This is a genomic window from Priestia sp. SB1, assembly GCF_038898415.1.
Genome location: NZ_JBBJSS010000008.1, coordinates 172,342 through 230,012 on the forward strand (window position 1 = coordinate 172,342; position 57,671 = coordinate 230,012).

Consider the following 57,671-nt stretch of genomic DNA (forward strand, 5'->3'; position numbering starts at 1 on the left):
GCAAAAAGGCGGTCGATCAAGCTGTGGGTACGGATAGTTCATGTAAAACACCGCCTTCAACCACAACTTTCCCATCTTTTAATACCGTGTCTACAAGATTTACGGCATAGTTATACTGCAGCGTTTGGTAATTGGGCGCATCAAATAGCACTACATCGGCTTTTTTACCTACTTCAATACTTCCGATTTGATTCTCTTTGCCAATGGCATGAGCCGCGTTGATCGTACAGGCTGTTAAAACTTCTGCTGGCGTCATTTTCATCGTTAAACAAGCTAAATTCATAATAAACGGCAGCGATTCCGTAGGAGAAGACCCTGGGTTTCGATCTGTAGACAAAGCAACCGGTACCCCTGCTTCGATCATTTTTCTAGCACGCGCCGGCTCTTCCATTAAAAAGAATGCAGTACCCGGCAATAGAACGGCTATAACTCCGCTTTCAGCCATTTGCTTAATTCCTTGATCGGATGCTTTTAATAAATGATCCGCAGACACAGCTCCCACTTTAGCCGCTAATTCTGCCCCGCCAAAAGACACAATTTCATCGGCGTGGATTTTAGGTTTTAGTCCGTATGCTTTTCCAGCTTGTAAAATACGCTCTGACTGTTCAACTGTAAACACGCCTTCTTCACAAAATACATCACAAAACTCCGCTAGCTCTTCTTTTGCAACAATTGGTATCATTTCTTCCATAACGTGTTGAACAAACGCATCTTCATTTCCTTTGTACTCAACTGGCACCGCATGAGCTCCCATAAAGGTTGAAACAACATCTACTGGATGCTGTTCATTCAGTTTCTTCGCTACTTTTAATTGTTTGATTTCATCTTTAAGATTTAAACCGTACCCGCTTTTGGCTTCGACAGTTGTAACTCCGTACTGCAGAAATTTATTTAAACGTTTTGTAGATTGCTTGATTAGCTCCTCTTCTGTTGCTTGTCGTGTACTAACGGTTGTTTGTAAAATTCCTCCTCCCGCTTTTAAAATATCAATATACTTTGCCCCGTTTAAGCGCATTTCTAATTCTTTTTCACGACTGCCTCCAAACACAAGGTGAGTGTGGGGATCAATTAACCCAGGCGTTACGATTTTTCCTTCGGCATCAATTATATTAATAGGTTCATGGATATGCTCAAGGTATTCCTGCGCTTTGACGTCAGGTCCAACAAATACAATTCTTCCATTTTTCACGAGTACGCTGCCATTTTCAATGATTCCTAGAGCTGACATTTCTTCCTCTCGTCTAGGCTGACTTCCGCCTTTAACCGTAATGACTTGTTCAGCGCATTTGATATACGTAATAGTCATACGTATCCCTCCTTTTTTATTCATGTAACGCAGGAATTTGTATCCCTTTTTCTTTTGCAGTTTGAATGGCCTTATCATAGCCGGCGTCTACATGACGAACAACACCCATGCCAGGGTCTGTTGTTAAAACACGTTTTAGACGTTTGGCTGCATCTTCTGTCCCGTCTGCTACTACAACCATTCCAGCGTGCAGAGAATACCCCATACCTACTCCTCCTCCGTGGTGAACGGATACCCAGCTTGCGCCTGCTGCCGTATTGACTAATGCATTTAAAATAGGCCAGTCTGCTACTGCATCACTGCCATCTTTCATTGCTTCAGTTTCACGATTGGGCGAAGCCACAGAACCGGCATCTAGATGATCTCTGCCAATAACGATAGGCGCTGACAGCTCTCCGTTTGCTACCATGTCATTAATAATTTTTCCAAAGCGCGCTCTTTCTCCGTAGCCTAGCCAGCAGATACGCGCCGGCAACCCTTGAAACTCAATTTTTTCTCTCGCCATTTTAATCCAGTTGCAAAGATGCGTATTATCCGAAAACTCACGTAAAATGACTTCATCTGTTTTATAAATATCTTCTGGGTTTCCTGACAAAGCGACCCACCTGAACGGTCCTTTTCCTTCACAGAACTGCGGACGGATGTACGCTGGGACAAATCCCGGGAAATCAAATGCATTCGCGACACCTTCATCGAGCGCCACTTGGCGAATATTATTGCCATAGTCAAAAGCAACCGCGCCTTTTCTTTGCATCTCTAACATGGCTTGAACGTGAATAGCCATACTTGCTTTTGATTGTTTTATATATTCATTTGGATTTGTATTCCGCAATTTTTCTCCTTCTGCTAAGCTGACTCCAATCGGCAAATATCCGTTAAGCGGATCATGTGCCGATGTTTGATCTGTCACAATATCTGGGATAAATCCTCGCTTTATCATTTCAGGAAGAATCTCGGCTGCATTTCCAACTAATCCAATGGACAGCGCTTTGCCCAATCTTTTTGCATCTTCAGCTAACTTGATTGCATCAGCTACACTTTCGACTACCGTATCGCAATACTTTGTTTCGATACGTTTTTCAATACGCGTGCGATCAACATCAATTCCAATGACAACGCCGCCTGCCATCGTAACGGCTAGTGGTTGGGCACCTCCCATTCCTCCTAATCCAGCTGTTAACGTAATGGTTCCTTTCAAAGTTCCGTTAAAATGCTGGTTGGCACACTCAGCAAATGTTTCATACGTTCCTTGAACAATGCCTTGGCTTCCGATATAAATCCAGCTTCCTGCAGTCATTTGCCCGTACATCATTAACCCTTTTTTATCGAGCTCATGGAACGTCTCCCAATTCGCAAAAGCAGGAACAAGATTTGAATTTGCTAATAAAACACGCGGAGCATCACTGTGCGTTTTAAAAACCGCAACCGGCTTGCCGGACTGTATGAGAAGCGTTTCATCTTCTTCTAATTCTTTTAACGTATCTACAATACGATCGAACGCCTCCCAGTTACGGGCTGCTTTTCCGATCCCTCCGTATACGACTAACTTTTCCGGATGCTCTGCTACTTCGGAATCTAAATTGTTTAGAAGCATGCGAAGAGCGGCTTCTTGTACCCAGCCTTTTGTCGTTAGTTCTGTTCCACGAGGTGCTTTTATTCCACTTTGTTTTGTCTCCATTTCGTTTTCCTCCTCTATAAAAATGAAAAACTGTTAAACTAACTTTTTATTACAGTGCTAGTTCATAATTCGTATCTTGCACAAAAGTTTTGAAATCAGCTGCTAACGCCTCAATATCACGTGAGAAAATTCGATCTTTCATAATGGTTGGTACGGTTTTTCTAATTCTTGAATAAATTTTTCTTGTTTCTGAAGCAAGTTTATCCACTCCTTGAATATCGGCTGCTTGAGCCGCACAAATTGCTTCGATTGATAGAACTCTTCTTGTATTTTGGATAATTTGATAAGCATGACGTGCAGCAGTCGTTCCCATGCTGACATGGTCTTCTTGATTCGCTGAAGATGGGATAGAATCAACACTTGATGGATGCGCTAATACTTTATTTTCGGAAACTAATGAAGCCGCAGCGTATTGAGTAATCATGAGCCCGGACTCCAGACCTGGATCTGCACTTAAAAATGCGGGCAGCCCGCTAAGCTGAGGGTTTACTATTCGTTCAATGCGCCGTTCAGAAATATTCCCAAGCTCCGCCATTGCAATTCCTAGAAAATCCATAGCAAACGCAATGGGCTGCCCGTGAAAATTCCCTCCAGAAATTACTTTGCCGCTGTCAGCAAAGATGAGCGGGTTATCAGTTGCTGAATTAATCTCAATTAACAGCTTTTCTTTTACATAATTTAAAACTTGATAAATAGCACCATGAACTTGAGGAATGCAGCGCAGTGAATAAGCATCTTGCACTCTTATTTGACCTTGAGAAGTAGTTAATTGACTGCCTTCTAAGTACGAAAGAATTCGGGCAGCTACCTGCTGTTGTTCCGGGTAAGGTCTTACTGCATGTGACTCAGGCATGAATGCTTCTACAATACCTTGCAGACCTTCTAATGTCAGTGCTGCAATTCCGTCAGCAAGATCAGCGAGCTTTTGAGCTTCAAGGTACGAAACTACTCCTACAGCCGTCATTGCCTGAGTGCCGTTGATCAAAGCTAGCCCTTCTTTTGCCTGTAATTGTATAGGTTCAAGCCCTGCTAGCTTTAAAGCATCTTCTCCTTGCATTCGCTGACCATTATATACAGCTTCTCCTTCGCCAACTAGCAGCAGCGCTAGATGTGATAACGGGGCTAAGTCACCGCTAGCTCCAAGCGAACCTTGACTCGGGATAACCGGTACTACGTTTTGGTTTAAGCAATCGATAAGAAGCTGCAAGGTTTCCAGTCGTATTCCGGAATACCCTTTAGCTAATGCGTTCGCTCGTAAAAGCAGCATGACTCTGCTTACTTCTAACGAAAATGGCTCTCCTAGTCCGCAGGCATGACTGCGAATCAGGTTAATCTGCAGATCGGCTAAGTCTGTTTTTGAAATAACCGTATCACTAAACTTTCCAAATCCCGTATTCACTCCGTAAATTACGTTGTTGTTCGTAATGCTCTCTTCAACTAACGTTCTGCTTTTTTGTATATGTTCAACTGCGTGATCGCTAATTTTCACAGAGTATCCTTGGTAAATAACTTTGTAAATTTGGTCGAACGTCAGTGAATTTCCATCAATTTGAATAAACATCATACCCGCTCCCTTGTTAAACTGTAGACTGCCTTTTCTTTTTGAACACAAAAAGGGGCTATATCAAAGAGGAAACAAGCTCCTTTTGATATAGCCCCCTATAAACTAACCTACTTACACTATGGGCTTTTATTAATAATCAGTATTTCACTTATACATACAATCGCTAAATGACTAAATCACTATACACTTTAAGCTGTACAACTTAAAGCAACTAGGGTACCTACACTAAGTATTACGCTGAATTAATCATTTGTCAATTATTATTTAAGAAAATTTTAAATAATCTGAAATAAAATCGTTATTTCTTATAGCAGCGATGATTCACGGCTGCACAATTTTATTTTTCAAACGTTATCGGACGTTCATGTCGCTTGGATGCGGACCTTTGCGGCGGTTGCTGTTTAATCCATTAATCTCTGCCATATCATCAGCAGTAAGTTCAAAATCAAACACGTTAAAGTTTTCTTCTATTCTAGACGGTGTAACTGACTTAGGAATGACAATTGTGTTGTTCTGTAAGTGCCAGCGCAATACAACTTGAGCCGGAGTTTTGCTATGTACTTCAGCAATTTTTTGAATAACCTCGTCTTGTAACACTTCTCCTCCTTGATCAAGAGGGCTCCATGCTTCCACGAAAATATTATGTTTGGCGCAAAACTCTTTTAATTCATTTTGAGCAAGATACGGATGGCACTCAATTTGGTTTAAAGCAGGCGTTACGTCACATTCATTTAACAAGCGCTCCAAATGCTCAATTTCAAAGTTGCAGACGCCAATTGCTTTTACTTTGCCATCGTGATAAAGCTTTTCTAATGCTTTATACGTCTCCACATACTCATCATATTGAGGAGTAGGCCAGTGAATCAAATATAAATCCACATAATCAAGTCCTAATCGTTCTAGGCTTTCATCAAACGCACGTAGTGCATTTTCATAGCCTTGGTCGCTGTTCCAAACTTTTGTTGTAATAAACAGCTCTTCCCGAGGAACAGAAGATTCTTTAATCGCTTGACCTACTCCTTCTTCATTTTTATAAATCATAGCTGTGTCGATAGAGGTATATCCAACTTCAATTGCTTTTGACACTGCAGCTGCTGCTTTGTTATCTTCTACTTGCCATACGCCAAATCCAAGCTGAGGCATTTTTAAGCCGTTGTTTAATGTGACAATATTCATTTTACATGTCTCCTTTTTTGTTAAAAAGTTCAAAGTTTTAATGATGGTGCCAGCCGATCAGCATAGCAACCTGGCCCATTATAATGCCGACTGGGATTCCTACAATCATGGCTCCAAATCGAAATTTAAAAGACCATGCCCGCGGTACAAGGGAAAACAAATAAATCATACTCATCGTTGCCATACATGTACTGCTAAAGAAACTGACGATAGTGTGTAAATTTGGCATTCCTTCTCCTCATTTCACTAGAACATTTGCGCCTTTTCAATTTCATCATTTATCTTTTGTTCTAATGCCTATGTTTTCGCAGCCGACATAGTTACATTCGTCAAAGGGTTCCGTAATCCTGCTTCAATCAGCTAAAAATACTTTACCTACGTAACTTTTTTAATTAAAACGAATATGTGCTTTTAACTGAGAAGTTGTGTATAATTTCCGTATATACAAAATAATAAGAATTTTTTATTTCAAAGAGAAACTGTACATCCTCTGTAAGGCAATCATACATATTTGCGAGATTCAATGAAAGGAATGGATATAAAAAATGGCGATTGAAAAAGTAAAAGCATATTTTAAACAATATGACATGGAGAATCGAATTATTGAAATGGATGAGTCCAGTGCTACTGTAGAACTGGCAGCGCAAGCTTTAAAATGCGAGCCGCAACGAATAGCAAAAAGTCTTTCTTTTAACACAGAAGGAACCGTTTTATTGATTGTGGCAGCGGGAGATGCAAAAATTGACAACCGAAAATATAAAGAAGAGTTCGGAACCAAAGCAAAAATGCTTGGAGCAAGTGAAGTAGAAACGCTGATTGGTCATGCCGTAGGCGGAGTATGCCCATTTGCCGTTAATGAAGGTGTTCACGTGTATCTAGATGAATCTCTGAAACGTTTTGTTACCGTTTTCCCTGCCTGTGGAAGTGGAAATAGTGCAATTGAATTAACAATACCCGAACTAGAAGAATTTTCGAAATGCTTAAAATGGGTTGATGTGTGCAAAGGATGGAATGAATAACTTAGGTAAATTAAGGTACAGATATACATAAAATAAATCAATCAGTACACCAACAAGCTGAAACAATTTTTTGTTTCAGCTTGTTGGTGTATCTAAACGAATTTATGAAACAGCTTAACCCAACCTAGGTAAGAAACCCCTAAGAGAAATACAAAAAGAAATAGTAAAGGAATGTTCCTAGGGATAAAAAGCCAGCCGTCTAACGTATTCCACAGAAATTCACTTTTATTTGCTTTTCTCATCATTTTCACCTCAAGCAGATTTACTATTTTTTCTTCAAAAATTCTTTTACACAGTTATATACAGTATCTTCAACTTATGACCTTTTTTCAAGAAAAACGTGCACGAAAAATGGACTGAATGTGAATCTTTTTAATTTATACCCGTTATGTACGCACTCATCGCCTTATTTTCATCTGTAAAAAAGAAGAAGCCTACATGTTTAGATGCAGGCTTCTTCTCGTTGATTCAGTCTTTCCTTTGTTTGCCTAGTCAGGCCCTTTCGTTACGTATATCGGTTCATAACCAAAGTGCCTTGTGTCAGATACGAATATCTGCTTTCAATTTGCGGTAATACATTTGCTGAAGTCGCTGTTAAGCCTTTCAAAACTAATCAGTCCCTTCAAACGCTAAGTATTTAACCTTCCACAACAACCATTTGCATGATAGCTGCTGTACTATATGTGTACCCCGTATTTATATAGTAAAACCTAAAAAAACAAATTTTTAGACTTTATAGCAAAGAAAATTTAGATCCTATAAGCGAAAAAAGCGCGCCAGCTATCAGTGCCTCTTCTACTCATTCTCACGCAAGTAAAGAAAAGCATCCGCAGTGAAATTGATCAAATTTATTTAATGTATCATTTGATCAATTTGTTGAAATGCATCTTCAAGTGAAGTATATCCATTTGTTTCTCCTTCGTTACCTTGAAGAGTCCATTCTTGCTTTTCTACTGCTAGTTTCCCGTCTTTATCTTTTATATAAGGTTTGTTAACCATAAACACCTGATCATTCTTTTTTACTGTATAGCCAAGATAATAATGATTTCCTTCTCCTTCTTCTTCATATACAGAAACGCCTTGAAGGTTATATTTGTTTAAAATGTCATCCATATGATGAGTCAGTTCACTTACAATCGCTTCTCTTCCTACATATTCCACATTTCATACCCCTTTTCATTTTGATTTATACTTAGCATTCCCTTGAGCATATTCAATTACACTATCTTTCAAACGTTGCATAAACAAAGCGACTCAATATGAAATTCATTCATTACACAATAATAAAAAAAGCTACCTCACTATTAATACAATGAAAAAACATTGCTAAGTGAAGTAGCTTTTTTGTTACCGAGATCTATAGAGAAACTTGATTATAGTTCAGTTAAAATAATCGGTTCACCGTTTGTTACAACAATCGTATGTTCACATTGTGCTACAAGACTATTATCAGGTGTAACAAACGTCCAGCCGTCGTCTCCGCGTTCAATGATATGATCAGCTTTCATAGAGATAAACGGTTCTACAGCAATAACAAGACCTTTTTTCAAAAGTGCTTTATCCATTGGATCATAATAGTTTAAAATGTGGTTAGGAGCGTCATGCAAGCTGCGGCCAACACCATGACCCGTTAAATTTTCAATAACCGCGTATCCGTTTTGGTGTGCAAAGTTAGAAACAGCACGACCAATTTGGTTTTGTTTTGAACCAGCTTTTACTTTTTTCATAGCCGCCCAAAATGCATCTACTGCAGCTTGACACAGCTTTTCTTTTTCTTCATCTTTCCCGATAACAAATGAAATGCCTGTATCTGAATAATAGCCATCAAGTACGGCAGATACATCCACATTTACTAAATCGCCATCTTTTAATACGCGATCTCCCGGAATACCGTGAGCCACTTCTTCGTTGACACTAATGCACGTTACACCTGGGAAATCATATTCTTTTTCAGGTGCAGAAATAGCACCGTGTTCATCCAATATTTTTTTACCGATCATATCAAGTTCTTTTGTTGTCATACCTGCTTTTGCTTGGCTTTTCATCTCTTCGCGCGCAAGTGCAACGATGCGTCCAATTTTGCGTAAACTTTCTAAATCTTGTTCGTTACCAATAATCATAAAAAAACACTTTCCTTCCTCGAAATATATATCCTATCCGATTTTATCATATTTTTATGAGGATTTTTCAAAAGACCTTTTAAGAACTAAAATGTATGATTAATTAGATTAGTAAGATATTTATCATATGTAAAAGTCCTCTTCATTAACCTATGAAATTCAAAAAAGCATGCTACTTCACCGCAGCATACTTTTTTATGTTATATAAAAGCTGCCTTGGTAAGCGGCAGCTCTCACAATCCGTTATTTTACTATTTCAAATTTCACTTCATTAAACAAACTAGTAGAATTCCACACGTTCAGCCCAGCATAACCTTCTGAAAAGGTAGGGTCCATTGTATCGATCACCAGCTTGCCATCGAGATAAACTTGAATGTGTTCTCCTTCAGCCATCACTTTTAGATGGTAATCCGTATTTGGTTTTAAATCCAGCTTTCCCCCATCGTCGTAAATAATGAGATCCTTTCCTATTCCGTCTCTAAACGCAATGAGCTTTATTTGATTATTCAGCACATCTACATTCGCAGCATAAGCATTGTTTGCCTGTTCATCCGAACGGAATACTAGCGCTCCTGCTCCTGTAGAATTTGAAACAGAATCGTCTAACACCTTTATTTTTGCCTCATATGTGAAATTTTTTGCTTCTTTTGATGATAAGGTAAAGGAATCTTCTTTGCTTCGTCCTTGTTTTCCGTTAATCGTATCGGCCCATAGTCCGCTAATATTCTTCCATTCAGATAAGTTTGTATCAACAGGACTTTTATTCCAAATAGATTTTAACGGATACATCTTAAGAGAATTTAATTTTACAGCCCCTCCTTTGCTGTAAAGCTTTATTTTATTGCTTGAAAGCGTTGGAAAGAGCTGGTCTGTTATTACTGCAGTGCCGTCATTGCCAAATACTTCTACAGACGACTGGTCTACAAACATATGAAGCTTAACCTTTCCGGCTTTTGGAAGCATGGGAGCAGAGTGTTTGCCTTTCACATTTTCACCAAAATCAAAACTTCCAGAGTTTGTTCGGTCAACAAATAATTGCTGCTTGTTTACGTTATAGCTGACTTTTGTATTTTCGCTGCCTTCTTTTTGAATTTGAAAACCAAATTCTTGTGCATCCGTATTTGAAACATCGAATTCTGCAATAATTTCATATTTGTTTTCCTGTATGCCTGACAGAAGATTTTCATTTTCAGTAACCATCAGATTCTTCAACACCTTTTTTTCTTGCTTATTGCGAATTGAATCAATTGAAACGGGTATTTGTTTTAAACGAAGCCCTTTTGCTGTGTTGGTGAGTTCTATTTTTCTTGGGATTGACATAGAGCTTCTCCAGGTAGTTGTTGGAGTATTGTTGGCATATTGCCAGTTGCTCATCCAGCCTAGCCAATACTTTTCTCCGTTATCTCCTTCAACACCGCTCCAATCTACAGCAGCATAAAAGTCGGCACCATAATCTGTCCAAAGCACTTCCTTTGGCGGGTTTTCATTTTTAAATGTTTTTCCGTCAAAATCACCAACAAAGTACTGCATACCTGAACCTCCAGCTGCCGCTCCATCATTGATACTGACTTGCAGTACCCATTTTTTCTTCGTTCTGTCTCCATCAACCGGCAGTTCGAGTAAAGTAGGACATTCCCAAATTCCTCCGTTGCTTCCGTGAGTTGAATTCACCCATTCTCCTGACACTGTGTTCCAATCTGAAAGCTCTCCGCCTTCTCTTTGTTTAGCTTCCTCTGGTTCTTTTGCTACACTGTCTACTTTCTCCGGCATTTTTTCTGTATTGAATACATTCACATCATCTAGATTAATATGCCCCCATCCTCCTACAGCTTGATCAACGGCTTTAATGTACAGTACTTCTCCTATATACTTAGAAGCATCCCACACGTAGCGCTGGTACTTTTCATCTGCAAACTTTGTATTCGCTTGACGAATCAATTCTTTATCGTCGGATGCCCGGACTAAGGCTACATAGCGGTTTGTGGGGTCGTTTCCGCCTCCCATTAACAAATTAATTTCACCTGAACCGCTCAATTTAAAATAAGACGAATGTAATTCTCCAGTGGCATTATCGCCATCTTGCTTATCAGAAAAACCCCATAAATGATACTTTCCTTTTTGTTCAAAAAGACCGCTCCAATTTGCGGTTGCATCCGTTACATGATCGTTTGTGAATGCATTTCCCTTTATCGTTTTCCAGCCGGTGAGATCTCCTGTTTCAAAACTTTTATTTTTAATTTCTTTTTCATCTGTATCAATAAACTTTGTCATGTTAACGTCTTGAAACCGGACTGAAGATTGATTAACGTGTAGTCCAAACAATCCTTTTGAAAAAGTTTCATCTTTTGCAGTAAGGGTGAAGTTATCGTCTATATGCAAATCAAGTTCATTTCCCGATGCAGTTACTTTTACTTGATGTGATTTGCTCGTATCAATTTTTTCGTTTGTTTCAGCAATGACAGTTGAAATGCCATTTTGAAGCTTGACTAGTTTGATTGTATCCTTAGAAGCATCTACGCTAGCTATATATCCGTTTTTGGCTTCAGCGTCTGCTCGGAAAAGTAGTGCACCTGAACCATGGTTTTCATCTAAAAATGTCATATTTGACTCGTAAATGAACTGATCTCCCTGTTCTTCACTCATAATATATCCGTCGCTGTTAGATTTACCGATTTTTCCAGCAGCAGTATCATTCCACGTTCCAGTAATAGATTTCCAGTTAGATAGATTGGTTATGAAATTAGATTGATTCGTAAATTTAACATGACGAAAGACAGCTGTGGAATTCCATGCTGTTAGTCCAAACTGACCGTTTTCAAAAGATGCATCACTGCCTTCTAAAACCTGTTTTCCATTTAGCAGTATCTTAAAGTGGTGACTGTTTGCTTCTACTTTCACGTGATACGCTTGTGACGTATCCAGCCTCATTGGCTTTGAAACAACGGTCGTTACGCTTCCTTTCTCTACTTTGTTAAGTGTTAAGAGGTTCTTTTCAGCATCTAAATTGACGGTATATGCGTTTGTTGCATCTTTATTAGAACGAAAAACAAGGCCTCCTGCACCTTCGCGTCCATTCTTTTCTACAAGCATAATTTCTCCCTCTAGAGTAAAAGATTGACCTTTTTGTTCAGACAAAGTATATGAATAGGCACCGCTTTGACCGTTTGCTTGAATCCCTCCGTCAGATCCAAACTCACTTGCGTATTTCCAATTTTTCAAGTCAGGTGATGTATAAAACATAATTTTATCTTTAGCAGCTAAAGACATCACCCACTGCTTGGTTTGCTCGTGCCAAAAGACTTTTGGATCGCGCCAGTCAGGAACTGGGGGATTTGGCATAACAGGATTTCCTTCATATTTGGTCCATGTTCTTCCGCTGTCCGTGCTGTATGCTAGACTTTGAACCTGCCCTTTACTGCCCGAGTGCGTAAAGATAGCTACCATCGCTTCTTTTCCAAATCCTGCGGTATTATTCCAATCGATAACGGCACTTCCTGAAAAGATCTCTCCGTTCTCATCTGGCGAAAGAGCAACCGGAAGGTGTTTCCATTTCACTAAGTCTGTACTAACTGCATGCCCCCAGTGCATAGGTCCCCAGGTGGTACCGTAAGGATAATACTGATAAAAAAGGTGGTACTCCCCGTTATAATAGACCATTCCATTTGGATCGTTCATCCAGTTCGCTTCTGGAGAAAAATGAAATTGATTCCGGTATTTTTCTTGATAATACCCTGTATTATCAGCTAATACAGGGTATACAGAAAACATGCTTATGGAACAAGCGACTCCAATCATCAATAACTTTTTGACGTTTCTTTTCATCTTCCTTTCCTCCTTTATTGGCATACTGGCTATGTAAAACATGTTCACCAGCAGATGCTAGAAGAATAGATGACTCCCTCTTATTTATCAGCCTAAAAAGCCGATCCAATAACCTCCTATACCGATTAAGAAAATACCGAAAATAATAAGCAGCGGATTTGTACCTTTTCGAAGCATCCATGCTACTAATAAAGTTAGTGCTAAAGGTAGCAGTCCCGGTAAAATACTGTCGAGTACGTCTTGCACGGTTTTCACGACAACTTTACCAGAATCATCTTTGATCCTAGAAACAACCACTGGTATATTAATAGTGGTCCATTTCGAAACCAATGCTCCCATTACGAAGAGTCCTAAAATGGATGCACCTTCCGTCAGTTTTTGAATTCGATTGCCTACTAAATCTTTTAAAATTTCTGTTCCTTTTAAATAGCCATATTTTAATCCATAATATTTTGTACTTAATCGAATGGCATTAATTAAGATAAAAAACAGCAGTGGCCCGGCAATATTCCCGCCTAACGCAAGAGATGCGCCTAGTGCCGCAAGAACTGGCCGCAGCGTTCCCCAGAAAATAGGGTCTCCTACGCCAGCAAGCGGGCCCATTAATCCAATTTTCATTCCGCTGATGGCTTTTTCATCAAAATCTTTTTTGTTTGCCATTTCTTCTTCCATTGCTGCCGTGACGCCGAATATAGGTGCAGAAATCCACGGATGTGTATTGAACCATTCTAAATGACGCTTTAGTGCTGCATTTCGCTGTGCCCCTGGTCCGTATAAACGTTTAATTGCTGGAATCATCACGTAACAGTAGCCCATTGCCTGAACACGCTCAAAGTTAAATGAACCGAGTAAAAAATTCGAGCGAATAAACATGCTAAAGATGTCTTTTTTCGTTAATCTTTTTTCATTTTCCATCTCTATCCCTCCCTTAAGTTCGCCGTTTAGGCATCTAAATCATCATCGTCATCATATACTTGTTCGCTCCCTGTAGCTGCGGGAACGCCTGCCGGCTGCATTTGATTTCGCTGCTGCATTACTTGCTGATAAAGAAGGGCTAAACAAAGACCTAACGCCCCAAATCCTACCAGGTTAAACCCTGTAAATGCCGCTAATAAGAACCCGATATAGAAAAAGGGCTTTAAATGAGGAATGTTCATCATATTGATAACCATGGCATATCCTACGACCACGATAATGCCTCCCCCAATTTGCAGACCTTTTGTAATAACTTCCGGAATATTTCCGAGGAAAGTTTGCACGGCGCTTACGCTGATTAATGTAACAATTAACGTTGGAATCATAACGCGGAGAGCCTGAAAACCCATAGCAGTAATATGCATAATTTCAATTCCTTTAAAGTTCCCTTCTTCCGCGTACTTATCAGCTCGATGAATTAAAAATACTGTGATGGTACGAACAAAAATGGTGAGTACTTGCCCTGCAGCTGCTAAAGCTATAGCTACCGCAATGCCTTCACCAATCCCCTGACCAGCTGTGATAACCAAAATAGTTGAAATAACAGAAGCAATAGCCGTATCAGGTGCCATCGCCAATCCAACATTCATCCATCCAAGAGCCATTAATTCCAGCGTTCCGCCTAAAATAATGCCCGTTTTTAAATCTCCAAGCACCAAGCCTACTAATGTGCAGGCAATGAGAGGACGATGGGATTGCCCTTCGTCCAATACGCTTGCGATGCCAGTTACCGCTGCAATGACTAATAATAAAATAATTTGTATGGAAGACATAAACTCATCTCCTTATTTGATTTTTGTTTCATTTCTCAGTAGTTGAATAAAATTTTCGCTAGAATCTGAAGGTAATTGGCGCAGCTCAAGCTTTACGCCTAGTTCCTGCAGTTTCTCAAAAGCATCGATATCTTTTTCGGTAACGCTTACAGATTTGGTGATTTGTTTTCGGTCATTAGCAAAACGCATGCCGCCTACGTTTACTGTCTCAATAGGCACTCCAGCTTGAACAAGAGCAACAATATCTGCGGGACTTTCAAACAGCAGCATGGCTGTTGTATCCTGATAACGAGGGCTGTGAAATGCTTTTGTCATTTTAGAAATTGAGACGGCACTTGCTTTTACATTCGAAGGAGCCACAGAAAGAATAAGCGTTTTTCGCATTTCATCCGCTGCCACCTCATCTGAAACAATGATAATTCGATCTGCTGCATTTGTTTTGATCCATCTTGTTAATACCTGCCCGTGAATAAAGCGGTCATCAATTCTTGCTAAAACGATTTTCATAATAATCCATCCTCTCCGATTTGGTTTGCTTGCTGGACTTTCTCCAAATGTTCACTGCACACTTGAAAACTTTCTTCATTCACTTGCTTTAATCTCCCTAGCATCTCTTTTAATGTAACGTGTTCCCTCATGGCTAACACTTCTAATAACATAGGCAAGTTAACTCCGGATACCATATCCGCTGTTTTGTTTTTAAGGATATATGGAGTAGCCGCATTGTAAGGTGTACCTCCAAAAATATCGACTAGAAAAAGCACTTCATTTTCTAAGGGCATCTCCTCTAATGCTTGCTTATATTTTGCTTCAAGCGTTTGGATACCCTCTCCTTTTAGAAAAGGTACGGCTACTACGTGATTCTCTTCACCAAATATCATTTTGGAAGACCCTTCTAATGCTGGTGCGAAATCACCATGCCCACTAATAATGACTGAAATCATGTACACTTGCTCCTCTCTTTTACGTTCTACACTTATTTATTGCAAGTATCGTGCCAACAAAGAGTATTAAGCGCTTTCATTTATTTTTCAATACCTTTTTCTATGTTGTTGATACAGGTTCCTTAAAATAAACAAACCTGTATCAAAACGTCATGCGTTTTAATACAGGTTTTTCTGTTATTTAAAAAATGGGATAAAAAAAGAAACTAGCGGCATATAAATTAAACTAGTTTCTTGGGATTATCATATGATTTTTACATTTCATCCGCAAAAATGGTGGCAATAAATAATTTTTCATCTCTTGTTAAGGTAAGTTTAAGCTTTTTTTCGACGGCTTGTAATGTTTTTTCCGTTTTTTGATAAATACTTTCTAACTGATGAGTGATTTCTTCATCCTTCGGAAAAGCAAGGGGTTCGTTTTTTATCATTCTTTCTAAAGCAAAGGCTGTATGCATCACAATTCGAATCATAACGGTGTTGCTTAATTCCATTTCTAACTCATCTTGTACGTGACTTAACCACTCTAACAGAATTTCACTTATGAGATACGGATTAATAAATAGAAGGTACTTTCGCAAGTTTTCTTCGCAAAGTTCACGCACTACAATATTCCCTTCAGTCTTCTCCTCATCATAGCGTATCGTTTCTTTTGTAATTGCCTGTTGAAGTATTCGCTCTCCCTGCCCTTCAATAAGGACTTCTAGTGATACATGAGGCGCATCAATCTTAGGGTTTTTGGTACCTGCTGTTGCGACAATTTCATATTCTTTTTGAATTTCCCGAATGTTTGCTGCTAATTTAATAGAAGAAACGGTTAGAATTTTAATAGGCTCTTGAGATACTTTCCGTGAAATAATCGTTAAGATTTTTTCTAATTGTTTTGCTGTACCGCTTCCTGTTGTACAAATAGAAACAAGGGCTTTCTTTTTCCCAAACACATGCTGCTGCTTATCTATAAATTCCATAAAGTCTTTTTGCACCGAATCAAATATGGCATATAAATTTAAGTCTAAATAATTTACTTTTCTAACGGTGTCTAACACCATAGACGTCGTCACGTTGCTGATTGTTTTAATCTTAGTCCCTGTTTTTTGTTCTAACTTGCTTTCTAACATGGCAAGCGAGCCCATGTCTACAAGCATTAATACGCCTTCTCCTTCATCTACTTTCTTAATTCCCTGGATTAATCTATCTACAATTTCGACTGGAGATACCGTCAAAGGCACATCAATAGCTATAATAGGAGTACTTCCTAAAAGCTCCGTAGCCACTTCTACCATAGAAGTTGCCGTGCTGTTTCCATGTGCAGCAACCACAATCCCCACTCGCTTATTTTCTTCTAACGTTCGAATGGATTGAATAACCATTGTGAGATAAATAACTTCTATTTCTGGCACGACAATGTTAAACCACTTTTCGATTCGATTTTTAAAAAGCAGGGCTACCGCATATTCTTTTGGATACGTTTCGCGAATTTCATCTATCTCCTTTGTATTTAATACGTCTACTTGTTTTTTTCGCTTTAAAAAGGATTCCATATGCATACTCAAAAAATGAATAAATCTGCGATCAAATTTACAGTTCAATTCTTTTTCTGCTAAATGTTTTAATTCTTTTGTAAGCTGAATCACGTCGTCTTCTACGAATTTCATTAAATTAGAACTCTGGCCATTTTTTTGATTAAAAAAGCTCCGAACATTCAAATGAATGTCGGTAAGAATATATTGATTGATGTCTTCTTGAGATAAACCTTCTTTTGTTAAAACATCTACTTTTTCTTCTATTAACTGATATAAATTAAATGATACGTCTTCCTCTATTTTTATTTCTTGGCTCTCCATAGCCGGAGAAATGATCGTTTTGAGATTTACATATTCAGAAATTTTTCTGCTGCGCTCCATATTTTTACTATTTGAAATCCAATCTCGTTTAATATTATCAGGCAAATCTCTCACTGTAAGTTCCACCATATGTTTACTATCAAGGTTATTTAAAAATCCGTGTGCGCACACGAGCTGTACATTGGACTTTAACTGCCCTACATTCCCAAATTTTTCAGTGTGGATTAAAGCATTTAATACATCAATGTGGACACTTAGCTTTTTATTAATTCGTTTAGCTTCTTGTTCTAAAAGAAACGTTGTGAGATGAATCTTTTCTTTGAGAGATCGCTCTTCTAATGACGGAATATGGATAGTCATCGGAATTCTTCTTAAGAAAGTTTGCAGTAAGGCTGAACCGGGATTTTCAGTTGTAGCACAAATAATTAATACTTTAGACGTTCGCTTATGATCTGTTTCCCCTAGGCGATTGTACGTACCTTGATCAATGAGGTAAAAAAGCATTTCTTGACCTTCAGGAGGAAGCCGGTGTATTTCATCCATAAAGAGAATGCCTTCATTTGCTTGTTCTACTAAACCTACTTTACTTTCAGTTGCTCCAGTGAAACTCCCTTGCTTATGACCAAATAACTGAGAAAGAAGTAATTGAGGATTATGGTAATAATCAGCGCAGTTAAAGGTAATGAACGGGGCCCCTGTTTTTAACCTCTCTGAATATATAGCAAATTGATAGATTCGTTTTGCAAAAAGAGATTTGCCTGATCCCGTGGGACCTAATAGCAGCATATGTAACCCATTGGGCGGGTAAAGAATAGCAGCTTTTGCTTGAGAAATCGATTTTTTCAAACTGCCTGTGGCTCCAATCATTAATTCAAAAGGATTAGCAGAAAGTGCTTCTTCTTTTCCCCCATTAGATAGCTGCTCTAGTTTTTCCACTTCCATCTTATTCGTATCCCACTTTTGACGAAAAATGGTTTCGACAATCTCTAGCGGAGCGTAGCGAACGGGGAACATTTTAATTTTAATTACTTTTTGCATGCGGACAAGTTTGTTCAGTTCAAGACTTACATTAGATCTCTCTAAATCTAACTGTTCAGCAATTTCAATCGCTGAGCTTCCTTGTTTATGTAAAAGTTCCACTTCTGTAAACTCCTGAAAATTACTCAACAGCTGATTGTATACCTTATCAATTCGTTTCATTAGAAGCACCTTCTTTATTTTCAGTTCACGATCGGAAGTTTCTCTTTCAAAGAAATGAGACATTCCCTACTACTACAAGTTATTTCACCTATAAGTACCATCATGTCATACTAATCTATGAAAGCGTTTCAAGCCATTATATGTAAATATATTAAGTTAGTCAACCTTGCATGTCAACCGGTTTCATTCTTAAAGTTATAGTCTGTCTGAATGTTTCATTTTCTTTGAATAACTGTGAATCTGTATATACTACTTTTTCATTTTACTTAGCACTGCAGTTACAGCATATTTTTGCTTACATAATAAAACGAAAGAAAACAGCAGCAGTTGTCGCCATTCTCTTTCGTTTTTAAAAATTATTTATCTGCAGTTAATTGTCCTTGTTGTAAAATACTATTTTTCACAACAGTTGTTTTTGATCCTTTAATACTTAACAAGAAGCTAGGAGCAAACGTAGAGTGTTCCTCTGAATAGAAGCCTCTGTTTGTCATGTAACTTGTAATCACGACATTGTCTCCTTTAACTTGCGGAACTGCAAAATGTGAATACGTGAACGTTTTGTCATTAGGATCGAGGTTCATATGTAAAACAAGTCCTGTATCATTTAGCGGTTTGTATTTTCCTGTCAGCGTATTTGATACGTATCCTAGCATATATACGTCATCTTGGCCGATACCATCAATGGTCATTTTAGACCCGCGAGAATCTGTGAATAAGTACCATTTTCCATCTTTTTTGAATACATTTGCGCGTTCAATTTCATCTGTTACCGTGTTTGAGGTAATCAATGGATCCATTACTTTTTTTAAGGTATAGTCGTTATTTAGTTCTACAATGCCTAATGCGCCGTTTGCTAAAGAGGCTTTCTTTTTATTAGAACTCTGCAGTAATTTCTCTTTTTCTGATTGGAAAAATGGATTGTTTCCACCGTAGTAAGCTCGATTGTAAAGAGAATCCTCCCCTTGATAACCATCTTCAGTTCCTGTGTTTGCTTCAAACACAAGGTATTTATGCCCTTTATCTTCTACATAGTGAGGATCTCTCAACGTATGATTATCTTCTGAACCATATGCGCCTTCGTCGATAAACTGCTGAATATTTTGATATTTTTTACCATCACCATCAAAAATGGATTTATGATCTTCAACACCTTCAATTTTTAACGTATCTGCACTTGGCTGAGATACATTTACTTGAGCTGTTGTTAAAGTTTGTTTTCCATAGTTTGTACCTGAAAAATTAGTATAGAATAAGCGTACTTTTCCGTCTGATGTTAAAGTAGCAGATCCTGACCATTCTTGTGTTTGTTTTTTCAAATGAGGGTCATTCGGTACAAATTTATCACTGTCTTTGAACACTCTTCCTGCATTTTTCCAACTGTCAATCGACTCTTCACCTATTTTTTTATAAAACACATAAATAGATGTATCATCCGCATCTTTAGGATTGCCTGCTAGTGCAAATACAACTTGGTAACCATGGTAGTTGGCTACTGTTCCGTCAGCATTTTGCAGAGGCCAGCTGTCCCATACGTCTAAGTCAATTAAATTACCTGATTTATCATACCCTTTTGCAGAGGCAATATTTTTGATTGTTGCTTTATCAAAAGCTGGAACTTTAAACTGTTCGCTTTTTTGCTGCTGAGGAATTTTCAGCATGTTATCACGTGTAATATGAGAAACTCTATAATTATTATTTGTATCTTTATGATTGCTTTCAGCTGCCCATGTTTGAGATCCAGCACCTACTAACATAGCTGCAGCAAAAGATAATGCTGTTGTTTGCTTTGCGATTTTCTTAATGTTCATCTGTTTTCTCCCTTTTGTATCATACTTTTTCTTGTGTTACTCACAAGTGATCCATTTTCTATGTATCGAGAAGTCATATCCATCTGGTGAAATAACAGAACCGGTTCCATCACCTTTCCAAGATTACTTGCATAATATTGAAAAGTCAAATAGGTAAAATGGAGTGATCATACCCTTTTTTATCCCTTTGTTTTTTTAATTTAGTTATAAAGTCTTAAATCTTTAACTTTTTAATTAAATCGGCAAATTCATCATCATATTTAACCTACTATTCTTTTATAAGCTTTTCTACAGCTGTTAAAGTACCCAAGCTTCAAGAAAATATCGTTAATGTATTTTTTGTGAAATAGTGGAATAATTTATTATATAATAGTTTCTACTGGTAATAATAAGAGACAAAAGAATTAGGTAATCTCTTTTTATTTTGATTCTTTTATACTGTTAAATTTTATGCAGCTCTTCCCAAGGAATCGCTATCATTTCAATTAATCAATCATACATTTTTCAGAAAATCAAAAAGAGCTCTTTATAAAGAGCTCTTTTTGATTTCATTTATGCTGTCTTTAAATAGCTGTTCTTATCTAAATAAATCAAGTGCCGCAGTACGTTTGATAAGGCTGATTAGACGGAGCAGACGGTGTACAATACTCTGACTGATCCGGCGATTCATATGGGCTAGAAAGCACTTCTAGAAGATCTTCCATAACGCTGTAGTCTCCTTTTTGTGCTACATCTAGCGCTGCTTCTACTCGGTGATTTCGAGGAATGACAGCGGGATTGTTATGTTTCATAAGCTCTTCCGACTCTGCTTTAGATTGTTTTTGTCTGCCTAGTCTTTTCTGCCATAACTCCTGCCACTGTGCAAATTCTTCGCTTTCAAACAGGTCACTCTTTCCTGGCTTATTGAAAGTTAATGCACGAAATGTATTTGTATAGTCAGCTTTATAGGTTTTCATCATGGTAAGAAGCTCTTGGAATAATGCTTCATCTTCTTTTTCTTCGTTAAAAAGTCCAAGTTTAGCCTGCATACCCGCCAGCCAGTTTTCTCGATAGAGTTTTGGAAATTCCGTCACGGCGTTTTGTGCTATTTCAACTGCTTTTTCTATATCTTGATCCAACAGAGGTAATAAAGCTTCAGCAAACCTCGCAAGATTCCACCCTGTAATGCCCGGTTGATTTTGATATGCATAGCGCCCTTGTACATCAATTGAACTAAATACAGTTTCTGGATCATAGGTATCCATAAATGCACATGGCCCATAATCAATTGTTTCTCCGCTAATTGTCATATTATCCGTATTCATGACGCCATGAATAAAACCAATAAGCTGCCATTTAGCAACTAGGGTAGCGTGACGCTTAATCACTTCTTGAAGAAATGATAAATATTTTTTTTCATTCTTTTCTATGTGGGAAAAGTGACGTTCTAATGCATAGTCAGCTAAAGCTTGAAGGTTTTCGACTGTTCCCCATTTTGCAGCAAATTGAAATGTGCCAAAACGAAGGTGACTGGAAGCTACACGCGTCAAAATCGCCCCCGGCAGTTCTTTTTCGCGAACAATGGATTCGCCTGTTGTTACGACTGCCAGGCTCCGAGTAGTCGGAACACCAAGGGCCTGCATCGCCTCACTAATCATATACTCACGCAGCATAGGTCCAAGAGCTGCACGACCGTCTCCACCCCGGGAATAAGGAGTTCGGCCTGAGCCTTTAAGCTGAAGATCCACTCGTTCACCCGAAGGCGTAACTTGCTCCCCTATCAGCATAGCCCGTCCGTCTCCTAGCATGTTAAAGTGGCCAAATTGATGTCCTGCATAAGCCTGTGCAAGTGGGAAAGCACCTTTTGGAACACTGTTTCCAGCCAAAATGCTAACTCCTTCTTGGCTTTGCAGCTGTTCTTTTTGCAACCCTAGAGATGCGGCTAAAGAGTCGTTAAATTTGACTATTTTAGGTGAACTCACTGGATTAGGATCAAGAGGCGTAAAAAAATGTTTGGTAACTCCGCATAGCTATTACGTAAATTCCATCCTGTTTCTTTTTGATTAGTCATCGTATCTCCTTTTCTTCTTGTGTCTTAAAACATAACTCTTTTCTTTACTGATCGTGGTTTTATAAGTGCAGCAGCCCTGCTCTATCCTGCTTTCTTTTGGGCATCTTAGAGCAGGACAGTTTCTCTTTCATTCATTATCTCTTTTACTATTATATCCTATTATATCGTATTTGCTCGTACTTTTAATCTAAAGTGCCTTATCCATTTATATACCGCCACTTTGTTGACGAGCTATTAAATGCTCAAAAAAGAAGAAGTATTAATATACTTCTTCCTCTGTATTTTACCCCCAAATATCTTTTAAATTCCAATACGTTAACTCTTTTACGATTACGTCTCCTCCTTCAGTAAATAACTCAATTCCAAGCCTGCTTTCTTTTGGATAAATGCGGCTTGTCATGGTAGCTTGTCCTTCGTTTGCAAATACTTCGATGGAAGAACGATCCACAAATATTCGTAAAGCTAGTGTCTCACCTGCTTGCAACGCTACTTTCCTCACGCCATCTTCTTTTCCCGAGTGAGTACAGTCAAGCACTAGCTTTTGCTCATTAAGGTTATAACACATAAGCGTTTCTTCATTGTTTATTCCACAAATTTTTATTCCTACTGATGAAGCTTGGCAGTCCGCTAAATCAAATACAGCTTGTATCTCTAGCAAATCTTCATTTACTTCTACTACATAGCTTTCAGAAAGAGCTTTATTGGTTAGCATATTATATTGAGTTTTCCGAAGTGATGTCAGCTCTTGGACGGGGTTCATTAACACTTTATCCTCTCTTAAAGTTAGTTCTCTCGGAAGCGTTAGCGCACCGCACCATCCATCCTCTTTCGTTGGCATATTAGCTTCCCACATGTCCATCCACCCGATTGCAATTCGTCTTCCTTTATCATCTAAAAGCGTTTGAACAGCATAAAAATCGTGGCCGTGATCTAATTCAGTAAATGACCCATGATGAAAGGTATTGGTTTCATAACTATATTCTCCAACTAAATATCCCGTTTGGAAAAGGTTGTGATAGGAATCACCTTTTGCTTCTATCCCTTGAGGAGAAATCATTAACACATGCTTTCCGTCTAACTCAAAGAAGTCCGGACACTCCCACATATATCCTAGATCTCCATCGCTTTTAGCAAGGACGCCAACATATTCCCATTTTCGTAAATTTGAAGACCGGTATAAAATAACGCGTCCCTCTTGTTTCTTTGTTGAGTTTCCTAGAATCATATACCAGAAATCCTCGTGCTTCCATACTTTAGGGTCTCGAAAATGATGAGAACTATCTGCCGGCGGCTCCGCAATAACTGGGTTGACCTCTACTTTTTCAAAGGTAATGCCGTCTTTACTAACAGCTATATTTTGGTTTTGAAAAAACGTATCCAGCTCTTTGTCTATATAATTATGTCCTGTATAAATTAGCGTAAGCTCTCCTTGGTTATCCACGGCACTTCCAGAAAAACATCCATCTTTATCAAATGTATCTCCAGGAGCTAAAGCAATCGGTAAATGCTGCCAATGAACAAGATCTTTGCTTTTGACATGTCCCCAATGCATCGGTCCCCAATTCTCGTCATACGGATGATGTTGATAAAAAACATGATATTCTCCTTTATACTGAACCAACCCATTCGGATCATTAATCCAGTTCGCTGGCGCCATAATATGATACCCTAACCGATATTGATGATTTACCTTTTTCTCTGCTTCATTTAATGAACGTTGAACTTGCTCGATTTTATTTATCGTTAACATCATCATATCCCCCTATATAATCTGCGTGTTTTCTTGTACATCTTTTCTTATAAACTTATGTTTTTTAGAGTTTAGTAGTGTAAACATGGAAATAACGTTAAATACCAAAACCATACCTCCCATAATTAAATAGGTACGGGAAAAGCCTACGCTATCATATAATCCTCCCGCTATGGGTGAAAGAACTGAAGCACCTATTTGTGAAGCGAATTGGAATCCAACCAAATAAAGGATAGAAGATAGGCGCGTGTCAAAGTTAGCTGCCAAATATTTAAAGATGGCAATGAGCATAATAGGAAGTTCTAATGCATGAATAAGCTTCATCGAAGATATTCCAATTGGACCAACCACAAGTCCTGACCCAATAATACGAAATCCCATTAGAAATCCTGCTAAAATCAAACTATTTTTTGCACCGATCTTATTTACAATAAACGGTGCTGCGAACATCATTCCGGCTTCTAAAAACACTTGAAACGAATTTAAGTAGCCAAATACTTGATTACCTATCGATTCAGTAGGAAACAAAGATGCGTAATAGATAGGAAATTGCTGATCGTATACCCCATACACGCACGTAACGCCAACAACATAAATCATAAAAAACCAAAATTCCTTCAATAAGAATAAATTACCTACATCTCTCAGCGTGACGGATTCAGCTTTTTCCATTTCATAGCTGCTCATTTCTACCTTCACAGAAAAAATAATAGCCACTAGGATAACCGCTGAAACGGATGCCACCCAAAAATTAATATGAGGATTAATGTTAAATAGTTGTCCTGCAAAGAATGTAGCTGCAGCCCAGCCTAATGACCCCCACATTCTAGATTTCCCGTACTCAAATTTATATTTTCGGCTGACTTTCTCTATGTATGTTTCAATCGCTCCGATGCCCGCCAAAAACGCTACTCCTAAATATAAGCCTCCAATAATAGCTCCTATCAACACATTGTATTGAAGTAAGGGCCCATAAACAAAAATATAAAATGGTCCTACAAACACTAAAAGACAGCTAATAAAAAATAAAATGTGTTTCTTTAAACCTATCCTGTCAGATATATATCCGTACAAAGGCTGCATACACAATGCAAAGATAGCGTTTACAGAAAAGATTAAGCCTGTAGCTGATCCGTTCAACTTAATCTCTTGCCCTAACCAGATAGAAAATAAAGAGTAGCTCGACGACCACGTAAAAAAGAAGAAGAAAAAATATGCACTCAGCTTCCAATATAAACTTTTTGAACTTTTCATTTTAGTTACCCCTTTAGCTTAAGATATAAAATCTTTTATCTAACAAAATGAAAGCACTTTCAACTTGATTTTATGTCAACCGGTTTCATATGTCAACCGGTTTCACATTTTATATTGCAAAAAGCTTGTATTAGGCGTAAAAGTGGGCTTTGTGGTATGTTTAAGTTGTTCAATAAACCGTTTACAATCCTTACATAGATTTTTATTTATCAAAATAAAACGTAGCGACTGGAAAGCTGCTCGCTTGATTGCATTTATTTTAAGGCTTTTCCACAGCAGATATATACTATAAAAGCAAGGTTTTGGAGAAATTAGGAGGAAACTAGATGAAAGCCAAAATTAGTGATGTAGCAAAAATTGCAGGTGTTTCACCGACTACAGTTTCTCGTGTATTAAATAACCGTGGTTACATAAGCAAAGAAACGCGAGAAAATGTTTATAAAGCAATGAAAGAAATTAATTATTTCCCAAATGATATTGCGCGATCATTATTTAATAAGCGAACAAATTTAATCGGGATGATTGTCCCGCAAACGAGCAACCCTTTTTTCGGAGAGTTAGCCTTTCATATTGAAAGTATATGTGCTTCCCTTAACTATAAAGTACTTCTTTGTAACAGTCTGAATCGCATTGATAAAGAAAAAAAATATGTAGAAATGCTTATCAGAAATCAGGTAGACGGGGTTATTGCCGTTACTTATAATAGAGGTATTTTTGATTCCGAAAGTCAAAGCCTTCCTGTAGTAGCAGTCGATCATTATTTATCCAAAGATATTCCAACCGTATCTTCTGATAACTATTCTGGAGGAGAACAAGCCACGGAATTGCTTATTTCAAAAGATTGTAAGCATATTATTCATATTAACGGTCCCCTTAAACTTGAAACTCCAGCTAACTTAAGAAGGAAAGCATATGAAAACGTGATGAAACAGTACGGAAAACAGCCTATCACGTATGAGATTTCAAATACCTTTGACCGCAACATTCAGCGAGAAACTATTTCTAAGGTTTTTGAAGAACATCCGGAAGTAGATGGTATTTTTGCAAGCGATGACTTACTTGCAGCTTTAGTAGTTGCTGAAGCACAAAAAAGAGGAAAATGTATCCCAAAAGATTTAAAAATCGTGGGCTATGATGGAACAGAAGCCAGTAAGACTTTGTTACCTGGCCTAACTACAATTCAACAGCCAATCGAATCGATTGCTCAAACAGCCATTGATATTTTACTAAAAGAAATTGAAGGAGAATTTAGTAATGTCCCCCGTGAAATCTGTCTTCCTGTTAAGCTTCTAGAAGGGCAAACGACGTAAAAATATGTTTTTTATAAAATAAATATCAGTTTGTTGCATATTCTTCTTCCTTTATTCACACCTTAACGTTACAGAAAGGAGTTGAATACAATGGCAAACAATAAAAGCAGCAATAATAATGAATTATTAGTATACGGAGCTGAACAAGCAATCGATCAAATGAAATATGAAATCGCTAGCGAGTTCGGAGTAAATTTAGGAGCTGACACTACTGCACGTGCAAACGGATCAGTAGGCGGCGAAATCACAAAACGTCTTGTACAATTAGCTGAGCAACAACTTGGCGGCGGACGTTTCTAAGACAATTTCATACACACCATGACTTAAGGAAGAATGGATATCCATTCTTCCTTTTCATATATTTAATTTCCATCTTTATATAAAAATTATTATTGCTCATCTTCTTTACTGACTGATTTTGTTTTTCCTTTCTTTAGTACAGCACTGATTCCTAAACAACAGACAGCTGCTATCCATCCGGAGATGAGAAAATAAACAGAAGTATTTGCAAAGAGTGTACCTATTAAAATAAACAGGCCTCCGAGAATAATAAAAAAGACGTGACCTTCACCAATTTTTTTCACCTTCATCACCTCTCCCCTACCTGCGTATACAAACTAATGTTCAGATACAAAAGAAACTTCTTGATAAACAAGAAGTTTTCTTACGTCCGTTTCTTTTTCAATAAAAAATAAAGTTGTTTTCTTTTTATTTATTCAACAAAACCACTCAATATTCTTCTCAATTACGTGCTATTCAATAATTTCTTCTGTTTTATACTCTTTCATAAATACATCAATAACATCTTCTGCTTCCTCGTTCTCCTCCTGCATTTGAACGAGTATTTCGTTTTGTGCATTTACCGAAAGAATTCTGACATCCGACATTCGGTTTATGTCTAGCTGCAGTTCCAAATCTTTGGCAACCTCATCAGCTTTTAGTGAATCTTTGATCGTATATCTGTGACTTCTCATAACATTCGCTCCTTTACGTTATATGAACGAATATAGTTTATCCAAACGATTACTACACAATGACATTTTTTCTTATGTCTTTTATTTAAGCAAAACAAAAAAACGGCTTTTATCAGCCGTTTTTTTGTTTTGCTTTTCGATTATGAAAAAGCATATTTATTTCTTTATTTGACCGTTCTCTGTATCAGGTATCATACGTTTATTTATGCCGAATGCGTAAAAACTAATGACAACGAGAGCGAGGAAAATAACCCCTACAATAAGTGAAATACGCGTTTCATCATTAAACCACATGCCTACAAGCACCATTAGTAGAAAAGCAATGGTTACATAGTTCGTTACAGGCGCAAAAGGCATTTTGAAAGGATGACTATCCATTTCAGCACCTTTAGCTTTACGGAAACGAATTTGGCTGATAAGAATAATGAACCAAGGAATCATTCCAGGAAGCACGCTAGCACTGTATACATAAACAAATACATTAGGTGGAGCGATATAGTTCAAAATAACACCAATTACTAATCCAATCATAACAGCGAGCGTACTGTAAATTGGAACGCCGTTGCGAGAAATTTTTGTAAAGAATTTAGGTGCTTGACCGTTTACACCGAGCGTATAAAGCATGCGTCCTGCACTAAAGATTCCGCTATTACAGCCTGACATCGCTGCCGTAATGACTACAAAGTTAATGATACCTGCAGCTGCCGTAACACCAACTTTAGCAAATGTAGATACAAATGGACTTCCTAAAGAATCTAACTCATTCCAAGGATATACCGTCACGATGACGAAAATAGCTCCAATATAAAAAATTAAAATACGCCAGATGATGCTTTGAATCGCGCTTGTTAACGTTTTTTTAGGATCCTTTGCTTCACCAGCTGTAATCCCAATTAGCTCGACTCCTTGATAAGCTGCAATAACAAGAGATAGCGCGAAGAAAAAGCCTGACCATCCGCCTGCAAAGAAGCCTCCGTGTGCCCAAAGATTTGATAACCCAATTGCGTCTCCATCATTTCCAAATCCAAAGAAAATTAATCCAAGTCCCGCGATAATCATTAAAATAATTGTTACAATTTTAATCATCGCAAACCAAAATTCAAACTCTCCAAATGATTTCACTGAAACTAAGTTTGCTGTGCCTAAAATCAACATGGCGATAATACCAGGCACCCAAGCTGGTAAATGAGGGAACCAGTAATGCATATATGCTCCTACCGCTATAATTTCGGACATCCCTACGATTACAAATTGAAACCAGTTACTCCATGCAGCCATATAACCTGCTAATGGATGAATATATTTGTGGCCAAATGTAGCGAATGAACCTGTGCTTGGTTCCATGTACAGCATTTCGCCCATAGCACGCATAATAAAGAAAATAAACATTCCGCAAATTGCGTAAGCAAGCAATACCGATGGACCTGTCCATTGAATCGTACTTGCTGATCCCATAAATAATCCAACGCCAATTGTTCCACCAAGCGCGATCATTTGAATGTGACGAGATTCTAAGCCTCTTTTTAACTCTTTGTCTGCCATTCCATTTCCTCCTCCTAAACTTGTTATAGCTCTGTTAGGAAAGATACTTTTTGTGTCTGATGGAACAGCTGTCGTTTTTAAATCATTCCATTTTTACCTAGTACCTTTACAACTAAACTATTTTTTCTATTTTTAGCTATTCGACTGTATAATTACTTATTTTATAATAATGAATTTTCCTCAGAAATACAATTGTTTTTTTGAGAAAAACACTTAAGTAAACCATTTACCTCTGTCAAATCAGTCATCTTCGTAAAATAGTTTTTTATTTCAGTATAATTAAAATTTTATGAATATTAAAATAAATATAGTCTCAGCTTGGATGCTGGAACACTCTCTTTCTCAAGGATAACGAAATAAAACCATTACTTAATCGAATAAATTCCTTTTTTCTACTTTTACGTTTTTTCTTTCTTTTCTTAGGGAAAGTATCCATAGAAAATAGAGATGAGGAGGGATTTTTCATGTGGCAAGCTGCGATGTGGGGCGGAATTTCAGGATCAGCTGTCCTTCTTGGTGCTTTGGCAGCAGTTTTTTTGCCTATCGGCAAAAAGATAATTGGTTATATTATGGCTTTTGGGACGGGTGTATTAATTGGAGCATCTACCTATGAGCTGCTTGGAGACTCGGTTCATAGCGGCGGGTTAAAAGCTACTTCTCTTGGGTTCCTTGCGGGGGCTGTCGTTTTTACTTTTTTAGACTATCTAATTTCACGTCAAGGAGCGAATAAAAGAAAGAGGTCTATAAAACAAATGGCCGCGAATAGTTCTGGAATTGCTATATTTATAGGGACCGTAATGGATGCAATCCCAGAGTCCATTATGATTGGAGCTAGCTTAATTGAAAATGCAACCGTTAGCTGGCTTCTTGTTATCGCTATTTTTATAAGTAATATTCCCGAAGGACTGTCCAGTACGACCGGTCTAGTAAAAAGCGGATTCTCTAAGAGGAAAATTTTTTTACTATGGGCAGCTGTTTTGTTCATTTCAGCTTTTAGTTCATGGACAGGCTTTGTTTTTTTAGATCATGCATCTGAGACACTTATGGCTGCTATTGCTGCTTTTGCCGGCGGTGGTATTATTGCTATGGTAGGTTCTACAATGATGCCAGAGGCCTATGAAGAAGGAGGTTCTATTACAGGATTGATTGCTGCACTTGGATTACTTGCTTCATTGATACTGGATCATTTTTCTTAATCGTCTTCATACTACTTTTATCGTTTCCAAGTAGAAAACAGAAAGCCTTCTACTTGGAGATATTTATCTCAAGCACATTATGATAAATGTGTCTTCTTAATAAATAAAATCGTAGTTCTCTCTTATTTCCTGAGTAAAAGCTTTCCAATCCGTAGCTTCAAATTCCGCATCCCGTGCTTTTAACTCTTTTTCCATTCCTTGAATCTCTTGAACAGCTTCTATTGTTCTTTCACTTCCTGGCCCTACTCTCCAAATTAATTCTTTGTATTCTTTAATTTTATCCATTAGATAACCTGTCTCTAATTCTTTATATTTAGACATATTAGCTGACTCCTTTTACTTCATTCTTTCTTCTAAGATATCATATTTCTCCTTTATGGATAAGCCTCTCCTCTGACGTTTCTTTAACCTCAAAGATAGGAAATACAACAACAAAAAAGCAAGCACAAGTGCTTGCTTTCACTATTATTAAGGCAGTGGTTCAACTGCTACGTTCCCTACCGTTACAGCTTCTGTATATGCGTTCGTACTGCTTTGGCGTAAACGGAGATTAGCACTCCCCGCTGCACTCGGATTTAGTTGGACATTTACAACCTTTTCTCCATTTCCAGCTGCGTCCGTTGTAATTGAAAAATTGCTGCTGTATCCATAGGATGACGGCCAGCTTCCATCTGCGTTTTGGACTTTAGCAATTTGAGTTCCCGATCCGTTATATACACCTAGATTAAACGTGCTATACGCAGTGTTAGCTGAAAGCCCGCTTACCTTTACGCGTATTTGGAATACGCCGCTCGTTGGTAAAATGGCTTGATGTTCAAATGTGTAAGCACTAGCAGTTGGTGGTTGCGTAGTTCCACCTTTATAACCATATGAACCAGATGCAAAAGTTGACGTATCATACCATTTATACCCTGCTGTAGGTGCTGACCATGGTTCTGGCTGAGGCTCAGTGGACTGACTTGGCGTTTCCGACGAAAGTAATGCTGTAGCTTGATCCAATTGAAGTCCTGATACTTGATTCAAAGAAATATAGCTTTCTTGCTTCGCTAACCAATTGACCATATTTACAAGCAGTGTAGAATCGTCTTGTTCCTTAAATCCGTCATATGTGGTTTTAGAAGATCCTGTATCTTCTCGTTTATATTTTGGTGTAGCATCTTCAACCGGTGAAGAATCTCCTATAAAAGCAGCTTTACCTGCCCCTACTTTTGAAACAGCAGCAAAAGGACCTTCTGCTCTTCCCCCTCCGTTATACACTCCTTGATCTACAGCATTTGACCATTTTGCCGTTGTCTTAGGAAGATACACAATTCCTTTTGCTTTGTTTGGGTCCGTAATTGCAACCGTAGAACCTGCATGCATAGCAACGGTGGAAACACCTAGCGTAATACCGAACGCTTGAGAAGGAGATACAATATCATTGGCTGTCACATCACCAATGGCATTATAGCGAAAGCGAACACCAAAGTTACTTGCTAACCAGTCAGAACTTGTTACGTTTTGCATTGCCTCAGAGTTTGCTTCTTCCGTTGTCATACCTTTTGCTGGGTTTGTCCATGCTCCACGACGGTACCCGTTAAAAACTTCTGAAGAATCCCAGCGGTTTTTGTTTCGGTCTGCATTGTAATGATCAGCAATAAAGAAGACGCTTCCCCCGTTCTGAACATATTGTAAAAGGGCAGCTTGTTCAGAAGATTTATACGGAATATTTGCTTCTGGCACAACAAACACACTATAGCCGCTAAGGTCACTGTATGTAATCGGCGTAGATTTCCGCAGCTCTTTTACATCAAACCCGCTGCCAGCCAGCCCTTTCCCAAAATCAGAAAAACCTCCGTCAATAACCCAATCTGCTGTACCCGCCGTTTGACCATGGGTATTATCAAACAAGATTTTTTTACCATTGTTTTCATTTACAACAGAAGCTTTAATTTCTGGTGCAGGGTCAGCAGCGCTTTCTGCTGATGCTGGATGAGTAGTAAAAGGCAGTGAGATAGATAAAGCTGTACACATTGTCAAAACGGCATAACCTACGCGATTATATTTTTTCCGCATATAAAATGCTCCCCTCAAGTTTTTGCAACGCTTGTCTTTTCAAGAGGATTATAGCAGTTTCATTTATGATTTTTTTAAATTTATTGTAAATAATATATATTTTTTCAAAAAAGGTTCTTTATACCTTATATTTGTCGAGACATTCCCTTTTAAATATGCCCATGATTATATGTAAAATTTGTTAACGATAACGACTTGAATATTCGAGAATACTGCGCAGCATTTGACGTGTACTTTTTGATTCGTTCGCCCGTTCTTTATATTCAAGAGGACGACTAGGCGTTGACTTATTTTCTTCTTTATACTGAGAATTTTTGTGTTCTGACACGTTTTTCACTTCCCTATCTCTATTTTATTCAGAGCAGCTCAAAGCTGCTCTTTTGTCTGTCATTCTTTTACTTATTATGACGACTTACTTTTGCTTTTTGAAGCTCATCTGTATGAATATCGTTTGATAAAATACTTTTATTCACATTATCGACAGCTGCTGCACTGCTGCTGACTCCTTGGTTTTTGCTTTTATTTTGTTTACTCATTCCATCCACCTCCATGTGTAACGTCTATATTTTATGGAGTTATAAAAAGAAAATAAGAGGTAGTATTAGGAAAATGACCTTCTTTTCTTTTTACTTGCATCCCCATATCCAATAAAAAATAAAATTTCCATATTTAACAGAATGCACCAGAAATAAATGTTCATACTAAGAGTAGAAATTCTCTATATCCATTTTGAAAATATAGGAGGAAATAAGTGTGAGTACAAATAGAAACACACTATCCATTTTTGCTTTAGGCGGCATTAATGAAATAGGAAAAAATATGTATGCCGTTCAATATGATGATGAAATCATTGTAATTGACTGCGGCTCTAAATTTCCTGACGAAAGTTTATTAGGAATTGATTTGATTATACCTGATATTACATACTTGCAAGAGAATCAAGAAAAAGTTCGAGCACTGGTTGTGACGCATGGTCATGAAGATCATATTGGAGGTATTCCTTATCTTTTAAAACAGTTAAGCCTCCCCATTTATGCAACAAGCCTTACACTCGGATTAATCGACATTAAACTGCAGGAACATCAATTATCTGCAGAGACGGAGCTTATTGAAATCGACGAAGAGTCAGAAATTACATTAGGCAATATTCCGCTTTCTTTTTTCAAAACGAATCACAGCATTCCAGATTGTCTTGGAATTGTCTTTCATACGCCTGAAGGAGCTGTTGTGCATACCGGGGATTTTAAGTTTGATTTAACTCCTGTTAACGACCAATATCCAGATCTTCATAAAATGGCGAAAATCGGCAGTGAAGGTGTACTCGCTTTAATATCAGAAAGCACAAATGCGGAGCGCCCTGGATTTACGCCTTCAGAAAAGCTAGTTGGCAAACATGTAGAAGAGGCCTTTCGTAAAGCAAAGCGAAAAGTGATTATTTCTACTTTCGCCTCAAATGTTAACCGCGTACAGCAAATTGTAGATGCAGCGATTAAAACGAACAGAAAACTTGCGCTGCTAGGAAGAAGCATGGTTAACGTTGTATCAGTTGCGTTAGAGAAAGGGTATTTAACCATTCCTGAAGGGATGCTGATTGAACCTTATGAAGTACATTCACTTGCGCCTGAACAAGTCGCTATTCTCTGTACTGGAAGCCAAGGCGAGCCGATGGCCGCTTTATCTAGATTAGCCAGCGGAAATCATCGACAAGTAGAGATTGTTCCTGAAGACACGGTCATTTTATCAGCAGGGCCTATTCCTGGCAATGAACGTAATATCTCTCGTATTGTCGACAGTCTTTTCACACTCGGGGCTCATGTGATTTACGGTTCAGGAAGCGCAACAGGCATGCACGTATCAGGACATGGCTATCAAGAAGAGCTAAAATTAATGGCTACATTGATGAAGCCAAAGTATTTTATCCCCATTCACGGTGAGTTTCGAATGCTTCATCACCACAGCTTATTAGCAGAATCCGTAGGGGTGGAAAAAGCGAACATTTTTATTATAAATAACGGTGATATTGTCGACATCAAGGGCGGAACAGCTGTTCAAACAAGAAAAATCTCTGCAGGCAATGTATATGTAGATGGGTTTGGCATTGGGGATGTTGGAAATGCGGTTTTACGTGACCGCAAACAGCTTTCAGAAGATGGTATGCTGGTTATTGTGATTACTTTAAATAAAACGGAAGGAAAAATTGTGTCGGGTCCAGATACAATTTCGCGAGGCTTTGTTTATACAAGAGACTCAGAGCAGCTATTAAAAGACGTTAATCGACAAGTGACTAAAATTGTAAATCAATTGCAAAAAGCGCACGTTCACCAATGGAACATCATGAAAAAAGAAATTAAGACCACCCTTGGACAGTTCTTATATAACCAAACGAAAAGAAGACCTATGATTCTTCCCATCATTATTGAAGTTTGATTACTCAACTAAAAAACTGCCTTAGTCCCCACTAAGGCAGTTTTACTTTATAAATCCGAAGCTTAGTCCAAAGTTAGAAGTTGCCCTTTATAGTTTATGAATAGGCACTCCCTTTATATGTATGGTTAAAAGTGTTAGGTGTATTTCTTCTTTTTTACCCCATTCTATAAGAGAGATATTTCACCGTAAATATCTCGTGAAAGTATCCTATCCTTGAGGTGATTATGATGAATGATAAAAATCAAGTAGATCAGCATTCAGAACTATTCCGCCACAACTGGACGAGACCGAAGCGTTCAAAGTCCCAAGTAAATGGACATACAGAGATGTCTCAAACGAACATCATCTTGCGAAGTAATGCAAAAGCTCATCGTTGGTAAGGATACACTTCAACAAAAAAAAGACGCGAACGCGTCTTTTTTTGTTATTGGCCGTCTGCCCCGCTTTGAGTTATCTTGCGAATATGACCATCTTCATAATTATTTTCTCGTAGCGCTTTTGCTTTGTTATCTACTACTTGTTTTTGATCTACTTGTGAAGAAGGAGTCTGCTTGTTTTTTGGCATGATCATAACCACCTTTTATTTTGTAATTGTACAACGTGCATAGTGTCCCTCATAAAGATTAAATATATGTTAACTAGCGGCTTCTTCTTCTTTCCACTTATGGCGCAGTTTTAAAATAACAAGGCTTATAACAATTAAAAAGCATAAGCTTGCAAAGAAACCTGGTCTGCTTGCAGATTCTAACAGCGTACCGCTTACTGCTAGCAGGATTAATAAGAGGCCAACAGCTTGTTTTACTTTATCCCAAACGGTTTGTTTAATTAAGCGATGAAACGAAATTAAAATAAAAAACCAGTTATAAATCAGCATCAGTCCAGCTGCTGTTGTAATGTACTCATAAATTTTCCCGGGCAATAGCAAGGAAAGGACAATAGAAATAACTAATCCCGCTGTTGTTAAAAGTAAAGCCGGTAAAGGAAACTGCAGCTTTTTCTGTTTTTGTTTTGAAAACAATGCAGGAGCATCTCCATCTTCTGAAAGAGTGACAATCATTGTTGTTACGGAAAAAAAAGACGCTGACATCGTTGAGAAACCCGCAATAATCATTGCTCCATTAAAAACATGAGGAAAAAATGGAAGATGATATGTTTCTAAAGCCTTTATAAATGGACTTTGATTTCCATGGAAATCATGAAATGGCACAATTAAAATAGCTAAACTCAGTGAAACAATATAAATAATTCCAAGAAGAATAAGCATACTTCTTCCCGCTTTCGGTGCGTCTTCTTTTTTTTCTAAACGAACCGTCATGATTCCCATGACTTCGATGCCGCCGAAAGCATAAAAGGCATAAAGCAAAGCGCCCCATAAACCTAAAAATCCATGAGGAAATACTTCACTTATCGTTCGCGGCACTCCTTGTTTGGCACCTTCGTCAAGAAATCCAAATAAAGCGAGACTAGCTAATACAATAAACATTAAAATAGCAGCCACTTTTGTGACAGCAAATACATTTTCCATTCGTTCAAAGCCTTTTGTTCCTATTAATACAACAGCAATGCCTAAAACAGCATAAATAGAGGCAAAGACCCACAATGGAATACCATCAAACCAAAAACGTGTAAAAAGAGATAAAGCAGTGAGCTGACTCCCCATGATCAACATCTCTGAACTCCAGTATACCCATCCGCTGCTAAAGCCTGCCCATCTTCCATAAGCCTTTTTAGCATAGGAGCGAAACGAACCTTTTTGAGGATCTTGAGCACTCATTTTAGCAAGAGCGTCAAATACAATAAATGTACATACTGCTGCTAGTAAAAAAGCAATTAATACAGAGGGACCCGTGGCTTTTATTGCAATACTTGATCCTAAAAAATAGCCTGTGCCGATTATGCATCCTACTCCGATTAAAGACAGCTGCCACCATTTTAATTTCCCTTCAACCTGACTTCCGCAGCCTATTTTCTTTTTCATACTATCACTCCTTACACCTCGATGTAGTGTGTGATAGTTTGAAAAATTTATGCGCAAAAAGAGGCAGCTTTCTACTATTTTTCAGCAGATAGAAAACGCTTTAAATTCAATTCTGCTTTCTCTCCTTTTAAATAATGAATTGCTGTACAGCTTGACAGCCGAAATATATACCAAATCCTATTAGAGAAAGGCCGGATATAACGGAAACTGCAGTCAAAAACGTCGCTGCTAAATACCTGCGAAAAGTGCTTGCTAAAGCTGCCATAGCAATATCCCAGCATAAAATCCCTGTAAAAATAGCACAGCTGTATAAAATAAGCTGTTCTGTTTCGTATGTATTAGCTGTTTTGGCTAAAACAGAGCCATAAATACCGAGCCAAAAAAGAATAGTAAGCGGATTTGTTAATGAAATTAAAAAACCTGAAAAAAAGCACTTTACGATCGAATCTCCTTTTGCATTCCGATGCTGTGTAATTTTCCCTGCGCTCATTAACCCTTCAATACCGGTATAAATCAATACAAAGCATCCAAACGAAAAAAGAAACGTTTTCATAAAATCGCTGCTTAAAAAATGAACGGACCCAAAATAAACTACAAGCATATAAAGGGCGTCAACCGATGTTGCTCCTATCCCTAAGAACCAAGCATGTAAAAAGCCATTTTTGATTCCTTTATCAAGCTGAGCGGCGTTGATAGGACCGATTGGTGCGGCTAACGATAGCCCTAATAACATATAGCTGAAAAAAGCTCCCACATGCATCCCTCCCTGCTTCTGAGGTTTTATAAATTGAACTATGATAAATGTATGCAGCCTGCTTAGCTTGTACTACGTAATTTTTATTTTATTTCTAAATCCGTTTGTATACCTGCGAAAAACCAGCGCATGTTAACTGTAAATACTATACAGAAGGATGAGAGGCATGAATTCATACACTCATATTAAAGAAGCACTACAATTAGCTGAACAAGCTGTTTATCAAGGACAGATGGATTTGAATGGAGCTAATTTTCAAAATGCTCAAATGCATTTGAACATCGTTCAGCAGCAAATTAATGAACAAAAAGAAGCAACGTCTGGCGATAAAGAATTAAGACGAATAGAAGAGCATTTAAGACATTTACGCGAAGCCCATCAGGCTATTCAGCAAAATTTTTAATGAAAGTAAAAATAGCTCTTTTCTTACTTTTATAAAAAAACTAAAAAAGCTCTACGAACTCAGTGAGTTCGTAGAGCTTTTGATCTTCATCTGCAACTTTTAAGACCTGGGTAAAGATTAGAGTTATCCCTTTATTCTTATACATACTTTCCGTAATCCGGACGGGCAATTGTATCAAAATTTTCAACAAGCTTCAATAAATTAGTTGAAAGCCATTCTCCGGAAACCGGTTTTCCATGTCCGGTCACCGCCACAGACGGATGCAATGACTGAAGCACTTCAACTGATCTTTTGGCAGAGGCCCAGTCCGTAGTTAAATAACGAGGAGGACCGCTAATTTCCAATTCTTGCTCTAGTACATCCAGTAAATATTCTTGCTTAGTGGTAACAAAAGCATCCCCAGCGATAAGCGCAAGATCCTGCTTTCTAAAAAGAGAAATATGTCCTGGAGAATGACCAGGGGTGTGAATCCATTCCCATTCCGGCATATGAGGTACAGAGCCGTCGACTGGTAAAGCTTGCACATGAGAACCTAAATCAATGGCTTCCGTTGGAAATAGCGGAGAAAGCTTTGCTACAAGCCCGCCTTCGACTGTGCCATCTGGTGTGGGATAATTTTTTTTACCCGTCACATATGGAAGTTCAAGCGGATGTGCATATACCGGTATTTTCCACTTCTCCACTAATTCAATAATAGATCCAATATGATCAAAATGTGCATGTGTAAGAATAATTGCTTTTGGTTTTTTTTCTTTTCCAAACCTTTCCTCTGCCTCATTAATAATCATAGAAGCCGAGTTAGGCATGCCTGCATCAATAAGGACAAAGCGATCGTTCTTGGCTGGATTCCCTATAAAACATACGTTAACAATCTGTGTAGTATAGCTGTAGATATCCGGCGCCACTTCGACTCCTTTTCCACTGGCTATAGAGCTCATGGGAATGAAACTTTCCGTTGATGAACTTCCGTGCATCTCTCTATTCAATTTATTATTCCCTCCTTTAACGTGTCACTTCATATGCGTGATACACGTTTATGCTATCCACCTTTGCTTTCGTTATTCTTTTTTTAACTGGCTCTCTTTTATGTACCCATAAAAAAAGAAAGGAGAAAAACTCCTTTCTTTTTTTACATCAATTATACTTTTGCCGGAACTTTAACGCCCATGATCGCTTTTGGCTCTAGATATTCTTCAATACCAAATGCTCCCCACTCGCGTCCAATACCAGATTGTTTGAATCCACCGAATGGTGCAGCTCTGTCTTGCTCAGCATCGTTGACGATGATTTGACCAGCTCTAATATTTTTAGCAACATAGTCAAGTGTTTCTTGGTCTTTTCCGACCGCATAGCCTGCAAGTCCATAGACTGTATCATTTGCGATTTCAAGAGCTTGCTCTAGATCATCATACGTGATAATAGTAGTTACAGGTCCAAAGATTTCTTCTTGTGCAATAACCATATCATTTGAAACGTCAGTAAAGACTGTCGGTTTAACAAAGTATCCTGTTTCTAAGCCGTCTGGTTTGCCCGTTCCGCCAGTAAGAAGCTTTGCACCTTCATCCATTCCTTTTTTAATATAATCCTGTACGCGATCCCACTGTTTTTCCGCTACGAGCGGTCCAGTTACGTTGTCTTTATTTAACGGATCGCCAACTGGGAATGATGGTAGAACCTTCTTCACTGCTTCTTCAAATTTTTCTTTCATAGAGGCAGGAATGATAATGCGCGTTGCTGCCGTACATACTTGTCCTGTATTCATTGCAATGTGTGAAACTGCTATTTTAGCCGCTTCTTCTACATCCGCATCCTCTAATACAACTAGCGGTGATTTCCCGCCTAGTTCAAGAGCTACTTTTTTGATTGTTTTAGCCGCGTTTTGCATAATTTTCTCGCCTACAGCACCTGACCCCGTAAATGATACAAAATCAATGTCCGGGTGAGAACTAATACCGTCACCGATTGTGCTTCCCGTTCCGTTTACAAGGTTAAAGGCACCTTTTGGTACACCAGCTTCATCAATGATTTCTGCTAATATTATCGCTGCATACGGTGTAAGTTCTGATGGTTTTAATACCATTGGACTTCCTGCTGCGATAGCTCCTGCAATTTTAGTAGACGTTTGATTTGTTGGGAAGTTCCATGGTGTAATAAGTCCGCTTACTCCAATAGACTCTTTTACGACCTTGTAGCTTCCATGATCTTTTTCAAATGTATAATCTTCAAGCGCATTAGCTGCTTCTTTAAAGTGGCTAAGTCCCATTTCATAGTGCACTTCTTCTGAAATTTTTAAAGGAGCGCCAAGCTCTTCAGTCATGACTTCAATAAGCTCTTGTTTACGCTTTTCATACCCTTTTGCAATATTGCGAAGCATTTTAATTCGCTCTTCTTTTGTTGTTCTTGAAAATGTGGGAAGCGCTGCTTTAGCTGCTGCCACGGCTTTATCTAAATCTTCTTTTGTACCTAAGCTAATTTTACCAATTGATTTTTCAGTAGCAGGATTGATCACATCTGACGTTTCGTTTCCTGTTGATTCAACCCATTCTCCGTTAATAAAGTGTTTTAAATTTGTACGCATTGATTTGATCTCTCCTTTTAGTTTGTTACTTTTAGTTTGTTAATTGTTGAACTATGTCATCTAGTTTTTATCTACCCGCCTGTCTGCTTCTCAAACACCGCTTCTATTATTTTTTGTTTCTTTCACTGCCTTATCCCTTTTCCAATCGGCTTTTCGCAGCTGAAATGATTTTTCCCCTGAAGCTTTTTAGTTCTTTATAACAAACAGAGATGGAGTCATAGCGAAATCAATCCCATCTAAAGGTGAACAAATCGGATAAAGGAGCTAGTATGGATTATTTACGATACCGCTGTGGATTTCCGTGCAAGGAGGTCGATGAGCCTCCTCGCTTACTCTACTGCTTGGTCTCACTAAATGAAACTCAGATTCACCATAACCACAAAAAGATCCGAACGAGTTTGATTCTCCATCAAGAATCTTGATTCCTCGTTCGGACCTTCCTTCAACTAAAACACTTTTGCTCCAGCCTCTTTTGTATTAACTTACTTCTTGTAAACGATGTACCGCTCTGCTTTCAATTAACGGTTCTGTTTGCTGTCTGTATTGTTGATAGTGAGGTGTTTCAATGTGAGCTTCAACATCTTCTTTGCTTTTCCATTTCTCATAAAAAACAAATGTGCCTGCTTTGTCTGTATCCTGGTGGAGAGTGTATTGAATACATCCTTTTTCTTCTCTTGATGGTTCAATAACTTTTACTAACTCTGATCGAAGCTCTTCTTCTTTTCCTGGCTTGGCTTGTAAAATGGCGTTAATAATAATTTCTGACATCGTTTTTCCTCATTTCTTTAAAAATATTCTCCATAAAAAGCTTCCCTCTTTTTGTATTTATTACACTGACCATCATATTTTTTGTATGATGATGGATCTCTCTAGTCCAAAACAGCAAAACATACACATTATCTACGGCGGTCTTTGTTGATGCTGTTAATAAAAAAGCCTGTAGTCCTACAGGCTTTTTTACATCTTAGTTTAATAATTGTTTCACGACTGCTTTTGCTACACTGATTGTTGACTGAGGATTTTGACCTGTTATTAGGTTGCCATCTGCTTGTATATTATCTGTCCAGTTTGGAGCAGTTACTACATTTGCACCAAGTTCACGCAGACGTGTTTCCAAAAGAAACGGCATGAAGCGGTCTAATGTTGTTTCACGTTCTTCATCATCTGTAAACGCAGCAACATCTTTTCCTTCCACCAACGGCTTTTCATCTGATAATGTAACACCTACTAAGCCTGCCGGTCCGTGGCATACAGCGGCTACTACTTTGTCTCCCTCATATAGTTCACGAATTAAAGCATGAAGCGTTTGATTATCTGGCAGATCAAACATTGTGCCATGACCGCCTGGTAAGAAGACAGCATCAAATTTAGCACTGTCTGTAATTGTATCAAGTTTTAGGGTATTCTCTAGATGCTTAGCTGTATTTAAGATTTCTTGAGAAGTCTCTCCTTCAAGGCTGCGAGCATCCACCGGCGCTTTTCCTCCTAGAGGACTTGCTACAGTAATGGTAAATCCAGCTTTTTCGAACTCTACGTACGCTTCACCAAATTCTGAAAGCCAAAGGCCTGTTGGATGATTTTCTTTCATTTTGTCAGCCGTTGTTACGACCATTAATATATGTTTAGACATAGTAACGTCCTCCTGTAAATAAAGATAGTATTTTCTGTTTCCGCCTTACACACCATATTGTAAGAGAGGAATTACTATAATACAAATTAGAAAATATCTGCTTATCCATAAATATTTTTATAGATAATGTAGACGCCTTTGTTAATGAAGCATTTGCGAAAAAAACAACCGTACAACACCTAAACTTATTTTTTTATCCACTCAAAAAAACCGCCCTTTTGAGTAAGCGCGGTTTTTTCCAGAAAAGCATAGAATCTATTTTTTATTTTAAAGAGCAGACTGAGCGTTCATTTGTTTTACTTTTTTTTCTCCCGTTTTTTTAAGACTCATCATAAAAATAAACGAAATACAGTACAGCCCCGCCAAGTACGTCATCGCTACCGTCATATCATAGCTTTGCAAAAGATAGCCGACAAGAATGGGTGACAACCCTCCGAGCGCTCTCCCGAAGTTAAAAATAGTGTTCGTTGCAGTACTGCGAACTTCTACCGAATAGTGACTGCTGATCAAGGCTCCGTATCCTGCGAACATTCCGTTTGAGAAAAATCCGACAACAGCTCCTCCTATAAGCAGCCCTGCACTTCCTTCGGCATACGAGTATAAAAATACCGCACACGCTGAAGCGAGAAGAAAAATTCCAAAAGTACGTTTCGAACCAAAACGATCCATAAATTGACCAAATGTTAGCATGCCTATAATCATTCCAACGGCTGTACTGATTGTCCAAAGAGCTGAACTTGAAACAGAGAGTCCTTGTGATTGCTGAAGCATAGACGGAAGCCATATCATGAGTCCGTTATAGCCTGCAATTTGAACGGTAGCCATCACTGCCAGAGAAATAGTCGTCATCGCCGTCTTAGGCGTAGCAAATAGTTGACGTAGCTTGCCATTATTTTTAACAACGGCTGTTTTCTCTTTTTGAGCTTTTAGCCACTCAGGAGATTCGTTTAAATTTTTTCGTACGATAAAAGCAAAAATGACGGGGATAATTCCGACAAAAAACAGCGCTCTCCATCCAAAAATCGGCAGGATCAGAGAACTTAAAAGCGCCGCAAGAATAACTCCAAATTGTGCGCCAATACTAACATAAGATGAAGCTCTTCCTTGCTTATGTTTCGGCCACGCTTCTGCAACAAGAGCCATACCGATTCCGTACTCTCCTCCAGCCCCAATTCCGGCAATAAATCGTGAAGCATACACTTGTTCAACATTTGCTGCAAAACCTGTTAATGCCGTTCCGACTGCAAATAGAAGAACCGTGTAGGTAAAAACCCGCACTCTTCCAAATTTATCTGCTAAAATTCCGAAGATGACTCCGCCTATCAGCATTCCTATATTCGTAATAGAAGAAATAAGTCCACCCGTTGCTAAATCAATGTGAAATTCAGCGATAATCATTGACATAGCAAACGAGATAAACATAATGTCCATCCCTTCTAACGTCAAACCTGCTACTGATGCTACAACTGTCTTGTTACGATAATTCATGTTGTTCCACCCTCCACTGTATTCTTTCTGTATAAACGCTCTTTCTTTTTTGAAGGAATGGATAAATAACATATGTCCATTCTCTTTTGAAGCCTCTCTGGACTTCGTTTAAAAGAGGTAAGTAACGCATAAAAGCCCTTTTGTCGCAGAGGGCAAAAGGGCACAGATAGGCATAGAAGCAGTAAACAAGTTATCCGTCCTTTTCGGCCTCTCTGGACCGTCTTAAAGGCAGTTATTATATTAATCACTATGTTAACACGCCGCACAGAACCTTTCAATAAGAAAAATATCTTCTTTAAAGCAGCTATGTACATCTACTACTCGCTTTTTATTATCATACTATTTCATCAATTACTCTTTAGATATGGTTAAAACCAAAGCCTAATGTATCATGTTCAAAGCCTTTTTTAGGCGCACCTATCGTTCCATACACACAAACACTAATCCATTCCTCGCTTGATCCTGAGAACTCAATTTTTCCGCGTACAATTGAAAATGTGAGTCCTACTGTCCGTAAAATATCACCTAGCTGCAGCGTTCCTCGACTCACTCCTTGAATGGCTTCAAGTATAGCATGATAAAGAGCGTGAACTTCCCGGTACGACTGGGCATTAATAATTTTGTTTGTCTTGGCGCTCGTTTCAATTGCCGCCACGACTTTAGACAGTTCCATTGCTCCGACTTTTCCTACTGTGTAGCTATATCCTCTCTCATTGATTTCCTTTTCAATACCTTCAGCTAGTTCCGTATTATGTAAAAGAACGAGTAAAGATGTTAATCTTCCCATTGAAAAATCATTAACTTGTTGAAATTTATTGTTCAACTGTCATTCCCTCCCTTCTATCCCCTTATTATTTTAACAGACGAATACCTAAAAGGGTGCTGATTATTCAACGAACGAGCGCTCACTTAAAGGGGCAGAAGATCTATGTGTACTGTCCACCACTGTTACGAAGTAGAACTTGCATAAACAAGCAATCTGCCTTTTAGTAAGCGCTTACTTTATTTTCGAGGAAGAAATCATTTTTCTCTACTTACGTTAAGACAAGCTGTGATTCAACTTTTAACTTTCCCAGCATCTCTCTCGTCATTTTTTCTAGGTTATATTCTGTTTTAAACCCCCACTCTTCCTTCGCACAGCTGGAATCTATATGGTTAGGCCAGCTTTCCGCAATTGCTTGTCGAACAGGATCTACTTGATAATTCAGCACAAATTCCGGAATCGTTTTTCTGATTTCAGTCGCCATTTGTTCTGGATCAAAGCTCATGGCAGAAACGTTAAATGAATTTCGGTGCTTTAGCTTAGAACCGTCCGCTTCCATTAATTGGATGACGGCGTTTAGTGCGTCAGGCATATACATCATATCCATATAGGTTCCTTTGTCGATATAAGACGTATAGCGCTTATGTTTAACGGCTTCATAATAAATTTCAACAGCGTAGTCCGTTGTTCCTCCACCTGGAGGCGTTACGTATGAAATTAAGCCTGGAAAACGCAGCCCTCGTGTATCTACTCCGAATTTATGGTGGTAGTAATCGCAAAGTAATTCACCCGCTACTTTATTAACACCATACATCGTGGTAGGACGTTGAATTGTATCCTGCGGCGTCCAGTCTTTTGGAGTCGTTGGACCAAATGCACCAATTGAACTTGGAGTGAAAAATTGACACTGAAGCTCGCGTGCTACTTCGAGCGCGTTTACTAATCCGCCCATATTTAGATTCCAAGCTAGAAGCGGTTTTTGCTCGGCTGTCGCTGATAACAGCGCAGCCAAGTGAATAATCGTATCAACTTTATGCTTTTTAGCGATCGTAAATAACGCAGTCTGATCCGTTACATCTAAAATCTCGAATGGACCTGAAGTCACGACATCGCTCGTCGTTTTGCGAATATCGGTGGCAATAATATTTTCTGAACCATATATCTCTCTCATTTTCGCCGTTAACTCAGAACCGATTTGCCCTAAAGAACCCGTTATTAATACTTTTTTCATGTCAATATCCTCCTCGTGTACTGCCTAGATTCAACGTTTAGATTAATTTCATTTCCTTGCCTACTTTTTTGTAGATACGAAGTGCTTCATCTAACATTTCTTTCGTATGAGCAGCCGTCGGCATATTGCGAACGCGTCCTGTCCCTCTTGGAACGGTTGGGAAAACAATTGATTTAGCGTATACCCCTTCTTCTATTAACCTCTTACTAAAAATCTGGGTTTGGTTTTCATCTCCTATGATGCACGGAGTGATAGGTGTTTCACTTTCTCCAATGTTAAAGCCTAGTTCTTTTAATCCTTGCTTTAAATACCGACTGTTTTCCCACATTTGCTGCTGCAGCTCTGTACTTGTGCTTAGGATTTCAATTGCTTTCATACAGGCAGCAGCCGTGCCTGGTGTAATAGCAGTCGAAAACAAAAACGGACGGCTTCTTACTTTTAACCAGTCGATTAAGTCTTTTTTTCCGGCTACGTACCCACCTACAGCTCCAATCGCTTTTGATAATGTTCCAATCTGGAAGTCTACTTTTTCAGATAAGCCAAAATGTTTGACTGTCCCCATACCGTTACCTAATACGCCCGATCCGTGAGCGTCATCTACGTATGTGATTAAGTCAAATTCCTCTGCGATTTCTACAATTTCCGGAAGCTTAGCAATGTCTCCATCCATTGAGAACACACCATCGGTAATCACCATTATTTTATTATATAAATCGGATTTTTGTGCTTCGCCTGCTTTTGCACGAAGATCTTCCATATCCGAATGCTTAAAAGGAATAATTTTTGCTTTTGATAGCCGGCATCCATCAATAATTGAAGCGTGATTCAGCTCATCTGATAAAATCGCATCATGTCTATCCATAACCGCGGAGATGGCTGCCATATTACAGTTAAACCCAGACTGATAAGCTATAGCTGCTTCTGTATGCTTAAACTCGGCTAGCTTTTCCTCTAGCTTAATATGAATATCTAGAGTTCCATTAATCGTTCGGACAGCTCCAGCCCCCACTCCGTATTTTTCAGTGGCTTCGTTGCACGCATTAATAAGCCTCTCGTCTGTAGCAAGCCCCAAATAATTGTTGGATGATAAATTAATTAATTGCTTTCCCTCAATTTGAATCACAGGTCCATTGGGCCCCTCTACCGGATTAATGACGTTGTATAGCCCTTTATCTTTTAAATCTTCTAAATTATTATTCAAGAATTCTTTTAAACGTCTGCTTGTCATCTTCCATACCCCCTCATTGTTGTTCAACACGTCTTATAAACTTCTCTTTTCCCCATTAAAAGATTCATCTAAGCACTTACAGTATATGAGTTAAAAATCAAGTGTATTCCTGAGAAAGACAAATGTTTCTCTTGAAAGCGCTTAAAATTCAATGCTTATAGAATTCATAATAATCAACAACTAGGTAAATGTCCATACTAAAAAAACAAAAAATAAAAAATTTTCTGCATTGATAAAAATCCTTCTTATTATGAATGAGTTTGCGGGAACGTTATCAGACAATATCTTTTTTCTTTCTTTGATATTTTTTTAAAGAAGAGACTGATATATAACGAAATCAATCCAATCAACAGCTAAAAGCAGCTGGATATGCGAAAGCTACATTCACCTACCTATAAAAAAATCCGAACGAGTTTGATTCCTAATCAAACTCGTTCGGATTGTCCTTCAACTAAAATACTTGTGTTTCAGCCTCTTTCGTTACTTTTGTACAGATATATTTTTTATTTTTTCATGTCTTGTTTTTACTAGGAAGCATGAAACAGCAAAGCTTAGTAATGCAGCTAAAAATGTTCCACTGTAAATAATGTGAACACCTGATGCAAGAATTTCATGCAGCTTTGACAGTTCTTCTGCTGGTACTCCGCCTGTCTCAAACGAAGCATTTAAATTTTCTTGCCCTAATTTCTTTGCTTGTGAAAGTGTCACTAAGTTAAAGATTGTACCAAACACCGCAGAACCTAGCGTTTGACTAAATGTATTTGTAAATGTATTAAGAGCCACCGCTACTCCTCTTTTGCTAGCCGGGACCGCTGATTGAATAACCAGCATAAAAATAGGCGTAATAATACCCATTCCTAACCCAAGGACCCCAACGGCTACATAAATTAAAAATACGGGTGAGTGGGTGGAAACTAAAAACAGCATAAAACAAGCCGTACTTACAATGGCCGTGCCCAGCGTAAGGATGGAGTGCGTTTTAAGGCGCCCTACTAAATTCCCTGAAAGCAGTGAACCAATCGTCCAGCATACTGGCATAGGCATTAATACAAAACCAGCAGCGGTTGCACTTTTCCCCAGCACTCCTTGACTCCAAATTGGAAGGTAAACCGTAATACTAATAACTACTGACCCGACAAGAAGTGTTAATAAGTTTATAACAGATACACTTCGAATAGAAAACAGCTCAAGCGGAATAAGAGGTTCCGGCGATTTCTTTTCGATATAAATAAAGCCAATGAATGTCAGAACAGCTAGAACAAATAATCCTATAATGATCGGATCTCCCCAGTTTTGATGCTGACTTCCGGTTAAAAGCGCGTATAAAAATGCAATGGTTCCAACTGAAAACGTCACCGCTCCAATGTAATCGATATAGCGTTTTTCTTTTACCACTTCTTCTTTATAGTTTACTAGAAGAACAATAAAAGCCATTAGTCCAAACGGTATATTTAAAAAGAAAATATAGCGCCAAGACAGCGTATCGACTAAAAATCCCCCAAGAAGAGGACCGAGAACTCCAGCAACTCCCCAAACTGCGCTAATCCAACCTTGGGCTTTGGCTCTTTCTTTTGCTTCTTCATACAAGTCGCCAATAATAATCATTGTAAGCGGCATAACGACCCCGGCGCCTAGCCCTTGGATTGCTCTGTAGACAATTAATTGTTGCATCGAAAAGCTAAGCCCGCAAAGTATAGATCCGATTAAGAAAATAATAATTCCAACAAGCATAACTTTTTTTCGGCCGAATAAATCCGCTAACTTTCCGTATATAGGTGTAGATACAGCGGTTGTCAGCATATAAATGGCATATACCCAGCTAACTAGCTCAATACCCGACAAATCACTTGTAATTCTTGGAACAGCCGTACTGACAATGGTTCCTTCCATTGCAGCTAAAACAGTGACAAGCAGCAGCGCTGTCATGATTCGTTTCCTCATCTCTTTCTCTCCTTGCAACTGCGGGCATACCATCGTTTTTTTTACAGAAGATAAAAGCGGTTTCAATATACTTATACCCTTTTAGCCTTTATATGTATGTGATGCTCCGCATATAGTTACTGCCATATGCAGCCAAATAATTATTTTACTATAAATTTTTTCAAAGCGATAGAGAATTTCAAAAATATGACTTTCCTCTCATTTATAAAAACATGCGTACATGATGTTTAATTTCTTTTTTCAATTACAAAAAAGCATCCCGTAACAGGTGTTACGGGATGCTTTTTACGTATTTTGTATGATTAACTTAGTCGGGGATCTTTTAATAAACGTTCCATTTCTTCCATATGATTTGTTTCATCTGCAATCATATCCTCAAGTTTGACAACAAGCTCTGTTAATCCTAACTCTTCTGCTTGTTTTTTACGCTCTTCGTAGCGCTGGATCGTTTCTTTTTCAGCCTTGCTCGCTTCTTTAAGCATTTCCGTCACGTTTGAGACGTGCTTCACCTCAGCTGGCTTTGTTGTTGGCTCACCGCCAAGGTTTTTGATTTTTTCTGATAAATAAAGGGCATGCCCTTGCTCGTCAGGAATTTCTCCTTCAAAGAAAGGTTTTAAAATTTGATATTCTAGGCCGGTTACTGTAGACGCATAGTAAGTGTACTGAATAACCGCCGAATATTCACCCGCTAAATCGGTATTAAGTCCCTCTATTAGTTGTCTCATTTTCTCTTCCATTTGAATAAACACCCTTTCATTTACTGCCTTTCATTTACTGTTAGTAGGCATATACCCTTTTTAACGAGTCCTAAACCATAATAAGGTGATATTCTGCTCCCTTTTTTAAAAATAGGGAATTTACTAACTGGAACGAAAATGTTTGATTTCTATGTTCTTAAAGAAAGACGTTCCTCCTTGGGAAAAAAGCGTAATTCCTTGGTCGTTGTGACGAGGAAACACCTCGCTAGAATGTACGGTTTTTCCATCATCAATAAAGACTTCAATACTTGTTTTATCTACCAATATCTTCAAATGAACATTTTTCTTGTCTGCATCAAAGTAATCGCGGCTTTCCACATATTTTTTGCTTTGATCAGGCTGATTACTATAGCTTCTATTCACATATGAGACGTTATCTTTTGCAAAAACCCCGACATCAATGTGCCGCTTTTGATCTGCGGACTCTCGAAGTCGTAAGCCTACATTTTCTGCATCTGACCATGAAATATCTGTATCAAGCTGATAAGCTTCACCTTTTATCTTTAACTTTTTCTCTCCGTTTACTTCTACTTGCTTGAGAGAATTTGTTGAATCAGTTAGCTGATTTAATTCTTCGACAGGCTTTGATAACAGGCTGTACTGATCGTTGTCTTGTTTTGAAAGCGTAATTTCACGGGTTACTGAATCGAATCCGTTAAACCCATCTTTCATCGTTGGTGTCTTATCTGGATAATCCCAGTTGTTCATCCATGCAAAAGCGTAGCGTTTTTCTAAAGAATCCTCATTTTTACCGTCTTTAAACGTGACTGCTCCGTACCAATCAAAACCATGATCTAGCCATTGTGGCTCATCCATATCGGGAGTGAATGTTGTTCCATCGTAATTTCCTGTCCAATAAGCATAGGTGTTTGGCTTTCCGCTTTCTTTTCCATTTGCACTTGTCCCGAGAACCCACTTAACTGTCCCGTCATCCGCCTTCATTTGAAAAAGATCTGGACATTCTGTAATGCCAATATCTTTAGTGACAAGTCCTCCCGTATACGTCCAATCCTTTAGATCAGAAGATTCATAAAATCCGATTTTTTCACCTTCTGACATGACGAGAACCCACTTATCATGTTCATGATCCCATATGACTTTGGGATCTCGAAAATCTTTGGTGCCTGGATTAGGCATGATAGGATTTTTGCTATATGATTTAAAGGTTTTTCCTCTATCGGTGCTATACCATAAATACTGTTCTTGCTTTTGTCCATCAGCAGAAGGCTGGGTCATAATCGCTACAATTGCGCCTTTACCAAAACCTGCTGTGTTCTCTTTATCTTCTACAACGGATCCGGACCATATATCGCCATTTTTATTTGTATACTTTGGAATAGCTACTCCTTTATCTTTCCAATGAACCAAATCTTTAGACGTTGCATGTCGCCATTCCGTCCCGTTCCCTTTAGGGTAATCATGATTGTATAAGTAATAGTAATGATACTCTCCGTCAAAATAAATGGGCTTTTGAGGATCATTTTTCCATTTATCAGGCGTGCTAAAATGATACACCGGGCGATAAGTGGATTCACTTTTATTTCCTTTTTCTTTTCCTCGATCTTTTGTATCCTCTTTTTTGGATACGCCTGCTATAATGAGTCCGGCTATTACAACTAAAAGAACGGCAAGCGTTATCCATTTATAAGCACCTTTTTTCTTCAAACAAACCCCGCCTTTCTCTTTTTTGTCTACATCGAATAAAACAAAAGAAAATGGTGATTACAATCACCATTTTCTTTTGTTGCTATTGCAAAGGGCTTAGTCTTCATCCACTGTTAACTGACCTTGTTCAAGAACGCTATCTTTTACAACAGATGTTTTTGAACCGTCAATATTTACTAAGAAGCTTGGTGCAAATGTAGAGTGGTTGTCTTCATAAAAGCCTCTGTTTGTCATGTAGCTTGTAATAACAACATTATTACCTTTTGTTTGCGGTACGGCAAAGTGAGAATACGTAAATGTTTTATCATTAGGATCTAAATCCATATGAAGAACTAATCCCGTATCATTTAAAGGCTTATATTTTCCTGTTAACGTATTTGAAACATAGCCTAGCATATACACATCATCTTGTCCGATTCCATCAATCGTCATTTTAGATCCGCGAGAATCAGTGAACAAGTACCATTTTCCATCTTTTTTGAAAATGTTTGCACGTTCAATTTCGTCTGTAACTGTATTTGATGTGATAAGCGGCTTCATTACTTTTTTGAGCGTATAGTCATCATTTAACTCAATAATGCCCAAAGCCCCGTTTGCTAAAGAAGCTTTTTCTTTATTAGATCCTTCAAGAAGCTTTTTCTTTTCAGATTGGAAGAAAGGATTGTTTCCTCCGTAGTATGCTCTGTTATATAGAGAGTCTTCGCCTTGATAGCCATCTTCTGTTCCAGTGTTAGCTTCGAAAACAAGGTACTTATGTCCATTGTCTTCTATGTAATGAGGATCTCTTAGCGTATGGTTATCCCCTGTGTCATAACCGCCTTCATCAATAAACTGCTGAACCGTTTGATAAATCTTTCCGTCACCATCAAAGATTGACTTGTAATCTTCTACTCCGTCAACTTTTAACGTATTATCGTTTGGCTGAGACATGTTCACTTGAGCTGTCGTTAACGTTTGTTTTCCGTATTGTTTACCTGAATAATCCGTGTAGAATAAACGAACTTTACCATCTTTCGTTAATGTGGCAGAACCAGACCATTCTTGTGTTTGACTTTTAAGATGCGGGTCATTCGGAACGAATTTATCGCTGTCTTTAAACACTCTTCCAGCGTTTTTCCAGCTGTCAATCGATTTGTCTCCAGCTTTTTTATAGAAAAGATAAACAGACGTGTCATTCGAATCTTTTGGATCACCTGCTAGGGCAAACACAATTTGATATCCATGATAAGTCGCCACTGTTCCGTCAGCATTTTGTAATGGCCAGCTGTCCCATACATCTAAGTCAATTGTATTTCCCGATGCATCTTTTCCTTTAGCAGAAGCAATGTTTTTAATAGTGGATTCATCAAAAGCAGGAACCTTAAACTGAGCACTGTTTTGCTGCTGTGGAATTTTCACCATATTATCGCGAGTAATATGTGAAATTCCGTAGCTATTATTAAAGTCTTTGCTGTCATTTCCTTTAGCAAATGTTTGGTATCCCCCGCCTACTAGTAGGGCTGCAGCCAGTGTAGCAGCAGTTGTATGCTTAGCAACTCGTTTCATTTTCATATGTTTTCTCCTTTTGGGTTAGTAAAAAATATAAATTTATTAATTCAATTAGCCATCAAAAATCCGAAAGCAGAACCGGTTCCGTTCAACCAAAAGATTACTTGGATAAATGACGAAAGTCAAACATGCCAAATGTAGCTATTTTTCATTTTCATCTTTTTCATTAAGCTGTAACTAGGACCAAAGTTTACGTGTAAGAAACTTTTTATGTAACCGTTTGTTTTAAAAAAAGTGTACGACTTTTTTACACTCCAAACCACGTTTTCCAGCCGTTGCGTTTTATATTTTTCACATGATTAAATACTCTATTTTTCTAGCATTGAAAGCGCTATTCCTTTTTTTATGTTTTTCAATCATTCTGTTTTCATCAATCTCTTGAAAAATCAGTACTCTTTTTTATTATTCGGACATGAAAACGTTCTATTCTTTTTCCTTTCTGGAGATTAGAATGATAATAATAAAGGTCTAAAGTATGTTTTCAGAAAAAAATATTCCTTCTTTTTGCCTACTCATTTTTATCTTCTTTAATGCATCATACGCCATCCCTTTTACAAAAGAGAGAGCGTATGATGCATCTTTTTAATATTAAGAGTCTAAGCCAGTTGCTTTTCCTTCACGGCTGGAATCAGCTGCTCCAAATAAACGGCCGTTTTCTTTATCAATTTGAATACCTTGAACATTTCCGATTGGGAACGGCTCATCTCCAAAATTAAACCCCATGGCTTCTAGCTCTCCTTTGGCATTCATATCCACTCCGGCTTCCCAACCGATAAGTGATCCTGTACTATTAAAAATTCTTGGTTCTTCAATCGCTTCTTTTATATCCATTCCATAGTCTAAGACATTCATAAGCGTTTGGAACACAGAGCCTACAATGGTTGGTCCGCCCGGAGACCCTAAAGTGAGTACAGGTTCACTGTCTTTAAAAACGATGGTTGGGCTTTTACAGCTAACCGGACGCTTTCCTGCATCCGCTTGGTTTAGCCCTCCAGGAATAGCATCAAAATCAGTAAGCTCGTTGTTGAGTAAAAATCCATGGTCTTTAACCATAATTCCTGTACCAAAAGGATGTTCCACAGTTGATGTACAAGCGACAATATTGCCCCAGCGGTCAACTACCGTGAAGTGAGTTGTTTCACTAAGCTCACGTTCAGGTTCATAAGGCTGACGCACAACGTTCACTTTTTGGCCTTTCTCATAATCCCACGGGTTGCCAAAATCAACTTTCTCATTTTTATGCTTCCAATTAATTAATTTTTGACGTTCCTTTATATATTCGTCATTTAAAAGCCCTTTTAATGGAATGTCACTGCAGGCTGGATCTCCAGAGAATGCAATTTTATCTGAAAATGCAATGCGCATAGCTTCTGCAAACAAATAATACTTTTCCCACGATTTCACGTCGTACTGAGACACATCGAAGTCCTCTAATAGCTTTAAAATTTGCAGCACCGTAGCTCCTCCTGCACTAGGCATGTTGGAAGAAGCAATTCGGTATCCTTTATAATCTCCCCACACGGGTTCATCAATCTTAATCTGGTATTCTTTCAAATCTGACAGTTCCATAAAACCGCCGTGCTCTTTTATCGTTGAAATAATGGCTTCTGCAATTTCACCTTCATAAAAAGCCTCGATACCTTTTTCTTGAAGAATGCGGAATGTTTTAGCCAGATCTTTTTTATTAATCATATCTCCTTCTTGCATAGGCTTGCCGTTTGGAGAATATAGCTGCTTAGCATGTTCTCCTAGTCGATAGGCATATGTTTTTAAAATATCTCCAAGCACCCAGTTTGTTTCCACACCCGCTTCTGCTGCTTTGGCAGCCGGTTCAATTAATTCAGCAAGGGATTTTGTTCCATACTCTTTACGAGCTGCTTCCATCGCCTTTAAAATCCCTGGAATTCCAATTGCCGTTGCATGAGTAGAACGCTTTCTAAACGGAATAACTTCTTTATTTTCATCAAGAAACATTTCAGGATAAGCTGCTTTAGGAGCCTGAGAATGCCCGTCAAAAATTTTAGTTGTTTTGCTTTCATTGTGGTACACCATAAAAAAGCCGCTGCCTCCAATACCGGTCATCATCGGTTCTCCAACATTGAGCCCAAACTGAACGGCAATTGCCGCATCAATTGCATTGCCTCCCGCTCTTAGTACCTGTTCTCCGGCGTCTGTTGCAATTGGATGAGCACTGGCTACCATTCCTGTTTTTCCAACCGCTGTTTCTCTTCTATATGAACTCTTTCCTGAACGAGATAAACTTTTTCCATTAATCATCTTTTATGACCTCCTAGTTACTTACTTTATCTGGGATATTGTTAAAATACCCTATTGCATTTGGGATAAAACTGTTTAAATTTGTATTGATTACTTTACCTAGACCGATATCCCTAGCGTATTTTAAGCCCTGTGAAATCTATAAAACAGAAAAAGCGCCAGTCCTTTTTATTTAACAAAAGAGCTGGCGCTTTTTTAGTTTTTCTACCGTTTATACACTTTTACACTTGTACCGAAGCTGCTTCATTATTTAAGTTCAGCAGGTTATAAAGCTCTTGAAGCCTTCCTATTTCATAGGTAGGCTTCCAATTTGTATCATTCTTTTTTTTCTGAGGATTAAACCAGCACGTATCAATACCGGCCAGCTGCCCGCCTTGAATGTCTGCACTCAAAGAATCTCCAACAATCAATGTTTCATGTACGGACAGCTCTTTTATACGTGAAAAAACATAATCAAAATATTCCTGCATAGGTTTTTGAAAACCTGTATCTTCTGAAACAAATACTTCTTTAAAATAAGGATATAGACCTGAGTCCTGAAGGCGCTTATATTGTGTAGCCGATACGCCATTTGTAACCACATATAACTCATAGTAACCGCTCAGGTTTTTAATTACCTCAATAGCTCCGTCAATTAGCTGATGACCATTATTCAAATACGTTCGGTACTCTGCTTCAAGCAGCTTTCCGTCTTTCTCTATTCCATATTCTTTACATAGAGTAGAAAAGCGAGTATTTACAACTTGCTCACGGCTTATTTTATTTTCTTCAAAAGCTGTCCATAACCCCTGGTTTATCAAGCTATAACGTTTTTTGCTTTCATCAGTCAACGGAATACCGTGGTTAGCAAAAAGAAGCTGTAAAGCCTGCTCTTCGGCTGTGTTAAAGTCTAAAAGCGTATTATCAATGTCAAATAGAAGCGTTCTGTATGTTTTCATTCTTCTCTTTCCCCTTCAACTAATCTATTGCTTTTTCTACTCGTATATATTGTCGTTTGCTAGACAGCTCAGTTTTTCTTTATCTTTGAGAATAATGGAGCCTTTCTTTTTTTCAATAACTCCTTGCGCTACAAATTTCTGAAGAACACGATTTAAATGCCGGTAAGTCGTTCCGATTAAATTGGCTATATCTTTTAGGCTTTCTGTTTTTTGATCCATAACCAAATGTGATTCTTCACAAAAAATAGAGAGCAAGTAGCTAGCCAGCCGCACTTCAACTGGGTACATTAAATTAAAGCTTAGCGAGTTCGATTTTGCGCAAAACTTTTTTGTGAGCATTTCCAGTAAAAACGTCAGCAGCTGTGGATCATCGCTCGCATGCTGTTTTAATCGTTTGTATGGTATACCAATTACAACTAAAGGTGAAACGGCTTCAACCGTATTCATAATATCAACATCCTGTACATACTCAATATCGCCTATCACTTCAAGGGGCTGTTTAAAGGAAAGAACAAGCGTCTTGCCTTCGGGCGATATGGTATAAACTTTAACCTTGCCTTTCACCAGTATGTACAAGCAGTGAGACACGTCTCCTTGAGAACAAAGACGTTCTCCTGCCTCCACATCATACAGTGACAAATGCGGTAGTAAGTCTTTCTTGAAAACTGACTCTAATTTATAAGTATTTATATACTCCAGCAGCTGTTTCTCACTCGTAATTTCCCTCATGTTTTCCTCTCCATCATAACGGTTTCTTTTTATTAAACAATAACACTTCCCAAAATAAAAAGGACATATGTCCCGAATAAAATTTTAATTTTTACGTTATGTTCATAGATCCCTTTCAAAAGAAATATATACACAAAAAAGACTCTAGCTCGTTGGCTTAGAGTCTTTTTGTTAAACGCTCTTGTTCTTTCTGGCGTATCCAACGTAAATAAAGACGCCAATCAGCATCCAGCCGATTGAGTACATCCACGTTACCATTGATAAGTTAAACATAAGAAAGATACAGCAAAGAATAGCAAGAATTGGAATGAACGGCACAAAAGGTACTTTGAAACCGCGCTTTAAGTTAGGCTGACTTTTTCGAAGAGCTAAAATTGAAAATGAAACGGCAGCAAACGTAACAATCGCTAGCATATTCGCTAAATCTGCCAGCTGTTTTAAATCAACAAAACCAGCTACGATCGCGCCTAACGCCCCCACAAGCCATGTAGATATGACAGGCTCGCTATTTTTTTGGTTCACTTTCGCAAAAAGAGACGGCAATAATCCATCATGGCTCATTGACATCAGTATGCGGGGCACGACAAACAAATAAGCAAATACGACGGCCATAATACCAATAACCGCTCCGATAGATACAATGAGCGCTGCCCATTCTTGTCCTACACTATTGAGCGCATATGACAACGCATCGCCTACGTTTAGCTCTTTATAAGAAACCATTCCTGTTAATACTAATGCAATTACTACGTAAATGACTGCACAAACACTTAGTGCAATCAAAATACCTAGCGGCAAGTTTCTTTGCGGATTTTTCACTTCTTCTGCCGAAGTAGAAATGGCATCAAATCCGTTATAAGCGAAAAAGACGGAAGCTGCGCCTGCAAAGATCCCTTTCACACCAAAAGGAGTAAATGGGTGCCAGTTATTTGTATGAATAAAAAAGACGCCGACGGCTACAAATAAAAGAACAATACC

50 protein-coding genes and 1 pseudogene (2 of these 51 only partly in view) are annotated in these 57,671 nt (G+C 38.4%); 7 read left to right on the forward strand and 44 right to left on the reverse strand.

All coding sequences use genetic code 11. The features are described from left to right. The 6 genes from WKH56_RS27050 to WKH56_RS27075 all read right to left on the reverse strand — a co-directional run. Positions 1-42, reverse strand: partial view of an agmatinase family protein gene (locus WKH56_RS27050; RefSeq protein WP_310884316.1) — the 5' end (the start) only. It extends 942 nt beyond the left edge of the window; only the first 42 of its 984 coding nucleotides appear in the window; it begins with the start codon at positions 40-42; the stop codon falls past the left edge of the window. Next, entirely contained in the window at positions 17-1,306 is a 1,290-nt protein-coding gene (gene hutI / locus WKH56_RS27055; RefSeq protein ID WP_310884315.1) for an imidazolonepropionase, read from the reverse strand. The genes WKH56_RS27050 and hutI overlap by 26 nt, the downstream gene beginning before the upstream one ends. A gap of 16 nt (positions 1,307-1,322) precedes the next feature. Further along, the gene (hutU, locus tag WKH56_RS27060; protein ID WP_048018576.1) at positions 1,323-2,984 is read right to left on the reverse strand and encodes a urocanate hydratase; all 1,662 of its coding nucleotides are present in this window, start codon (positions 2,982-2,984) and stop codon (positions 1,323-1,325) included. 49 nt (positions 2,985-3,033) lie between these two features. Continuing rightward, on the reverse strand, positions 3,034-4,545 hold the full coding sequence (hutH, locus tag WKH56_RS27065) for a histidine ammonia-lyase (protein WP_028413924.1): 1,512 nt from the start codon (positions 4,543-4,545) through the stop codon (positions 3,034-3,036). A gap of 354 nt (positions 4,546-4,899) precedes the next feature. Then, positions 4,900-5,724, reverse strand: a complete 825-nt coding sequence (locus WKH56_RS27070) for an aldo/keto reductase (RefSeq protein WP_048018575.1) — start codon at positions 5,722-5,724, stop codon at positions 4,900-4,902. Between the two features lie 37 nt (positions 5,725-5,761). Continuing rightward, complete coding sequence (locus WKH56_RS27075) at positions 5,762-5,953, reverse strand: hypothetical protein (RefSeq protein ID WP_033578521.1); 192 nt, start codon at positions 5,951-5,953, stop codon at positions 5,762-5,764. A gap of 316 nt (positions 5,954-6,269) precedes the next feature. On the opposite strand from WKH56_RS27075, the gene WKH56_RS27080 reads away from it, so the two are divergent. Continuing rightward, positions 6,270-6,743 (forward strand): YbaK/EbsC family protein, encoded by a 474-nt coding sequence (locus WKH56_RS27080; protein WP_048018574.1) that lies wholly within the window; start codon positions 6,270-6,272, stop codon positions 6,741-6,743. Between the two features lie 852 nt (positions 6,744-7,595). Here the strand turns inward: WKH56_RS27080 and WKH56_RS27085 are convergent. From WKH56_RS27085 to WKH56_RS27140, 12 genes and pseudogenes are all read right to left on the reverse strand, one after another. Further along, the gene (locus WKH56_RS27085; RefSeq protein WP_048018573.1) at positions 7,596-7,904 is read right to left on the reverse strand and encodes a DUF5634 family protein; all 309 of its coding nucleotides are present in this window, start codon (positions 7,902-7,904) and stop codon (positions 7,596-7,598) included. A gap of 212 nt (positions 7,905-8,116) precedes the next feature. Continuing rightward, complete coding sequence (gene map / locus WKH56_RS27090) at positions 8,117-8,863, reverse strand: type I methionyl aminopeptidase (protein WP_045291382.1); 747 nt, start codon at positions 8,861-8,863, stop codon at positions 8,117-8,119. 243 nt (positions 8,864-9,106) lie between these two features. Further along, positions 9,107-12,685, reverse strand: a complete 3,579-nt coding sequence (locus tag WKH56_RS27095) for a glycoside hydrolase family 32 protein (RefSeq protein WP_342837039.1) — start codon at positions 12,683-12,685, stop codon at positions 9,107-9,109. Between the two features lie 87 nt (positions 12,686-12,772). Beyond that, the gene (locus WKH56_RS27100; RefSeq protein ID WP_013056298.1) at positions 12,773-13,600 is read right to left on the reverse strand and encodes a mannose/fructose/sorbose PTS transporter subunit IID; all 828 of its coding nucleotides are present in this window, start codon (positions 13,598-13,600) and stop codon (positions 12,773-12,775) included. A gap of 26 nt (positions 13,601-13,626) precedes the next feature. Then, positions 13,627-14,433 (reverse strand): PTS mannose/fructose/sorbose transporter subunit IIC, encoded by an 807-nt coding sequence (locus WKH56_RS27105; protein WP_013056297.1) that lies wholly within the window; start codon positions 14,431-14,433, stop codon positions 13,627-13,629. Between the two features lie 12 nt (positions 14,434-14,445). Then, complete coding sequence (locus WKH56_RS27110) at positions 14,446-14,940, reverse strand: PTS sugar transporter subunit IIB (RefSeq protein ID WP_028413929.1); 495 nt, start codon at positions 14,938-14,940, stop codon at positions 14,446-14,448. Further along, positions 14,937-15,377 carry a mannose/fructose/sorbose PTS transporter subunit IIA gene (locus WKH56_RS27115; protein ID WP_028413930.1) on the reverse strand — a complete coding sequence of 147 codons (441 nt, stop codon included), beginning with the start codon at positions 15,375-15,377 and terminating at the stop codon, positions 14,937-14,939. The genes WKH56_RS27110 and WKH56_RS27115 overlap by 4 nt, the downstream gene beginning before the upstream one ends. Before the next feature lie 254 nt (positions 15,378-15,631). Beyond that, a complete protein-coding gene (locus WKH56_RS27120) occupies positions 15,632-18,418 on the reverse strand; it encodes a sigma-54-dependent transcriptional regulator (RefSeq protein WP_048018563.1) in 2,787 nt (928 codons plus the stop codon). A gap of 356 nt (positions 18,419-18,774) precedes the next feature. Next, a complete protein-coding gene (locus WKH56_RS27125; protein WP_048018562.1) occupies positions 18,775-20,226 on the reverse strand; it encodes a glycoside hydrolase family 68 protein in 1,452 nt (483 codons plus the stop codon). Between the two features lie 590 nt (positions 20,227-20,816). Beyond that, positions 20,817-22,276: pseudogene (locus WKH56_RS27130) on the reverse strand (protein adenylyltransferase SelO). Positions 22,277-22,559: 283 nt separating this feature from the next. Next, complete coding sequence (locus WKH56_RS27135; protein WP_080968565.1) at positions 22,560-24,026, reverse strand: glycoside hydrolase family 32 protein; 1,467 nt, start codon at positions 24,024-24,026, stop codon at positions 22,560-22,562. Between the two features lie 12 nt (positions 24,027-24,038). Then, positions 24,039-25,280, reverse strand: coding sequence for an MFS transporter (locus WKH56_RS27140; protein WP_028413935.1), 1,242 nt, complete (start codon positions 25,278-25,280; stop codon positions 24,039-24,041). A 326-nt stretch (positions 25,281-25,606) separates the two neighbouring features. On the opposite strand from WKH56_RS27140, the gene WKH56_RS27145 reads away from it, so the two are divergent. Together WKH56_RS27145 and WKH56_RS27150 are read left to right on the forward strand one after the other, a co-directional pair. Further along, on the forward strand, positions 25,607-26,590 hold the full coding sequence (locus tag WKH56_RS27145; RefSeq protein ID WP_048018559.1) for a LacI family DNA-binding transcriptional regulator: 984 nt from the start codon (positions 25,607-25,609) through the stop codon (positions 26,588-26,590). A gap of 90 nt (positions 26,591-26,680) precedes the next feature. Further along, positions 26,681-26,890, forward strand: a complete 210-nt coding sequence (locus WKH56_RS27150; RefSeq protein ID WP_013058452.1) for an alpha/beta-type small acid-soluble spore protein — start codon at positions 26,681-26,683, stop codon at positions 26,888-26,890. An 89-nt stretch (positions 26,891-26,979) separates the two neighbouring features. Here the strand turns inward: WKH56_RS27150 and WKH56_RS27155 are convergent, their stop codons facing one another. From WKH56_RS27155 to WKH56_RS27165, 3 genes are all read right to left on the reverse strand, one after another. Then, positions 26,980-27,180, reverse strand: coding sequence for a hypothetical protein (locus WKH56_RS27155; RefSeq protein WP_028413937.1), 201 nt, complete (start codon positions 27,178-27,180; stop codon positions 26,980-26,982). Positions 27,181-27,342: 162 nt separating this feature from the next. Continuing rightward, entirely contained in the window at positions 27,343-27,564 is a 222-nt protein-coding gene (locus WKH56_RS27160; RefSeq protein ID WP_168760515.1) for a hypothetical protein, read from the reverse strand. Between the two features lie 156 nt (positions 27,565-27,720). After that, positions 27,721-29,106 (reverse strand): amino acid permease, encoded by a 1,386-nt coding sequence (locus tag WKH56_RS27165; protein ID WP_033578512.1) that lies wholly within the window; start codon positions 29,104-29,106, stop codon positions 27,721-27,723. Between the two features lie 464 nt (positions 29,107-29,570). On the opposite strand from WKH56_RS27165, the gene WKH56_RS27170 reads away from it, so the two are divergent. Continuing rightward, positions 29,571-30,302, forward strand: a complete 732-nt coding sequence (locus WKH56_RS27170; protein WP_310884313.1) for a ZIP family metal transporter — start codon at positions 29,571-29,573, stop codon at positions 30,300-30,302. A gap of 96 nt (positions 30,303-30,398) precedes the next feature. Here WKH56_RS27170 and WKH56_RS27175 read toward each other — a convergent pair whose 3' ends face one another. From WKH56_RS27175 to WKH56_RS27190, 4 genes are all read right to left on the reverse strand, one after another. Then, the gene (locus WKH56_RS27175; protein ID WP_028413940.1) at positions 30,399-30,623 is read right to left on the reverse strand and encodes a hypothetical protein; all 225 of its coding nucleotides are present in this window, start codon (positions 30,621-30,623) and stop codon (positions 30,399-30,401) included. 147 nt (positions 30,624-30,770) lie between these two features. Continuing rightward, positions 30,771-32,357: a type 1 glutamine amidotransferase family protein gene (locus WKH56_RS27180; RefSeq protein ID WP_274863566.1), complete on the reverse strand. Its 1,587-nt coding sequence runs from the start codon at positions 32,355-32,357 to the stop codon at positions 30,771-30,773. Between the two features lie 181 nt (positions 32,358-32,538). Further along, positions 32,539-32,685, reverse strand: coding sequence for a hypothetical protein (locus WKH56_RS27185; protein ID WP_155017158.1), 147 nt, complete (start codon positions 32,683-32,685; stop codon positions 32,539-32,541). A gap of 67 nt (positions 32,686-32,752) precedes the next feature. Continuing rightward, entirely contained in the window at positions 32,753-32,893 is a 141-nt protein-coding gene (locus WKH56_RS27190) for a hypothetical protein (RefSeq protein ID WP_013082478.1), read from the reverse strand. Positions 32,894-33,110: 217 nt separating this feature from the next. Here WKH56_RS27190 and WKH56_RS27195 point away from each other — a divergent pair, with 217 nt between their 5' ends. Both WKH56_RS27195 and WKH56_RS27200 read left to right on the forward strand, forming a co-directional pair. Continuing rightward, a complete protein-coding gene (locus WKH56_RS27195) occupies positions 33,111-34,784 on the forward strand; it encodes a ribonuclease J (RefSeq protein WP_310884312.1) in 1,674 nt (557 codons plus the stop codon). Between the two features lie 227 nt (positions 34,785-35,011). After that, positions 35,012-35,164, forward strand: a complete 153-nt coding sequence (locus tag WKH56_RS27200; protein ID WP_013056278.1) for a YpzG family protein — start codon at positions 35,012-35,014, stop codon at positions 35,162-35,164. 44 nt (positions 35,165-35,208) lie between these two features. Here the strand turns inward: WKH56_RS27200 and WKH56_RS27205 are convergent, their stop codons facing one another. From WKH56_RS27205 to WKH56_RS27215, 3 genes are all read right to left on the reverse strand, one after another. Continuing rightward, positions 35,209-35,349 carry a hypothetical protein gene (locus tag WKH56_RS27205; RefSeq protein ID WP_168760514.1) on the reverse strand — a complete coding sequence of 47 codons (141 nt, stop codon included), beginning with the start codon at positions 35,347-35,349 and terminating at the stop codon, positions 35,209-35,211. A gap of 69 nt (positions 35,350-35,418) precedes the next feature. Then, entirely contained in the window at positions 35,419-36,762 is a 1,344-nt protein-coding gene (locus tag WKH56_RS27210) for an amino acid permease (RefSeq protein ID WP_168760513.1), read from the reverse strand. Between the two features lie 127 nt (positions 36,763-36,889). Further along, entirely contained in the window at positions 36,890-37,516 is a 627-nt protein-coding gene (locus WKH56_RS27215) for a LysE family transporter (protein ID WP_081213946.1), read from the reverse strand. 166 nt (positions 37,517-37,682) lie between these two features. On the opposite strand from WKH56_RS27215, the gene WKH56_RS27220 reads away from it, so the two are divergent. Further along, positions 37,683-37,919: a hypothetical protein gene (locus WKH56_RS27220; RefSeq protein WP_048018553.1), complete on the forward strand. Its 237-nt coding sequence runs from the start codon at positions 37,683-37,685 to the stop codon at positions 37,917-37,919. Positions 37,920-38,056: 137 nt separating this feature from the next. On the opposite strand, the gene WKH56_RS27225 is transcribed toward WKH56_RS27220, so the two are convergent. The 16 genes from WKH56_RS27225 to WKH56_RS27300 all read right to left on the reverse strand — a co-directional run. Beyond that, positions 38,057-38,905, reverse strand: coding sequence for an MBL fold metallo-hydrolase (locus WKH56_RS27225; protein ID WP_310884311.1), 849 nt, complete (start codon positions 38,903-38,905; stop codon positions 38,057-38,059). Positions 38,906-39,057: 152 nt separating this feature from the next. Further along, positions 39,058-40,497: an aldehyde dehydrogenase family protein gene (locus WKH56_RS27230; RefSeq protein WP_310884310.1), complete on the reverse strand. Its 1,440-nt coding sequence runs from the start codon at positions 40,495-40,497 to the stop codon at positions 39,058-39,060. 477 nt (positions 40,498-40,974) lie between these two features. After that, positions 40,975-41,265, reverse strand: coding sequence for a putative quinol monooxygenase (locus WKH56_RS27235; protein ID WP_168760508.1), 291 nt, complete (start codon positions 41,263-41,265; stop codon positions 40,975-40,977). 196 nt (positions 41,266-41,461) lie between these two features. Further along, on the reverse strand, positions 41,462-42,127 hold the full coding sequence (locus WKH56_RS27240; RefSeq protein ID WP_048018549.1) for a type 1 glutamine amidotransferase domain-containing protein: 666 nt from the start codon (positions 42,125-42,127) through the stop codon (positions 41,462-41,464). Between the two features lie 267 nt (positions 42,128-42,394). Further along, complete coding sequence (locus WKH56_RS27245; RefSeq protein WP_168760507.1) at positions 42,395-43,615, reverse strand: MFS transporter; 1,221 nt, start codon at positions 43,613-43,615, stop codon at positions 42,395-42,397. Positions 43,616-43,973: 358 nt separating this feature from the next. After that, a complete protein-coding gene (hutP, locus tag WKH56_RS27250; RefSeq protein ID WP_045291416.1) occupies positions 43,974-44,438 on the reverse strand; it encodes a hut operon transcriptional regulator HutP in 465 nt (154 codons plus the stop codon). A gap of 211 nt (positions 44,439-44,649) precedes the next feature. After that, a complete protein-coding gene (locus tag WKH56_RS27255) occupies positions 44,650-45,609 on the reverse strand; it encodes an L-threonine 3-dehydrogenase (RefSeq protein ID WP_310884309.1) in 960 nt (319 codons plus the stop codon). Positions 45,610-45,646: 37 nt separating this feature from the next. Further along, positions 45,647-46,837, reverse strand: a complete 1,191-nt coding sequence (locus WKH56_RS27260; protein ID WP_060747530.1) for a glycine C-acetyltransferase — start codon at positions 46,835-46,837, stop codon at positions 45,647-45,649. Positions 46,838-47,317: 480 nt separating this feature from the next. After that, the gene (locus tag WKH56_RS27265) at positions 47,318-48,778 is read right to left on the reverse strand and encodes an MDR family MFS transporter (RefSeq protein WP_310884308.1); all 1,461 of its coding nucleotides are present in this window, start codon (positions 48,776-48,778) and stop codon (positions 47,318-47,320) included. A gap of 302 nt (positions 48,779-49,080) precedes the next feature. Next, positions 49,081-49,515: a ferritin-like domain-containing protein gene (locus tag WKH56_RS27270; RefSeq protein ID WP_013056263.1), complete on the reverse strand. Its 435-nt coding sequence runs from the start codon at positions 49,513-49,515 to the stop codon at positions 49,081-49,083. 123 nt (positions 49,516-49,638) lie between these two features. Then, positions 49,639-51,201 carry a glycoside hydrolase family 32 protein gene (locus WKH56_RS27275; RefSeq protein ID WP_310884307.1) on the reverse strand — a complete coding sequence of 521 codons (1,563 nt, stop codon included), beginning with the start codon at positions 51,199-51,201 and terminating at the stop codon, positions 49,639-49,641. A 96-nt stretch (positions 51,202-51,297) separates the two neighbouring features. Then, positions 51,298-52,752, reverse strand: a complete 1,455-nt coding sequence (locus WKH56_RS27280; RefSeq protein WP_063246917.1) for a glycoside hydrolase family 68 protein — start codon at positions 52,750-52,752, stop codon at positions 51,298-51,300. A 585-nt stretch (positions 52,753-53,337) separates the two neighbouring features. Continuing rightward, positions 53,338-55,026, reverse strand: coding sequence for a gamma-glutamyltransferase (gene ggt, locus WKH56_RS27285; protein WP_310884306.1), 1,689 nt, complete (start codon positions 55,024-55,026; stop codon positions 53,338-53,340). Positions 55,027-55,247: 221 nt separating this feature from the next. Beyond that, on the reverse strand, positions 55,248-55,964 hold the full coding sequence (locus tag WKH56_RS27290; protein ID WP_342837051.1) for a YjjG family noncanonical pyrimidine nucleotidase: 717 nt from the start codon (positions 55,962-55,964) through the stop codon (positions 55,248-55,250). A gap of 36 nt (positions 55,965-56,000) precedes the next feature. After that, on the reverse strand, positions 56,001-56,693 hold the full coding sequence (locus WKH56_RS27295; protein ID WP_048018543.1) for a Crp/Fnr family transcriptional regulator: 693 nt from the start codon (positions 56,691-56,693) through the stop codon (positions 56,001-56,003). 171 nt (positions 56,694-56,864) lie between these two features. Beyond that, a protein-coding gene (locus WKH56_RS27300; protein WP_063246914.1) for an amino acid permease crosses the window boundary here: on the reverse strand, positions 56,865-57,671 show its 3' portion. 567 nt of this gene lie beyond the right edge of the window; 807 of the gene's 1,374 nt are visible here — the last part of the coding sequence; its start codon lies beyond the right edge, outside the window; the stop codon is at positions 56,865-56,867.

Bases quoted from the DNA above. Each gene is read 5' to 3' on its own strand.
- hutI (WP_310884315.1), bottom strand. From the start codon at position 1,306: ATGACTATTACGTATATCAAATGCGCTGAACAAGTCATTACGGTTAAA.
- hutU (WP_048018576.1), bottom strand. From the start codon at position 2,984: ATGGAGACAAAACAAAGTGGAATAAAAGCACCTCGTGGAACAGAACTA.
- hutH (WP_028413924.1), bottom strand. From the start codon at position 4,545: ATGTTTATTCAAATTGATGGAAATTCACTGACGTTCGACCAAATTTAC.
- WKH56_RS27070 (WP_048018575.1), bottom strand. From the start codon at position 5,724: ATGAATATTGTCACATTAAACAACGGCTTAAAAATGCCTCAGCTTGGA.
- WKH56_RS27075 (WP_033578521.1), bottom strand. From the start codon at position 5,953: ATGCCAAATTTACACACTATCGTCAGTTTCTTTAGCAGTACATGTATG.
- WKH56_RS27080 (WP_048018574.1), top strand. From the start codon at position 6,270: ATGGCGATTGAAAAAGTAAAAGCATATTTTAAACAATATGACATGGAG.
- map (WP_045291382.1), bottom strand. From the start codon at position 8,863: ATGATTATTGGTAACGAACAAGATTTAGAAAGTTTACGCAAAATTGGA.
- WKH56_RS27095 (WP_342837039.1), bottom strand. From the start codon at position 12,685: ATGAAAAGAAACGTCAAAAAGTTATTGATGATTGGAGTCGCTTGTTCC.
- WKH56_RS27100 (WP_013056298.1), bottom strand. From the start codon at position 13,600: ATGGAAAATGAAAAAAGATTAACGAAAAAAGACATCTTTAGCATGTTT.
- WKH56_RS27105 (WP_013056297.1), bottom strand. From the start codon at position 14,433: ATGTCTTCCATACAAATTATTTTATTATTAGTCATTGCAGCGGTAACT.
- WKH56_RS27110 (WP_028413929.1), bottom strand. From the start codon at position 14,940: ATGAAAATCGTTTTAGCAAGAATTGATGACCGCTTTATTCACGGGCAG.
- WKH56_RS27115 (WP_028413930.1), bottom strand. From the start codon at position 15,377: ATGATTTCAGTCATTATTAGTGGGCATGGTGATTTCGCACCAGCATTA.
- WKH56_RS27120 (WP_048018563.1), bottom strand. From the start codon at position 18,418: ATGAAACGAATTGATAAGGTATACAATCAGCTGTTGAGTAATTTTCAG.
- WKH56_RS27125 (WP_048018562.1), bottom strand. From the start codon at position 20,226: ATGAACATTAAGAAAATCGCAAAGCAAACAACAGCATTATCTTTTGCT.
- WKH56_RS27135 (WP_080968565.1), bottom strand. From the start codon at position 24,026: ATGTTAACGATAAATAAAATCGAGCAAGTTCAACGTTCATTAAATGAA.
- WKH56_RS27140 (WP_028413935.1), bottom strand. From the start codon at position 25,280: ATGAAAAGTTCAAAAAGTTTATATTGGAAGCTGAGTGCATATTTTTTC.
- WKH56_RS27145 (WP_048018559.1), top strand. From the start codon at position 25,607: ATGAAAGCCAAAATTAGTGATGTAGCAAAAATTGCAGGTGTTTCACCG.
- WKH56_RS27150 (WP_013058452.1), top strand. From the start codon at position 26,681: ATGGCAAACAATAAAAGCAGCAATAATAATGAATTATTAGTATACGGA.
- WKH56_RS27155 (WP_028413937.1), bottom strand. From the start codon at position 27,180: ATGAAGGTGAAAAAAATTGGTGAAGGTCACGTCTTTTTTATTATTCTC.
- WKH56_RS27160 (WP_168760515.1), bottom strand. From the start codon at position 27,564: ATGAGAAGTCACAGATATACGATCAAAGATTCACTAAAAGCTGATGAG.
- WKH56_RS27165 (WP_033578512.1), bottom strand. From the start codon at position 29,106: ATGGCAGACAAAGAGTTAAAAAGAGGCTTAGAATCTCGTCACATTCAA.
- WKH56_RS27170 (WP_310884313.1), top strand. From the start codon at position 29,571: ATGTGGCAAGCTGCGATGTGGGGCGGAATTTCAGGATCAGCTGTCCTT.
- WKH56_RS27175 (WP_028413940.1), bottom strand. From the start codon at position 30,623: ATGTCTAAATATAAAGAATTAGAGACAGGTTATCTAATGGATAAAATT.
- WKH56_RS27180 (WP_274863566.1), bottom strand. From the start codon at position 32,357: ATGCGGAAAAAATATAATCGCGTAGGTTATGCCGTTTTGACAATGTGT.
- WKH56_RS27190 (WP_013082478.1), bottom strand. From the start codon at position 32,893: ATGAGTAAACAAAATAAAAGCAAAAACCAAGGAGTCAGCAGCAGTGCA.
- WKH56_RS27200 (WP_013056278.1), top strand. From the start codon at position 35,012: ATGAATGATAAAAATCAAGTAGATCAGCATTCAGAACTATTCCGCCAC.
- WKH56_RS27205 (WP_168760514.1), bottom strand. From the start codon at position 35,349: ATGCCAAAAAACAAGCAGACTCCTTCTTCACAAGTAGATCAAAAACAA.
- WKH56_RS27210 (WP_168760513.1), bottom strand. From the start codon at position 36,762: ATGAAAAAGAAAATAGGCTGCGGAAGTCAGGTTGAAGGGAAATTAAAA.
- WKH56_RS27220 (WP_048018553.1), top strand. From the start codon at position 37,683: ATGAATTCATACACTCATATTAAAGAAGCACTACAATTAGCTGAACAA.
- WKH56_RS27230 (WP_310884310.1), bottom strand. From the start codon at position 40,497: ATGCGTACAAATTTAAAACACTTTATTAACGGAGAATGGGTTGAATCA.
- WKH56_RS27235 (WP_168760508.1), bottom strand. From the start codon at position 41,265: ATGTCAGAAATTATTATTAACGCCATTTTACAAGCCAAGCCAGGAAAA.
- WKH56_RS27240 (WP_048018549.1), bottom strand. From the start codon at position 42,127: ATGTCTAAACATATATTAATGGTCGTAACAACGGCTGACAAAATGAAA.
- WKH56_RS27245 (WP_168760507.1), bottom strand. From the start codon at position 43,615: ATGAATTATCGTAACAAGACAGTTGTAGCATCAGTAGCAGGTTTGACG.
- WKH56_RS27255 (WP_310884309.1), bottom strand. From the start codon at position 45,609: ATGAAAAAAGTATTAATAACGGGTTCTTTAGGGCAAATCGGTTCTGAG.
- WKH56_RS27260 (WP_060747530.1), bottom strand. From the start codon at position 46,837: ATGACAAGCAGACGTTTAAAAGAATTCTTGAATAATAATTTAGAAGAT.
- WKH56_RS27265 (WP_310884308.1), bottom strand. From the start codon at position 48,778: ATGAGGAAACGAATCATGACAGCGCTGCTGCTTGTCACTGTTTTAGCT.
- WKH56_RS27270 (WP_013056263.1), bottom strand. From the start codon at position 49,515: ATGGAAGAGAAAATGAGACAACTAATAGAGGGACTTAATACCGATTTA.
- WKH56_RS27280 (WP_063246917.1), bottom strand. From the start codon at position 52,752: ATGAAAATGAAACGAGTTGCTAAGCATACAACTGCTGCTACACTGGCT.
- ggt (WP_310884306.1), bottom strand. From the start codon at position 55,026: ATGATTAATGGAAAAAGTTTATCTCGTTCAGGAAAGAGTTCATATAGA.
- WKH56_RS27290 (WP_342837051.1), bottom strand. From the start codon at position 55,964: ATGAAAACATACAGAACGCTTCTATTTGACATTGATAATACGCTTTTA.
- WKH56_RS27295 (WP_048018543.1), bottom strand. From the start codon at position 56,693: ATGAGGGAAATTACGAGTGAGAAACAGCTGCTGGAGTATATAAATACT.